Raw genomic sequence first — 40,436 nt, 5'->3', positions numbered from 1 at the left:
GTGTGCCTTGGTGACCTGGTGGTCATGGCGAGGCTCCCAACACCCGATCCCATTCCGAACTCGGCCGTGAAACGCCTCAGCGCCGATGGTACTGCGTCTTAAGACGTGGGAGAGTAGGTCGCCGCCAGGTCACCACGGCACACGCCACGCCATCCAAGGATGTGGACGCAGCAGTTTCACACAAACACTTGACAATCGGCTTCATGAACGGCAAGGCCGGCGCTTTCCCCTGTGGGAGGCGCCGGCTTTTCGTTGTGCCTGGCCGTCGCTACGGGCCCCCTCCCTAACCCTCCCCCGCCGAAGGCGGGGGAGGGGATCAAGGCGGTGGGAGACAGACGAGGAAAAATGGGGGCATGTTATGCCGACGGCTGATGACGTACCTGATTGCGAAAGCTGTGGGGCTTGTTGCGCCTATTCCTGGGAATGGCCAACTTTCATCGGTGATTGGGATGGCGACGGGATCATGGAGCACCTGAAGGAGGACGGCCGCATGCGGTGCAACGGCAATCGCTGTGCGGCTCTGATGGGAACCCTCGGCGAATCCGTCTTTTGCAGCGTTTATGAGCACCGCCCGCTGGTGTGCCGGGAGTTCACGGCGGGAAGCGACGCCTGTCACACCGTCAGGTCCCAACTGGGGCTGCAAGATTGAACCAAGCCCCGACCCGGTGACGCAGGCTGCGCCGGCGGTCTTCCTCCGGGGCCGGGGCGATGTCCCAATCCCAGGCGCGGTCGGGAGAGGGAAGATCGAGCCCCCAGAGAGAGGTCTCGCGTTCCTGCACTGCGCCACTCTCCACCCAGAGACTTTCCGTATCGGTGAAGAGCGTGGCCTGTTCGGCGACACGGGCGAGCCAAGAGCGATGCGTGTGTGCCAGGGTTCGGGCGAAGCGTTCCCGCTCCGCCTCGGGCGTGCTCGGTGCCCTACGGTCGATGGCGTCCAAGGGCAGGAGCGGGAGCTGCGACAGGAGATTGCAGGACACGGCGAGAGCGAATCGCTCCCCCGGCAGGTCGGGTGGCGACGGCGAGGGAAGCGGTGAACCGTCGGAGAGAGCGGCGTCCAGCGGCGCCAGCGCACCGGTGACGTCGAGAGTGAGCAGGCGGACGTTGGGATGGCGTCGCGCCTGCAGGCGAGCGGTATGGGTGTGAACCATGTCGACCAGCACCACCTCGCCGAATCGCTCGGCCAGCAGCGGCAGCGGAACCTCGATCAGCAAGCCCGACCCCGCCACCAGTGCCCGCCCGCCCCGCGGCGCCCGCTCGGCGGCCTCTTGGACGAAGCGGCGGCAGGCATCGACATGGGGCGCCCAGGCCCGCCGCTGGCGCCGGTGGCGGGCTCCGAGGGCCAGCGCCTCCGCCAGATAGCCGTAGCGGCGGGCCAATGGCGGGCAAGGGGTGATCAGGTACTCGAAGGCTTCCCTCAGCATGGCCGCATCCCGCTCCGTGCGTCTTTCACCGGTCCGGTCCTTGACCCGGAGGGAACCCCCTTGACCGGAACGGGTGGCAGGGTACCTATGGCGGCATGGTGGAGATCAAGAGGAAAGCGGCCCTGGTCACCGGGGCGGGAAAGCGGATCGGACGCGCCATCGCGCTCGATCTCGCGGCGCGTGGCTGGCGGGTGGGGGTGCATTTCGGGCATTCCCGCAGCGAGGCCGACGCAGTGGTGACGCAGATCGTCGGGCAGGGCGGCGTTGCCGTGGCGCTTCAGGCCGATCTGGAGCGCGAGATGGACGCGCGGGCGTTGGTGCCCGAAGCCGTGGAGCGGCTGGGCACGCTGTCGCTGCTGGTCAACAACGCTTCCCGCTTCGAGCGGGACGAGGTGGGGGACGTGACCCGCGAGTCCTGGGACCGCCACATGGAGGCGAATCTTCGCGCTCCCTTCGTGTTGAGCCAAGCCTTCGCCGCGCAGGTGCCGGGCGACAGGGAGGGGTTGATCGTCAACATGATCGACCAGCGGGTGTGGAACCTCACCCCGCACTTCATCTCCTACACCCTGTCGAAGGCTGGCCTGTGGACGTTGACCCAGACGCTCGCCATGGCGCTCGCCCCGCGCATCCGGGTCAACGCGATCGGACCAGGCCCGACGTTGAAAAATGTCCGGCAGACGGATGAGGAGTTCGCCGCGCAGCGTGACGCGACTCCGCTGAGGCGCGGCCCCTCGCCGGAAGAGATCTGCGCGGCTCTGCGCTTCCTCATCGACGCGCCGTCGGTCACCGGACAAATGGTCGCGCTCGACGGTGGCGAGCATTTGGGATGGGCGCAGCCGTCCTTGGGATTCGTGCCAATGGAATAGGCGGTTCGGCCAGGAGTCGTCTGGCCGTTCAGCGGACAACCCCTTGGTGGGTTGGGCGCCCCGGCAAGAGGACCGCGCGTTGTACACATCCGTCCTCATCGGCGCAAGGGGCTGTTTGCACGATCTGGAAAAATAGCGGCGCAGCGCCAAAGTGCCGACTTGACTCGGGGTGTCTCCAGCAAAAACAACATCTTAGGTGAAATGCCCAAATTTTGTGCATAGCTTTGGAATCCCTTGGGCCGCCTTGGTTCCTCTGGGGTAACCCTTGGGTTATCGACACACTTATCCACAGGAGTCGTGGATATCCCGACGGATGCCCACGGAAGAGGTGGATCGTTCGTCTTAACCATTCAGGACAGGGGGTGGTTGACCCCCTCCCCGGACCCGACGACATTCGAGACATGGCCGACACCGCAGACACCCCCACGGACCTCATCCTCCCGGAGACGGACAACGCCGACCTTCTGGGCGCCGACCTTCTGGACGCCGACGCACCAGGCGCGGATATCCAAGGCGTGGACAAGACGCCACGCCCGCGACGGCGCCCCGCCGATCTCGCCCGGGGGGCGGAGGTGATCCGCGACCACCTGAAGACCCTGCCGCAGACGCCCGGCGTCTACCGCATGCTGGCGGGCGACGGGGCCGTGCTCTATGTCGGCAAGGCCAAGAACCTGAAGCGGCGGGTGTTCAACTACACCCAGGTCAACCGCCTGCCCGTGCGACTGCAGCGCATGGTGTCGGAAACGGAGACCATGGAGTTCGTCACGACCCACACCGAGGTCGAGGCGCTGCTCCTCGAATCGAACCTGATCAAGCGGCTGATGCCGCGCTACAACGTGCTGCTGCGGGACGACAAGACCTTCCCGCACATCATGATCACCAAGGACCACGACTATCCGCAGCTGACCAAGCACCGGGGGGCGCGGTCGCGCGACGCCGACTATTTCGGCCCCTTCGCCTCGGCGGGGGCGGTCAATCGGACGATCACCGCGCTCCAGCGTGCCTTCCTGTTGCGCAACTGCGCCGACACGGTGTTCGCCGCGCGCACCCGGCCTTGTCTGCAGTACCAGATCAAGCGCTGCACCGCGCCCTGCGTGGAGCGGGTCAGCCCGGCGGAGTATCAGGCGCAGGTCGATCAGGCCCGCGCCTTCCTGTCCGGCAAGAGCCGGGACATCCAGACGGAGTTCGTCGCCAAGATGACCGAGGCGGCGGAGAATCTCGACTACGAGACCGCCGCCCGCTACCGCGACCGTATCCGCGCTCTGACCGCGGTGCAGGCGCACCAGGACATCAACGTCGAAGGGGTGATCGAGGACGCCGACGTGATCGCTGCCTATGCGGAGGGCGGGATGACCTGCGTGCAGGTGTTCTTCTTCCGCGGTGGGCGCAACTACGGCAACCGCGCCTACTTCCCCAGTCACGACAAGAGCGCCGAGACCCCGGAGGTGCTGGCCGCCTTCATCGCCCAGTTCTACGAGAACAAGGCCGCCCCCGGCCTCGTCCTGGTCAGCCACGACCTGCCGGAGCAGGAGCTGCTGACCGAGGCCCTGGCGCTGCGCGCCGGCCATCGGGTCGAGCTGGCCGCGCCCAAGCGGGGCGACAAGCGGCGCATCGTCGAGCACGCCCTGACCAACGCGCGCGAGGCCCATGGGCGGCGGCTGGCCGAAAGCTCGTCGCAGGCGCGGCTGCTCGACGGGGTGGCGACGGTCTTCGGGCTGGACGCCCCGCCGCAGCGGATCGAGGTCTACGACAACTCCCACGTCCAGGGCGCCCACGCCATCGGCGCCATGATCGTCGCCGGGCCGGAGGGCTTCATCAAGAACGCCTACCGCAAGTTCAACATCAAGACCGAGGGCGCCGCCGGCGACGACTTCGCGATGATGCGCGAGGTCATGGCCCGCCGCTTCGGCCGGGCGATCAAGGAGGACCCGGAGCGGACGCAGGGCACTTGGCCCGATCTGGTGCTGATCGACGGCGGCATCGGGCAGCTCAACATGGCGCTGGGCGTTCTGGCCGATCTGGGGATCGACGACGTGACGCTGGTCGGCATCGCCAAGGGGCCGGACCGCGACGCCGGGCGGGAGCGCTTCTTCATGCCGGACCGCGCGCCGTTCCAGCTGGAAATGCGCGACCCGGTGCTCTATTTCCTGCAACGGCTGCGGGACGAGGCGCACCGCTTCGCCATCGGCACCCATCGGGCGAAGCGCACCAAGGCGTTGGGCAAATCCATGATCGACGAGATCCCCGGAATCGGACCCAGCCGGAAGAAGGCCCTGCTTCACCATTTCGGGAGCGCCGTCGCCGTCTCCCGCGCGGGACTGGCGGATCTGGAGTCGGTCGAAGGGATCAGCAAGACGGTGGCGAAAAAGATATACGATCATTTCCATTCAGACGGTTAGAATGACGCCGCCCGCCGCGCGTTTCCCCCGATTCCAGAGTTGCGACCGATGCTGACCAGCCTGCCGAACCTGCTCACCCTGTCGCGCATCGCGGTGATTCCCGTCGTGGTCGGGCTGTTCTACGTGCCCGAGGCATGGGCCGCCTACACGGCCTGCGCCCTGTTCGCCGCGGCTTGCATCACCGACTGGTTCGACGGCTATCTGGCCCGCGCCTGGGAGCAGGAAAGCGTCATCGGCAAGTTCCTCGACCCCATCGCGGACAAGCTGCTGGTCGCCGCGACCCTGATCATGCTGGTCGCCTTCGCCCGGCTGTCCGGCGTGTCGGTTCTGGCCGCCGTGGTCATCCTGCTGCGCGAGGTCCTGGTGTCGGGCCTGCGCGAGTATCTGGCCGGGTTGAACGTCGGGGTGCCGGTGACCTGGATGGCCAAATGGAAGACGACGATCCAGATGGTGGCGATCGGCTTCCTGATCGTCGGCGACTACGGCCCGGTCCACATCCCGGTCACGCTGATCGGCACGCTGGGCCTGTGGGTGGCGGCGATCCTCACCTTCGTCACCGGCTGGGACTACATGCGCGCCGGGCTGAAGCACATGATGGCCCACCAGCCGGCCAAGCCCCGGAAGGGCGCGCCGGGCAACCCGGCCCGCACGCCGGGCTGAGCCGCGTTTCGGGGCCGAGTCGCTTTTTATCGCAAAGGCTTTCCGGCTGGCGGCAGAGCGGACCACAAATCCGGTTTGTCCGTTCGCATGCCCGTGTGTTTCTGCTATGTGACCGGGGAACGCCCGCGCAGCGATGGGCGGCAAGGCGGAGGATAGGGGCTTCCATGAAGATGTTCGGCCTGACGGGGTGGAGCGGCAGCGGCAAGACGACGCTGATCGTTCGCCTGATCCCGGCGCTGATCCGGCGTGGCCTGACCGTTTCGACCATGAAGCACGCGCACAAGGGCTTCGACATCGATCATCCCGGCAAGGACAGCCACAACCATCGCGAGGCCGGCGCCACCGAGGTGCTGGTCAGTTCGCCCCGCCGCTGGGCGCTGATGCATGAGATCCGCAACGACGAACCGGAACTGTCCCTGACCGAATTGCTGCCAAAGCTCTCGCCCGTCGATCTGTTGCTGATCGAAGGGTTCAAGCGCGAGCCGCACGAGAAGATCGAGGTGTGGCGCGCCTCGGTGGGCAAGTCGCTGATCGCGCGCGACGATCCGAGCATCGTCGCGATCGCCAGCGACGGGCCGGTGCCGGACGCCGGGGTACCCGTGTTCGACCTGAACGACGAGGAGGCCATCGCGTCCTTCATCATCGAGCGTTGCGCGCTGGACCGGTGCAGGGCAACGGGGCAGGCTGTCTGAGACGGCGGTGTGCAGGGTGGAGTAGGGCAATGGCTCAGCTTAGCGACGATTGCTTCGCCTTCGGCGGCGAGATGATGGCGGTGGACCGGGCGCTGGAGCTTCTCTCTGGCCGCCTTCACCCCGTCACCGCGACCCGCCGGATCGGTCTTGCCGACGCCCTGGGCCATGTGTTGGCCGAGGATGTCGTCGCTCCGTTCGACGTGCCGCCGCACGACAATTCGGCGGTGGACGGCTACGCGGTCTTCTTCGACGACCTGACGCCCGACGCGGCCACGCGGCTGCCGGTCACGGCGCGCGTCGCCGCCGGCCACGCGCTGGACCGTCCGGGGCGGCGCGGCGAGGCGGTGCGCATCTTCACCGGCGCCCCGATGCCCGAAGGCTTCGACACGGTGCTGATGCAGGAGGACTGCAAGGCGGGGGAGGGCACCGTCGCCATTCCCCCCGGCATCCGCCGCGGCGCCAACCGCCGCCGCGCTGGGGAGGACATGGCACAGGGCAGCACCGTCCTGACCGCCGGACGCCGGCTGCGGGCGGAGGACATCGGCCTGCTCGCCTCGCTGGGGCAGCGGGAGGTGACGGTGCGCACGGCTCTGCGTGTCGCCGTCTTCTCCACCGGGGACGAGGTGCGGGAGCCGGGCGTGCCGTTGGAGCCCGGCTGCATCTACGATGCCAACCGCTTCGCCCTGATCGCCTCGCTGCGCCAGCTCGGCTGCGGCGTGACCGACCTGGGCATTCTGCCCGACCGGCTCGACGCCGTTCGCGGCGCTTTGGCCGAAGCAGCGGAGACGCACGACGTTCTCATCACCTCCGGCGGCATGTCCACCGGGGAGGAGGACCACGTCAAGGCGGCGGTGGAAGCGTTGGGCGGCCTGCATTTCTGGCGGCTGGCGATCAAGCCGGGACGGCCGGTGGCGCTGGGCACGGCCAAGGGAGCGGTCTTCGTCGGTCTGCCGGGCAACCCGGTGGCGGTCATGGTCACCTTCCTGCGCATCGCCCGCCCGATCCTGCTCCGGCTGATGGGGGCGGCGGACGAGGCGCCCGCCTTGTTCCCGCTGCGTGCGGGCTTTACCTACAAGAAGAAGGCGGGGCGGCGCGAGTATGTGCGGGCCACGCTCGCCCGCGCCGCGGACGGGGTTTTGACCGCGGTCAAGCACCCGCGCGACGGGGCGGGCATCCTGTCGTCGATGGTCGAGTCCGACGGGCTCGTCGAACTGCCGGAAGAGATCACCCGCGTCGAGCCGGGGATGATCGTGGATTTCCTGCCTTTCAGTGAGGTTCGGTGATGAAGATCCTCTATTTCGCCTGGCTGCGCACCAAAATCGGCGTGGCGACCGAGACGGTGGACCTGCCGGCGGAGGTCCGGGACGTCGGCGCCCTGGTGGCGTGGCTGAAGACCCGCAGCCCGAAGCACGCCGACGCGCTCGCCAACAGCACGGTGGTCAAGGTCGCGGTGAACCAGGAGCATGTGCCCTACGACCACCCGGTCGGTCCCGGCGACGAGGTGGCCCTGTTCCCGCCCGTCACCGGCGGCTGAGAAAGGAAACCTTGCCGTGACGGTGAAGGTGCAGAGCGAGGACTTCGACGTCGGTGCGGAGCTGGCCGCGATGACCGGCGGCAAGACCGGAATCGGCGGGGTGACCCTGTTCGTCGGGCTGGTTCGCGACATGGCCGGCGGCGAAGCCGTCAGCGCCATGACGCTGGAGCATTATCCCGGCATGACCGAACGGCAGTTGGAGGCCATCGAGGCGGAGGCACGGGCGCGCTGGCCACTCGACTACGCGCTGATCATCCATCGCTACGGGCGGCTGGAGCCGGGCGACCGGATCGTGCTGGTCGCCACCGCCAGCGCCCACCGCGAGGCGGCCTTCGAAAGCTGCCATTTCCTGATCGACTGGCTGAAGACAAGGGCGCCCTTCTGGAAGATGGAGGCCACTCCGGAGGGTGAACGCTGGGTAGAGGCCAAGGATTCGGACGACGTGGCGGCGGCCCGCTGGACGAAACCGACGTGAAGTGAGAGGCAGGGCACAGACGGCGGTCTCCTCACGGTGATTGGATCCGCTCCCGCGCAAGGCTGTGCGCGCATGCGGAGTGTCCGATCATGCGAACCCGGTTCCTGCTCGCCGGACTGGCGGCTCTGTCGCTGGGCGCGTTCCTGTCGTGCCCGGTTCAAGGGAAGGATCGGCAAACGGCGGAGCGGGTTCTAACCGACCCGGTCAGCGGCTGCCGCGTCCGCGACCCTGATCCGAGCCGGGGGAGGTCCGTCCGCTGGAGCGGCGCCTGCCGCAACGGTTTCGCTCACGGTGCCGGTGTTCTTGAAATGTTCGATGGGGCGGAGCCGGCGGACTGGACCGAGGCGGTCTTCGTCGATGGTCGGGCGGAGGGGCCTGGACGCAGCGGTCGCGCGGATGGGACGATCTTCCAGGGCCGTTTCCGGCATGGCCTTGCCACCGGCCCGGGGATGCTGACCCTGCCGGACGGTCACCGCTACGTCGGCGGGTTCGCGTTCGGGCGCCCGACCGGGCAGGGGGAGTTCGTTGCCTCCATGGGGTTGCGCTACCGTGCGCGGGTCGACCGGGACGGGCGGGTGTGGCCCGGCGCGCTTCTCGGCTCGAAGCCTCTCGAGCCCATCCAGTCGGCCGAGCGGCCGGATCTGAAAGGCCCGGCGGCGCCGGGCAGCCTGGAGGAGTGGTTGCGCACGCCGCCGTGGGATTACCGTGCTCCGGTTGGGAGCAATCCAGGCCGGCCCAATCGGGACCGGCGTTGACCAGCTTTGCACAGGCGGCGTTTGCCAGACGCGCCGCGCCGTGGTGACATCCTGGACCTCTTCGGAAGACGGCGATGAACTGGCAGACTCTCGGATTCTTCTTCGCAACGGCCTTCGTGCTGTCGATGACCCCCGGCCCCAACATGCTGCTGGCGATGAGCCTCGGCCTGCGCTACGGCGTGCGCCGCGCGGCCTGGGGCGGGCTTGGCATGTGCGTGGCGCTGACGACGATGGCCACCCTGTCGGTTCTGGGACTCGGCGCCCTGCTGGCGGCATCGGAGCCGGCCTTCCAGGCGGTGAAGTGGGCGGGCGTGGCCTATCTGACCTGGCTCGGCATCGCCGCGTGGCGGGCGCCGGTGCCGGACGGCTCGCCGCGCGTCAGCGGCGCCGCGGCAGCGGAGGAAGCCCCGGCCCATCGCCTGTTCCTGCGCGGGCTGCTGGTCGCCTTGAGCAATCCGAAGGCGCTGGTCTTCATGGCCGCCCTTTTCCCGCAGTTCATCGATCCGGCGGCCCCGCTGATGCCGCAACTCGTGGCGCTGGTGGCGATCATGGTGGTGATCGAGTTCGGCTGGATCATGGCCTACGCCACCGGGGGCAACAGCATCGGTGCGCGCCTGACCAGCGGGTCCGCGGCCCGGACCCTCAACCGTCTGACCGGCGGCCTGATGATCGGCGCCGGCGGGCTGCTGGCCCTCGCCCGCCGGCTGTGATCACTCAGTCCATCCGGCGAAGCGTCGTCTCCAGACGGCCCTTGCCGGAGCGGTCCAGCCAGGTGGCGGACAGGCGCCCGTCCGTCCGGACGCTGTAGCGAAGCACGTTGCGCCCCTTCTCGTCGAACACCAGCTCGTCGTTCTCGATGCGGCCCTTGCGCTGGGCGCGCTCCATCGGCTGGTCGGCCTCCATGCCCGGCCCCAGCACATAGTCGGCGTAGACGGCGTCGCCGTCGACCCGGTCCACCGCCAGCGCAATCTCCCGCCCGTTGATGTAGGCGCCGTACCAGACGCCGAGGAAGGAGCGGGCGCCTGTGCCCGCCGAGGAGGAGGTGCCACTGCCGGTGCGCGGCTCCGGCGCCGCGGCCCGCATCAGCTCCGCGCTCGGCGTGCGGCCCCAGGATTCGTCGCAGGAGGGGTCGCCCCGGCGCGGCGGCGCCTCGGCGAAACGCAGGATGCAGGTGCCGAAGCGCCGGACGAACATGCCGGTCGTCGCGGCGCCATGGCCGGTCAGCAGGGCCGGCTGATCGACCACGATGTGGTCCAGCCCGCGCGAGGACAGGATGCCGCGCGCCGATTCCCCGCGTCCGCCGGGGTCGAAATCGTCGCCGTGGAAGAAGAACAGCATCACCCGCGCGTTGTGGATGCCGCGCAGGATCGGCCAGAGCTGCGCCGCGTTGTCGCGGAAGCTGTCGTAGGAGTCGGAGAAGTTGCCGAAGGCGGCGGGGGCGGTGCCGACGACGGCGTCCACCCGGTCGCTCTGTCCGGCGGCCATCAGCGAGAGGAAGGCGCCGAAGGACTGGCCGGTCAGCACGACCTTGCGGTAGCCGCGGTCCTTCAACTGGTCGGCATAACCCGCCAGCGCGCGGGAGCTGTTCGGCAGCGTGTCGCTGACCCGCATGCGATCCAGCCGGAACACGTCCCACCCCGCGTCCTTCATGGTCTTCATGTAGAGCGGGGTGGGGGCGTTCGAATCCTCCACGTCCACCGACCGGCCGTGGCTCCACACCACCGCGCCCCGGGCCATGGTCGGGCCGAGCAGGGCACCGTCGCCATAGGCCGGGTTCAGGTGAATCTGGGCCGCCGCGGTCTGCGCCGTACCGAGCATTGCCAACGCCACCATCAATCCGAGCAGCGCCTGTCCGACTGTCCGCCTCATCCTTCCACGCTCCTGTCTGCGGGCGTGTGAAGGGTCTCGGAATATGGTTAACCCTACCTTTCCATCAGGACAGGCCGGCTTATGTCACGGGGCTTTGTCACAGCTTCCCGCTTTGGGCGCCCTGCGTCAGAAGGTCCACAAGCTGCAAATGCGAATGACTCGCAATTCATCTGCGAGTCGTCTAAGGTTGGCTCCGTCACTTCAGTCGGGAGGGGTCAACATGTGCGATTCTGTGAGCGAGGGAAGGTTGTCCCCTTGGACGGTGTCCGATCTGACAACGGCCGAGCGTGCGCTGCTGACCGGCTTCCGGCAGTGGTTCCGTCACGGCACGGCGGGCGCGATGGCCGCCATGCGGGCCAGCTTCGGTGTGGCCGGCGTGCCGTCGTCGGCTTTGCTGCCGTTGTTCGCTCTCCTGGGAACCTTCGCCGTGACCAACGCGGGCCGGCCGGCGTTCCGCTGCCCCTCCTGCTCGCGGGTCGGGATGGACGAGTTGGCGGTGCTGGACGCGCTGGCCGCCATGCAGGCCGGGGAAGGCGATGTGACGACCCAAGTGTTCGACCGCTGGCTTCCCCTGGTCGCCCTGACCATGGCCGCCGATTCCGCACGGGAACTTGCCGACATTTTGGACGGCGCGCGCATCCGTCTGCCACGCCGTCGCCCGGCCCGGCTCATAGCGCTGGCGGCGGAGTGACCCGCGCAAAGCCGGCGCCAATCTGCCATGCCGTCCGGCTGAACAGGGGTTTGCGCATAATCCACTGATCGATGGGCACCTGGACCAGTTCGCCGGCCGGGGTGCGGTAGGAATAGCGTCCCCGTTCGGTGCCGCGCAACTCGTATCCCAGCCGCTCGTAGAAGGCGAGGACCCCGGCGTTGTCCCGGTCCACGCCCAGTTCCGATTCCGAATAGCCGTGATCGAGCGCGGTGCCCTCGGCGGCGGCCATCAGCCGTGTGGCGATGCCCCGGTTGCGGAAGGGTTGGAACACCCGCAACGCCCACAGCGTGGCGCGGCGCAGATGCCGTTTGCGCTGGAAGTCGATGCATATCTGGCCGGCAGGAAAACCGTTGATCTCCGCCACCAAAAGGGCTCCGCTACCGCGTTCCTGGGCACGGAAGGCGGTGGCGAGGATTTCCCGGTGCGGCGTGTGCAGCCCGAACCATTCGAGATCCGGCAGGTCGGTGCGGCAGGCCGGGCGAATTGCGACGGGCAGGCTGATGACATCCTGCGACGCGGTGGCGGCGTCCATTCCTCCTCCGGACTTCATACCATCTGATGGAATGAACGGATCGACGCTGGCGGCGTTCCCCGCGCCCGATGAAAGTCTTACCGAGCAAAACCTTCCTGTGAAACGCAACAGAAAGGGAAAAATTTACGAAAATCATTCTGTAAGCCCATCATGCGGATGAATTCAACAACCGAAAGGATATGACGATCGTCATTGTTGACGAAATAGGATGATTCTTGATAAGTCTCTAAACGATTTGGAGCAAAGACGCAGCCGTTCGGCGACAAGGCGCGACTCTCAAGCCGAGAGAAAGCGCCAGAAGAGAGGGGGACCGCGCGATGATCAAGATTGTCAACCTCGGGCGCACCGGCCTTTTCGTGGCGATGCAGAATGGTGCTTTGACGACCATCGGCGGCCGCAGCCATTGGCGTTCGCTCGACGATCTCCGTTCGGCGGCCAATGCGGCAAAGATCAAGGTCAGCGATACGGTTCTCCGCACCGTTCTCTGACGGCAACGCCCGTATCGCCCGCATGAAAACGGGTCGTTCAACTCAGTGCCGTTCAACTCAGTGAGTCGGCGGCATTGATTAGGCCGCCGGCCACAGTCTGTTGAAACGATCAGCCGGCCCGGACCCGCGCCAGGAAGCGGTCGACCTCGGCCCGCAGATTGTGCGATTGAATGGACAGCTCATTTGTCGCCGACAGGACGCTGCGCGCTTCCGACCCCGTGTCCGACGCCGAGGAATTGACCCGCACGATGGTCTCGCTGACCTCGCGGGTGCCGATCGACGCCTGCTGGACGTTGCGGGCGATTTCGGTGGTGGCGGCGCCCTGCTCCTCCATGGCCGAAGCGATGGAGGTCGAGATGTCGTTGATCCGCGCGATGGTTTCGGAGATCGAGCGGATGGCGAGCACCGCATCCTGCGTCGCACCCTGAACCGCGCCGATCTGGGAGTTGATCTCCTCCGTCGCCTTGGCGGTCTGGTTGGCGAGGCTCTTCACCTCCGAGGCCACGACCGCGAATCCTTTGCCGGCCTCGCCGGCGCGGGCCGCCTCGATCGTGGCGTTCAAGGCGAGGAGGTTGGTCTGGCTGGCGATGTCGTGGATCAGCTTCACCACCTGGCCGATCCGACTGGCGGCGTCGGCGAGCCCCTGCACGGTGTTGTTGGTGCGCTCCGCCTGTGACATAGCCTCGCCGGCGATGGCGGCCGACTGGGTTACCTGATGGCTGATCTCGCCGATGGAGGCGGTCAGCTCCTCCGCCGCCGCAGCGACGGTCTGGATGTTGACGGAGGCTTCCTCCGCCGCCGCAGCGACCTGGGTGGACTGAGCGCTGGTCTCTTCGGCGGTGCGGCTCATGTTCTGGGCGGTGCCTTGGAGTTGCTGCGCGGCGGAGGCCACGGCCTGCACCACGCTCTTCACCTCGCGCTCGAACGAGTCGGCGGTGGTTCCCAACTCCCGCGAGATGATCGCGGCGGTGTTCAGGTCGACGTAGACCGAGGTCGCCAGATCCATGTCCAGGAAGACCGCCTTGTTGATCGCCTGCATCAGCTGGGCGAGCTTCTCCGGCTTCTTGCGGTAGACTTGATAGGCGAGATCGATCAGCTTGTTCAGCGTGAAGCAATAGGCTCCGGTGTACCAGCGCGGTTCCAAACCGATGCGCTGGTGGGCCTGCCCAATCTTCAGCACCTGCGCCATGTAGGCATCGTCGAAGGTGCCGGTGAAAACATTCTTCAGCCAATGCTGCTTCTGCATGTCGCGTGCCCGGCTGACCACCGTGGGATTGGCGAGCAGCGTCGCGACCTGTGGGACCGAGCGCAGGTAGCCGTAGAATTCCTCAAGGATCTGATCGATGCGCTGGGCGAGATGGGGTTGGAATTCCCGAAGGACTGCCTTGGTGGGTTCGTCGATTCGCAAGAAGGAGATGCGGTCGAGAATGGACTGTGTCTGGGCAGAATGCGACATGGATCAATTTCCCCGCGAAAATGGGACCGCATCAGATTAGCGCAACTTGTTTTTAATGCAAAGTAACTAACCTGCGGTCGGCACTATGGAGGGTTACGGTGGGTGTGAAAACCGGCAGCGTTGTCGCAGGCACAGCAAATCATCAGACGTCAATAAAATAGAAAACCGGCGGAGCCGTTTGGCATCCGCCGGTATGTCGTGAACCGTCGTGAGACTGTCTGTTCGTTTACATTAGGCGGCCATATGGGCCGGTGCGCGGCGCAGCGCCTGGGCGGCGCTGAGGACCGCCTTTTGCAGCTTTTCGAAGGCTCGCACCTCGATTTGGCGTACCCGCTCGCGCGACACGCAGAACTGCTGGCTCAACGATTCCAGAGTGGACGGGTCCTCCTTCAGGCGGCGCTCGAACAGGATGCGGCGTTCACGGTCGTCCAGACGCTCCAGGGCCTGTCCGACCAACCGGCGGCGCAGCGCCAACTCATCGGCATCGGCGATCACGCTCTCCTGGGTCGGGCGGTCGTCGGCCAGAAGCTCCAGCCAGTTGGTTTCGCCGTCGCTGGACATGGCAGCGTCGAGCGAGCTGTCGTTGGACGACAGCCGGCGGTTCATCTCGATCACCTCCTGCTCCGGCACATCCAACTCGGTCGCGATGGCGGTGACGGTGGACGGGGACAGGTCGCCCTGTTCCAGTTCCTGCATCTGGCTCTTCAGGCGGCGCAGGTTGAAGAACAGCTTCTTCTGCGCGGCGGTCGTGCCCATCTTCACCAGGGACCAGCTGTGCAGGATGTATTCCTGTATGGCCGCGCGGATCCACCAGGTGGCGTAAGTCGCGAAACGGAAACCGCGTCCCGGATCGAATTTCTGAGCGGCCTGCATCAGACCCACGTTGCCTTCGGCGACGAGGTCGACCAGCGGCAGGCCGTAGCCGCCGAAACCGCGGGCGATCTTGATGACCAGCCGCAGGTGGCTGCCCACCAGACGCTCCAGCGCATGGCCGTTCCCGCGGTCGCGCCAAGCGACGGCCAGCTCGCGCTCTTCGTCGGGGGCTAGGATGGGGAACCGCTTCGACTCCTCGACATAGCGGGTCAGGCTGGCGTTTTCACCAGTCAGGAGTTTCTTGAGCACACCGGCCTCCTCTCTCCAACGCTCCACCGTCTCTTGCCGTGGAACCTTTTCGATGGCCGTTCGCAGACGCCCATCGTTTCGGCATTTTTATTGTGGGGATTTGCCGAAATTATCCAGGAACACGTCAATCAGACACTGATACTGTGCCGCCACCACCAAGTTGGATCAAGCCTTGAAACGGCGGTGCAGCAATATTTTTTGGCGTATATCCGGACTATTCGGTCCTTATGAATGCCAAAAAGATCGGAAGAACTTTTGGGAGATTGGCGAAAATATGACGGCTTTCGTTTGAGGTGAAGGCAGAGGTATTTCTCTCCGCTTTTTCATCACTCGGTCGGCGTTCGGTATATTTTTCATAAGCTATGGCCATACAGGCTAATGGAGGCGGCCGCCCGGCATAGGACGTTCCTCAGGGGTGAGAGGGGCGGGGAGCAACCGCGACCAGCGGCGACGCTTGTGTTCCGCCGGTCAGCAGTCGTGCTATGCCGGGAAGAATCCCAGGAAGACGCGAGGCGAGAGATCTCACCATGAACATCCGCGACAGCCGACCGGGCGATCTGGTGCACATCGAGGCGATCTACACCCACCATGTCCTGACCGGCACGGCCAGCTTCGAGGAAGTTCCACCCAGCCTGGAAGAGCTTGCCCGTCGGCGGGACGACGTGCTGGCCCGGGGCATGCCCTATGTCGTTGCGGAGATGGACGGCAGGGTCATAGGGTATGCCTATGCAGGCCCTTACCGGCTGCGCACCGCATACCGCTACAGCGTCGAGGATTCGATTTATCTCGCCCCGGACTGCATGGGGCGCGGTGCGGGCCGGGCCTTGCTCTTGGCGGTGATCGACCGCTGTGCAATGGCTGGTTGTCGCCAGATGATTGCGGTGATCGGCGACAGCGGCAACGCCCCGTCCATCGGTCTGCATCGCAGCCTCGGCTTCGAGCCGGCGGGCCTGCTGAAGGCGGTTGGATTCAAGTTCGGGCGTTGGGTGGACAGTGTCCTGATGCAGCGCCCGCTCGGCAACGGAGATGCGTCGTCACCCGCGGAGCATCGATGAAGGGTGTTGATTGGACCGGACAACGGTGCGTCGGTTCGTTCAACGGTTCGAGTGACAGCAAGAACGGGCGCATCTTGTGGATGCGCCCGTTCTTGAATGCTCCGCGAAGGGCTGAGGGTTAGTCCTGCACGACCCGCTTGCGGCCCAGGCCGAGCTTCGTGGCCATCTCCGACCGGGCCTTGGCGTAGTTCGGGGCGACCATCGGATATTCCGCCGGCAGGCCCCACTTGGCACGGTAATCGTCCGGGGACATGTCGTAGACGGTCTTCAGATGCCGCTTCAGCATCTTCAGCTTCTTCCCGTCCTCAAGGCAAATGATGTATTCCGGGGTTACCGACTTCTTGATCGGCACCACGGGGACCAATTCGGCCTTGGCCGGTGCGGACTTGTCTTCACCAAGACCGTTGAAGGCCGCCTGCACGTTGAGGATGAGCGCCGGCAGGTCGGCGACCGGCACCGTGTTGTTGCCGACATAGGCCGAAACGACCTTGGCGGTCAGGGCCTGCAGTTCCGATGCTTCGATGGTCATGGCCGCGTTCAGCTCCGTTCCCCTGTGGATCAGCCGTGGATTTGGGCGATGTCGATCAGACGTTCACCACGTCGCGCAATTGCTTGGCCGGCTTGAACCGCGGCGCCTTGGACGCGGCGATCTGCACCACCTCGCCGGTGCGCGGGTTACGCCCCTCGCGGGCGGCGCGTTCGGCGACTTCGAAAATGCCGAACCCGGCAAGACGCACATCCTCGCCACGACCGAGAGCCGAGGAAATGCCTTCGAACACCGACTGGACGACCTTCGCCGCATCGGATTTGCGGATGCCGGCGTTGGTTGCGACGGTCTCGATGAGCTCGGCCTGGTTCATGCGAAACTCCTGGTGCTTTTGCGCGTGTGGATTTTTCCGTGTTCTTGGCAGATTGAATCCATTGGCACAAGAGCGATGGCCGGAAAGGCAACCATAAGTGTTTTGCCAATGACGAGTTCTTGCATCCCCTGTGGCCCAGATGCATCAAAGCGACCGCCCACCGTGGCACAACGGTGCTGAGCCAGCGGAAAACGGAGGATGTTTTCCGTCGATAGTTGATCGACTCGCCGAATGCAGGCACTGAGCAGGCCTTGAACGGAAAAACAGCAACACCACTTGCGTGGCGTTCGGGTCCGGGCCCCTCTGACGGCTGAGGCGTCAGCCGTGATGTCGGATCCCGCTTGAATTCACTGCAGACGCAGCGCAATCAAGTGGGGCTGTTTATGGATTCCCTTGTCGCTCCCGTCTTTCTCGATTTCATGGGAAAGCCGGTGTGGGTCTGGCTGACCTTCATCGGCATCGTTCTGGCCTTGCTGGCCTTCGACCTCGGCATTCTCAATCGCCGTGACCGTGAGATCGGCGTGAAGGAAAGCCTTCGCCTCTCCGCCTTCTACATCACCGTCGCCCTTCTGTTCGGTGGCTGGGTCTGGTGGTCGATGGGCGATGCGGCGGCGGCCCAGTACTACACCGGCTTCTTCATCGAAAAGAGCCTGTCGCTCGACAACGTCTTCGTCATATCGCTGATTTTCACCTACTTCGCGGTCCCGCGGACCTACCAGCACCGCGTGCTGTTCTGGGGAATCCTGGGCGTGATCGTGATGCGCGGCCTGATGATCGCCGCCGGCGCCGCGCTGGTCAGCGAATTCCACTGGGTGCTTTATGTCTTCGGCGCCTTCCTGCTGATCACCGGTGTGAAGATGCTGTTCGCCGTGGACAAGGAGCCGGACCTCGCCAACAACCCGGCGCTGCGCTTCCTGAACCGTCATATGCGGATCACCGACGGTTTCCGCGGCCAGAACTTCTTCGTGCGGGAGACGGGTCCGGATGGTCGGACCGCGCTCTATGCAACACCGCTGTTCCTCGCGCTGATGATGGTCGAGTTCGCCGACCTGATCTTCGCGGTGGACAGCGTGCCGGCCATCTTCGCCATCACCACCGATCCCTACATCATCTACACCAGCAACATCTTCGCCATCCTCGGCCTGCGCGCGCTCTACTTCGCGCTGGCGGCGATGGTCCACCGCTTCCGTTACCTGAAATACGCGCTGGCGCTGGTGCTGGTCTTCATCGGCGGCAAGATCTTCTACACGCAGATCTTTGGCAAGCCGGACCCGCTGATCTCGCTGGGCGTGACGCTGACGTTGATCGTGGGCGGCGTGGTGGTTTCACTTCTCAAGACGCGCAGCGAGGGCAAGCGGCTGCCGGCGGAGTGATGCCGGTCAGCCGGTGAAGCCCAGGCGCTTCAGGGCGGCGATGCTCTCCTTCGCGCTGGTGTGGAGGATGAAGTCGCCGCCCGCCTGCGTCCAGGGATCGCGAGCCTTCTCGCGGTCATCCACCAGGACCGTGCCCGGCCCGCCATGGCGATGCTTGTCGCGGGCCATGCAGGTGATGACTCGCACATGGCGGCCCAGCATATGCGCGACCCAGCGCCGCTTCTGTTCCGGCGCCCAGGAGCCAAGCGGCAAACCGGTGAGGATGGTCGGCGCGTAAGGTTCGCAGAATCGCCAAAGATCCTGCGCGTCGTGCATGAACTCCAGCGTTCCGAAGAAGTCGGGATGGCGGGACAGTTCCCGCCACATGACCTTCATCGGGATCTCCTCCGGGCGTTTGCCGGTGACCGCCTTCACGCCGCGATCGAAATCGGCCAGAACGCCGTCGAGGTCGAGAAACAGCTTGGGTCTTTGCATCGTCTGTCCTGTCCAGCCCGTCCAACGTCCAGTCCGTCCAAATCCGGATGAGCGCGACCGCAGAGTACCGGTCGCACGGAACCTTCGCCAGCCGGTCGGGTTGCACCCGAAGACATAGGCGCACGGCTTCTGTGCGGCAGGGGGATTCGGATGACGGTCATAGGCATTTCAGGATCATACGGCGGTCTGAATCTGGGGGACGAGGCGATCCTCACATCGGCCATCGAGCAGTTGCGCGCCACGGTGCCCGGTGTGGAGGTGGTGGTCTTCTCCCGCAACGCCGCCCACACCCGCGAGAACCACGCGGTCGAGCGCGTCCTGAACCCGCGGGAAGCCATGCGCGACGAGATCACCCCGGAGGTGGAGCGGCTCGACCTTCTGCTTCTGGGCGGCGGCGGCATCCTCTACGACAGCGAGGCGCAGACCTATCTGCGCGAGGTCACCATCGCGCAGAATCTGGGAGTACCCACCTACACCTTCGCCATCGGCGTCGGTCCGCTGAAGGACCGCGTGGAGCGCGACGCGGTGCGCGAGGGGCTCGACCGCATGACCGGCATCACCGTCCGTGAACCGAGCGCCAAGCGGCTGATCGAGGAGATCGGCGTGCGGATCCCGGTGACGGTGACCGCCGATCCGGCGCTGCTGCTGACGCCGGAGCCTTTCACCGAGGAGATGCTGGCCGAGGCCGGCATCCCGCGCGGCCGCCCCCTGGTCGGCCTGTCGGTGCGCGAGCAGGGCGCTGCGGCGCCCGAACTCAGCGACGCGGCCTATCACCAGCTTCTTGCGGAGGCGGCGGACTACATCGTTCAGCGCTTCGGCGCCGATGTGGTGTTCGTGCCGATGGAGCGCGCCGACGTGCGGGAGGCGCACCGTGTCATGGGCCGCATGGCGGTGTCGGAACGCGCCCATCTGCTCCAGTACCGCTACACGCCGCGCCAGATCATCGGATTGATGGATCATTTCGAAATGGCCGTGGGGATGCGGCTGCATTTCCTGATCTTCGCGGCCATCACCGGCACGCCGCTGATCGCGCTGCCCTACGCTTCCAAGGTGTCGGATTTTCTGTCCTCGGTCGGGCTGGAGCCGCGGGCGACGGTGTCCCACACCACCGCCGGAACCTTCCTCGCCGACCTTGACCGCCTGTGGGACCACCGTGCGGAGCAGAAGGGACTGCTGCGCGACCGGATTCCCGTGCTGATGGAGCGTGCCCGCGAGACGGCGCCGCTGGCCCTGCGGACGGTGGCGCCACGCGCTGAAGCGGCGGCCGAAGCGGCGGAATGACGAAAGGAGCCAGCCTTGCCAATTCTGCCCTGTCCACCGAACCCGGTGTCGGTCACCCTGCCGCCGCGCCGCGCCATGAAGGTCGCGCGCTGCCACGTGCTCGTCGTCGGTGGTGGCCCCGCCGGCATGGGGGCGGCCATCGGCGCCGCCCAGTCCGGGGCCGAAACCATCCTGGTTGAGCGCTACGGCTTCCTCGGCGGCAACGCCACGGCGGCCCTCGTCATGCCCTGGATGAGCTTCTACACCCAGCGCGGTTCGGTGGCGGTCGTGGACAACACCCGCCTGATGCCCCAGGACCACGGCCCCGGCGAGCCGGTGGTGGGTGGGGCGCTGGCCGTCTTCCTGGGCCGGCTCTACACCAACCAGGGGGCCATTCCGCCCTCGCCGGACACCGGCTTCACCGTTCCCTTCGATCCGGAGGTGCTGAAGGTCACCGCGCAGCAGATCCTCGACGAGGCCGGCGTGAAGGTGCTGCTGCACGCCTTCGCCTCCACCGTCCTCGGCGAGCCCGGGAAACCCGACGCGGTGGTCTTCGAGACGAAGTCCGGCCCGGTGGTCATCGAGGCCGACGTGATCGTGGATTGCACCGGCGACGGCGACATCGCGGCGCTGGCCGGCTGCGATTACGAGGTCGGGCGGGAGGAGGACGGGCTGACCCAGCCCATGACTCTGATGTTCCGTATGGTCGGCTTCGACCACGACGCGTTCAACGGCTATGTGCGGGAGCATCCGACGCAATGGCGCGGCGTGCACGGGCTCTGGGACCTCGTGTCGAAGGCCACCGCCAACGGCGACCTCGATCTGGCGCGCGAGGACATCCTGTTCTTCGCCACCACCCATCCCGGAGAGATTGCCCTGAATTGCACACGGGTCACCGGCGCGCTGGGCACCAACGTCTTCGACCTGACCCGCGCGGAGTGGGAGAGCCATCGGCAGGCCGCGCAGATCGCCAATTTCCTGCGCAAATACGCCCCCGGATTCGCCGACTCCTACACCTGCCAGACCGGCACCGGAATCGGCATCCGCGAGACGCGGCGCATCGTCGGCGACTATGCCATGACCGCGGACGACGTGCTGGGTGCGGCGAAGTTCAAGGACGCCATCGCGCGCGGCACCTACCCGGTGGACATCCACAGCCCGACCGGCCGCGGCACGGTGCTGAAGCGCGTGCCCTCCGGCGAGTGGTACGAGGTGCCGATGCGCGCCCTGCTGCCCAAGGGGATGGAGAAGCTGCTGGTGGCGGGCCGTTGCATCTCCGGCAGCCATGAGGCTCATTCCTCCTACCGGGTGACGCCCACCTGCATGGCGACGGGACAGGCCGCTGGGGTGTGTGCGTCGATGGCGGCACGGCGCGGCGAGCGCACCCGCGACATCCCGGTCGGCGCCATCCAGCGCGAGCTGCTGCGTCAGGGTGCCCTGTTGCGCGAGCCGGAGGCGTAGGGCTTCCTCGGGGTCAGCGCATCGCGAAGAGTTCCTGGTGGAAGCGTTGGTCCACCGGCAGGCCATGGGCCGCGAAGTCGTGCCGCAGCGCCTGCCCGAAGCCCGTCGGGCCGCAGAACCAGACGCTCGCGTCACGCCATTGCGGCACCAGGGCACGGATGCGCTCGCCATCCAGGCGGCCGTCCCGGCTGTCGATCAGGACATGGAGGCGAACCCCCGCTGCCGCCGCGTCGGCGGTGAGTTTCGCGATCGCGTCCCCGTCGTACTCGCTGGTGGTGTGGAAGAAGTCGATGGTTTGCCGCGGCCGTTCGGCGCTTGCCGCCAGGAACTTCATGCGGGCGATGAAGGGCGTGACGCCGATGCCGCCGCCCACCCAGATCTGGTGCGGGCAGGAGTCGTCGAAGGTGAAGCAGCCGTAGGGCCCTTCCACCGTCACCGCCTGGCCGACCGTCAGCCGTTCCCGCAGCCGCCGGGTGTGGTCGCCGAGTTCCTTGACCACGAAGGTAATCCGGCGCTCGGCGTCGTTCCAGGCCGAGGCGATGGTGTAGGGATGGGCGCCCTCCGCGTTGTCCGATGTGGCGAAGGCGAACTGGCCCGCCTTGTGGCCCGGCCAGCCCTGCGGAACGTCGATCGCGACCTCAAGGGTGTGCACGCCGGGAAAGTAATGGAGCGCGCCGATTGTGCCGGAAACCCGCCGGTCGGCGGCGACCCGGCCGAGAAGAACGACGACGGCGGCCCAGGCGCTGGCGGCGAGCAGCAGCGCCATCACCCAGCCGATCGGCGAACTCCAATAGGCGAATTTGGTCAGCACGACCGTGTGAAACACCAGCACGGGATAGGCGATCGCCAGAAGGCGGTGCGTCTTGAAGAACAGCCGGTAGGGGAGGCGCTTGAACAGCGCCAGCGCAATCAGCAGAACGACCGCGTAGAAGGCCCATTCGCCGAGCCATTCGGCGGTACCGCGCAGGCTTCGGAGCGACTGCTCAAAGGAATCCTCGGGAATGGCCCGCGGCCCCCGTTGCGGCCGGACCAACCATCCCCAGCCCACCGCCCATTTCGGCCCCTGGGCCCACAGCCAATGGACGACCGCAGCGACGAGGCCGGCAACACCCAGCCACTTGTGCAGGCGGTACATCTTGTCGAGTCCGCCGAACCACGCCTCCGGCCAGCGCGGCCGGAGCGCGAGGATCATCGCCATGCCCATGCAACCGATGGCGATGATCCCGCTGTATTGAACCAAAGAGCCCCGTAGACCGAAAAAACCGTCTGCTCGCAACACGTCCGGTTCGGCGGCAAGCCATAAAATCGTCAAAAGCGCTAAAACACCCCATAAAGACAGTTTTATTCTATTCATGGCGACATCCTCCGTGTCGGCCACCGTCAAGGTGCGGATGGAGGGATGCTTCGCTATCGCCTTTCCGGTGACAAGCCGATTCCGATCATCGCAGCCATTCGAATCTTCGGCCACGGCAACGGTGGGGGATGACGAGGAATTCGGTTACTTGCGAATCCAGACCTTGGTTTCGATGAAGCGGTTGGCAAGGAAGCGGTAGGTCTGCTTCTGCAACTGCTCGACGGCGGTGGACTTCTCCATCGGGGTGGTGTCCCAGGCCTGGAGGATGTCTTCCCATTCCAGAAGCCTGGCGCGCAGGTCGTCGCGAATCTTGCGGATGAAGGTCACGGTGGTGTCGAAGGACTTCAACGCGCCGAAGATCTCGCCGGTCTGGGCGTCCGCCTGCTCGAAGACGGCATCATAGTCCTTCAACGGCTTGCCCAGCAGCCCCTGCATGCGCGCGACCTCGTTGCACAGGGTGCGGTCGGTCCGGTAGATCTGGGTCAGCCGGGTCAGCTTGCCGCTGATGGCGCGGATGGCGTTGAAGCGGTCGCGCAACGCCTCGATGTAGGACAGTTCCTGGGTCAGGTCCTCGATGCGGTCGGTCAGGTACTGCTCGTAATTGTCCTTCAGGTCGAGCTTCGCCGCGATGTCCTTGAAGGCGGCCTTGACGCGCTGCTTGGTCTGCGGGTCCTCGACGATCTGCTCCAACTCGTCGGCCTTCACCACGATCATCTCGCTTCCGGAGATCGAGGAGACGAGCTGCACCGTCAGACGTCCCCGCGCGATGTTCCGGTGCTTCTCCTCCACCGACCAGGAGGCGCGGCCGTCCAGCAGTTCCCCCGGAATCTGCTCGCCGGGGCGGATCTGCTTTACATAGGCCAAGCCCTTTGCCACCACGTCCAGCAGCTTGGAGTCGCGGCTGTCGTCCTTGATGTCGAAGGATTCCATCAGCGTGTTGAAGGGTAGGGCGGCCTTCAGATCGCCCAGCAGGATGTGGAGCACCGGCTGCTTGGAGGACGGATCGATGCAGAAGAAGGCGCCGGACAGGCTGAAGACCTTGTGCTCGAAATCGAAATGCGTGTCGCGCATCGGCGCCGCACTGGCAGCGCCTTCCGTGCTTCCGGTTGCGGGATCGGTGACGTCGGACATGGGCAGGGACCGGAAGCGGGAATGGGACGGGCAGGTTACAGCAGATCGCGCAGCCGGAACCAGAGCATCGCAAGGACAAGCGCCGGTGTGCGGAATCGCCGCCCGCCGGGGAAGGGCAGGTGGGGGATGCGGACGAACACGTCGAACCGCTCGGCCGTGCCCCGGACCGCCTCCGCCATCACCCGCCCGGCCATGCCGGCCAGCGCCACGCCGTGGCCGGAATAGCCGTGGGCGAAGTAAGTGGTCGGCGTCAGCCGTCCGACATGCGGCATGCGGTTCATGGTGATGGCGACATGACCACCCCAGAAATGATCGACCGCCGCGCCGCGGAGCTGCGGGAAAACCGCCAGCATCTTGGACCGCATGGCGGTCTTCAGCCCCGGTGCGTCCAGCCCGGAATAGCTGACGCCGCCGCCGAACAGCAGCCGGTGGTCGGCGGAGCGGCGGAAGTAGTTCAGCACGAAGTTCATGTCGCTGACCGCCAGATTGGTCGGCAGCAGGGACGTTGCGGTGGCCTCGCCCAAAGGCTCGGTGGCGATCATGTAGGTGGCGACGGGCATCACCACGGCCGACAGGCGCGGCGCCAGCGCCCCCAGATAGGCGTTCCCGGCCAGAACGAGGAAACGTGCCGTCACCCGGCCCTTCGCGGTGGTGGCGACGGGCCGGTCCCCGGTGTCGATGGCGGTGACGCGGCTGTCCTCGAAAACCCGAACGCCGGCCCGCCCGGCGGCGCCGGCGAGGCCCAGTGCGTAGTTCAGCGGGTGCAGGTGGCCGCTTCCGTCGTCGGCCAGCCCGCCGACATAGGCGTCGCTGCCCACCACCGCCCGCATCGCCTCGCGATCGAGCGCGCGGACCTTGGTGTAGCCGTAGCGGTCGCGCATCTCGCGCTCCATTGCCGCCACGTCGTCCATGTGGCGCGGCTTCACCGCCGCGTGGGCGAAGCCCCAGGTGAGGTCGCAGGGAATGGCATGCTTCGCCACCCGTTCGGCGATCAGCGCCTTGGAGTCCTCGCCGAGGTCCCACAGGCGCCGGGCATCCTCCGCTCCGACCCAGCGCTCGATGGTGCTCATCGACTTGTTGTAGCCGGTGATGATCTGCCCGCCGTTGCGGCCCGAGGCGCCCCAGCCGACGCGGTTGGCTTCCAGCAGAACCACGTCGTAGCCCTGCTCGGCCAGTTCCAGCGCGGTCATCAGCCCGGTGTAGCCGCCGCCGATCACGCAGACGTCGCAGGACAGCGAGTCCTCCAGTACCGGGTGCTGCGGGTGCGGAGTCGCGGTGTCGGCGTACCACGAGCGGATGTGGGATGATGTCGGCATGACCGCCGAGTTAGGGGAGGGACCCCCGCCCCGTCAATGATTCCAGCGGTCATATGGGCAGGATCTTTGTTCCCCTCTGGCGTAAGGAGGGGGTGCGGGATCATAGTATGGCGGTCGTTCACAGCAGGGAGGGGCTGCCCACCGTCCGGTGCGGTCCATACGTTCATGGGTTTCATGGAAGACTTCATCAAGAAGAACCGCATCACCGAAGTGGAATGCCTCGTGCCCGACATGTCGGGCATCGCGCGCGGCAAGATCGTGCCCGCCGAGAAGTTCCTGCGCATCCTGCGCGACCGCGGTCTGCGGCTGCCCGAGGCGATCTTCGTCCAGACCGTGACCGGAGAGTATCCGGAGGACGACTCGGTCACCTCGGACGAGAATTCCGACATCTACATGATCCCGGACGAACGGACGATCCGCTTCGTCCCCTGGTACGAGGAGCCGACCGCCCAGGTCATCACCGACTGTGTCTACGCCGACGGCAGCCCGGTGAACTTCTCGCCCCGCCATGTCCTGAAGCGGGTGCTGTCGCTCTACGAGGAGCGCGGCTGGAAGCCGATGGTGGCGCCGGAGCTGGAGTTCTTCCTCGTCCAGGTCAATAAGGACCCCGACTACCCGCTGGTGCCGCCGGTCGGCCGCAACGGGCGCGTGGAAAGCGGACGGCAGGCCTTCGGCATCGACGCGGTGAACGAGTTCGATCCGATCTTCGAGATGGTCTACGACTTTTGCGAGGCGCAGGACATCGACATCGACACCCTGACCCACGAGGCCGGGGCGGCGCAGATCGAGATCAATTTCAACCACGGCGACGCGCTGGAGCTGGCCGACCAGGCCTTCCTGTTCAAGCGGACGGCGCGCGAGGCGGCGTTGCGCCATCAGGTCTACGCGACCTTCATGGCCAAGCCGATGCAGAACGAGCCGGGCAGCGCCATGCACATCCACCAGTCGGTGGTGGATGCGGATTCCGGACGCAACCTGTTCTCCGACGCCGGCGGGGCGGACACGCCGCTGTTCATGTCCCACATCGCCGGGCTCCAGAAGTATCTGCCCTACGCGATGCCGCTGCTGGCGCCGAACGTGAACTCCTACCGGCGGCTGGTGCCGAACTCCGACGCGCCGATCAATGTGCATTGGGGCCGCGACAACCGCACCACCGGCCTGCGCGTTCCCGTCTCGCCCGCCGATTCGCGCCGGGTGGAGAACCGGGTGGCCGGCGCCGACGCGAATCCGTACCTCGCCATCGCCGCGTCGCTGGCCTGCGGCTATCTCGGCATGGCCCAGGGGCTGGAGCCGACCGACCCGGTGAAGGGGTCCGCCTACCGGCTGGCCTTCACCCTGCCACGCCACCAGGGCGACGCGCTCCAGAAGTTCAACGCCTGCAAGCCGCTGAAGGAGGTGCTGGGCGAGAAGTTCCTGGACGCGGTGACCTGCGTGAAGGAGGCCGAGTACGAGGCCTACCACCGGGTGATCAGCTCCTGGGAGCGCGAGAATCTTCTGCTGAACGTTTGAGCATTTTTCCGCCCCCTTCCGCCACTGCCGCGGAAGGGGGCGTTTGCGTTCCGCAAAAGCCCGGAAAACCCCCAGCAAACCCCCCGCAAACCGTTGACAACCAACCCCCCCGTGGGTGCAATAGCGCTCGCGCCGGGGACGCCGTGCGATGCACGCCGCCCCCCACGTCGAATGGAAAAAAGTCGACCAGTCACGAACTGACGAACGATCCAGAATTCGGGGGCTTTCTGCATGAAACGTTTCGCTCTCAGCGTCATCGGCGCCGTCGCGGCGATCGCCATCGCCGGCCCGGCGCTGGCCCAGGCCAAGAAGCCGGTCAACATCTACATCTGGAACGACTATCTGGGCGAATCGACGCTGGCGGACTTCACGAAGGCCACCGGCTACGACACCAAGGTGGACCTCTACGACAGCCTTGAGCTGCTGGAGCAGAAGGTGCTGGTCGGCAAGTCGGGCTATGACGTGATCGTCCCGACCGCCGAGCCGACCCTGTCGCGCATGATCCAGGCGAAGGTCGTGGCGCCGCTCGACAAGGCGAAGATCCCGAACCTGAAGAACGTCGATCCCAAGGTTCTTAAGCTCCTCGAGAACTCGGACCCCGGCAACAAGTTTGCCGTGCCCTATCTGGGCGGCACGGTCGGCATCGCCATCATCCCGGAGAAGATCAAGGCCGTCGCCCCCGACGTCCCGCTCGACAGCTGGGACCTGATCTTCAAGCCGGAGGTGGCGAAGAAGGTCGCGGCCTGCGGCATCACCGTGATGGATTCGGCCATCGACGTGATCCCGTCGGTGCTGAACTACCTCGGCCTTGATCCGAACTCCGAGAAGAAGGAGGATCTGGACAAGGTCGAGAAGACGCTGCTGGCGGTCCGCCCCTACATCAAGCAGTTCGTCACCGGCCAGAACATCAACATCCTGGCGGGCGGCGACGCCTGCGTCGTCATGGCCTACAACGGCGACGCCATCCAGGGTGCGGCCCGCGCCGAGGAAGCCAAGAACGGCGTGAAGGTCGAGTACATCACGCCGAAGGAAGGCGTGCAGGTGTGGTGGGACACGCTGGCCATCCCGGCGGACGCGCCGAACAAGGAGGGCGCGCACGCCTACATCAACTTCATCCTGGACCCGGCGAACACCGCCGCGATCTCCAACACGGTCAGCTACGCCAACGCCGTTCCGGCCTCGTTGGCCTCGGTTGACGAGGCGGTGAAGACCAACCCCGCCGTCTTCCTGCCGGAGAACAGCAGCCTCAAGCTGTTCGCCCTGAAGTCGATCAAGCAGACCACCGACCGCGCCCGCACCCGCGTCTGGACCAAGGTCAAGACCGGCAAGTAAGCGCGCCGCGAACCGGCACGCACGACACGCGCCCTGGTCGTTTCCCATCGGGAACGGCCGGGGCGTTCCCATGAGAAGAGGACGCCGAGAGGAGCCGCATGGCCGTCCAGCCGATCCGCAAGCCCACGCGCCTGGAACCCTGGCAGGACCCGGGACAGAAGCCCTATGTGCGAATCGAGAAGGTGACCAAGACCTTCGGCGATTTCGTCGCTGTGGACGAGGTCAGCCTGTCGATCTACCGGGGCGAGTTCTTCGCCCTGCTGGGCGGCTCCGGCTCCGGAAAGACGACCCTGCTGCGCATGCTGGCCGGGTTCGAGACGCCGACCGAGGGCAAGATCTTCATCGACGGCGTCGACATGGCCGGCATCCCGCCCTACGAGCGGCCGGTCAACATGATGTTCCAGTCCTACGCCCTGTTCCCGCACATGTCGGTGGAGCAGAACGTCGCCTTCGGCCTGAAGCAGGACGGCGTCGCCAAGGCCGAGATCAAGGAACGGGTGGGGGCGATCCTCGACCTCGTCCAGCTCGGCCAGTTCGGCAAGCGCAAGCCGCACCAGCTCTCCGGCGGCCAGCGGCAGCGCGTGGCGCTGGCCCGCTCTCTGGTCAAGCGGCCCAAGCTGCTCCTGCTCGACGAGCCGCTGGGCGCGCTGGACAAGCGGCTGCGCGAGCGGACGCAGTTCGAGCTGGTCAACATCCAGGAGAAGCTGGGCGTCACCTTCATCGTGGTCACCCACGACCAGGAGGAGGCGATGACCATGTCCTCGCGGATCGCCGTGATGAACCACGGCGTCATCGCCCAGACCGGCACGCCGACCGAGATCTACGAATACCCGCAGTCCCGCTTCGTCGCCGAGTTCATCGGCTCGGTGAACATGTTCGAGGGCCGGGTGGTGGAGGATCAGGCCGACCATGTGCTGATCCGCTCCGAGGACGCCGGCTGCGACCTCTACATCAACCACGCGGTGGCGGTCCCCGCCGGCGCCACGGTGGGCGTCGCCGTCCGCCCGGAGAAGATCGCGCTGAGCAAGGAGCCGCCGGCCAACGCCGCGACCAACGCCGATGGGCGCAACGTCACCAGCGGCATCGTGCGCGAGATCGCCTATCTCGGCGACGTGTCGATCTATCTGGTCGAGCTGAAGACGGGCAAGACGGTGCGCGTCACGGCGCCCAACGTGGTGCGGCGCACCGAGATGCCGATAACCTGGGACGACGAGGTGCATCTGAGCTGGCGTCCCTTCGCCGGGGTGGTGCTGACGCAATGATCGATCTTCTGCGCCGGATCGGCCTGTGGGGGCGGGGGGTGGTGGTCGCCATCCCCTACCTGTGGCTTCTGCTGTTCTTCCTGGTGCCCTTCCTGATCGTGTTCGGCATCAGCCTGTCGGAGGCGATGCTGGCGCAGCCGCCCTACGCGCCGCTGATCGACTGGCTGGTGGACGAGGACGCGGAAACGACCAAGCTCCAGATCCTGCTGAACCTGTCCAACTATCTGCGGCTGGGCGGGGACGACCTCTACATCCTGGCCTATCTGAACTCGGTGAAGATCGCGCTGGTCACCACCGTCTGCTGCCTGCTGCTGGGCTACCCCATGGCCTACGCCATCGCCCGGGCGGAGCCGTCCAGGCGCGGGCCGCTGATGATGCTGGTCATCCTGCCCTTCTGGACCAGCTTTCTGATCCGCATCTACGCTTGGATCGGCATCCTGAAGGCCAACGGGGTGGTGGACAACCTGCTGCAATGGACCGGTCTGACGACGGAGCCGTTCGAGCTGCTCTACTCGGACTGGGCCGTCTACATCGGCATGACCTACTGCTATCTGCCCTTCATGGTGCTGCCGCTCTACGCGACTCTGGAGAAGCTCGACCCGACGCTGCTGGAGGCGGCGGCGGACCTCGGCTGCCGGCCTTGGAAGGCGTTCCTGACGGTGACGCTGCCGCTGTCTCTGCCCGGCATCATTGCCGGGTCGCTGCTGGTCTTCATCCCCTCGGTCGGCGAGTTCGTGACTCCGGAACTGCTGGGTGGTCCGGACACGCTGATGATCGGCCGCGTCCTGTGGAACGAGTTCTTCGCCAACCGCGACTGGCCAGTCGCCTCGGCGGTGGCCATCGCGCTCCTGCTGTTCCTGGTGGTGCCGATCATGGTCTTCCAGCATGTCCAGGGACGCCAGACGGAGGCCGGGCGATGAAGCAGATGGGAAAACTGGCCTGGGCGCTGTGGTTCGGCTACGCCTTCCTCTACGTGCCGATCGCGCTGCTGATCTTCTACTCCTTCAACGAATCGCGGCTGGTCACGGTGTGGGGCGGCTTCTCCACCAAGTGGTACGCGGAGCTTCTGCAGAACGACCAGCTTCTCGGGGCGGCCTGGCTGTCGCTCAAGGTGGCGGCGATGTCGGCCACCGCGTCGGTGGTGCTCGGCACCGTCGCGGGTCTGGCGCTGGCCCGTTTCGGACGGTTCCGCGGGCGGACGCTGTTCGGCGGCATGATCACCGCGCCGCTGGTCATGCCGGAGGTCATCACCGGCCTGTCGCTTCTGCTGCTGTTCGTGGCGCTGGAGCAGGCCATCGGCTGGCCGGACGGGCGGGGCATGACGACGATCACCATCGCCCACACCACCTTCACCATGGCCTATGTGGCGGTGATCATCCAGTCGCGTCTCGTCAGCCTGGACGAGAGCCTGGAGGAGGCGGCGATGGACCTCGGCGCCCGCCCGGCCAAGGTGTTCTTCGTCATCACGCTGCCGATCATCGCCCCGGCCATCGTGTCGGGCTGGCTGCTCGCCTTCACCCTGTCGCTCGACGACGTGGTGGTCGCCAGCTTCGTGTCGGGTCCGGGCTCCACCACGCTGCCGATGGTCATCTTCTCCAGCGTCAAGTTCGGCATCAGCCCGCAGATCAACGCGCTGGCGACGCTGATGATGGTGGTGGTCGCCACCGGCATCTTCATCGCCAGCCTCGTCATGGCGCGGCAGGACCGTCAGCGGAAGCGGGACGAGCAAATGGCGGTGCAGGGGGGCTGAAAAGCCTCCTGCCACCCCCGAACACCGCCTCATAGGGGCTATGCCATCCGGCCGCGGACGGCGGGGGTGGCCGTTTGCCGTTGCATTTGCTATTCTGTGGGCATCTGCAACAGCGAATGAGGCCGTATCATGCGCGCGCTCTTATGGTTCCCGATGCTTCGTCTTGGTTTTTCGATGCCTTTTTCGGTGCCGAAGCGCCGTTATTCGGACCGTCCGCCCTCCCGCCGCTGAGCGGTCGAGCGCGCCGCCCTTCCGGGCATTCCGATGGCCCCTTTGGTGGCCGTTGCCAAATCCTCCGCTCCGTGGTTAGGGTGACCGTGGGTCACGGGTGACGCCGTGACGACCCGCTCCGGCCATGCACAAGAGCCGGACCGTTCAGGGATTTGGCAGGAGATTCAAAGATGGCGACACCGGCGGCGGAAGGCTTCACCATGCCGGGCGAATGGGCACGGCACACCCGCTGCTGGATGGCGTGGCCGTGCCGGCCCGAGACGTGGCCCGAGGGGGCTTTCGACGCCGCCGCTGCCGCTTACACCGACGTCGCCCGCGCCATCAGCCGCTTCGAGCCGGTGACCATGGTCTGTGATCCCGCCGACGTCGCCGATGCTTCGCTGGCCTGCGGGCCGGGCGTCGAGATCCTGCCCTTGCCGATCAGCGATTCCTGGATTCGCGACACCGGACCCAGCTTCGTCACTGATGGGAAAGGGCAGGTGGCCGGCGTCCATTGGCGCTTCAACGCCTGGGGCGGCAATTACCCGGACAGCGCCAAGGACCAGCAGGTCGGCCGACTGATGCTCGACCATCTCGGCATGCGCCGCTTTGAAGCCCCTCTGATCATGGAGGGTGGCTCCTTCCATGTGGACGGGGAGGGGACGCTGCTGACGACCGAGCAATGCCTGCTGAATCCGAACCGCAACCCGAATCTCGGCAAGGCGGAGATCGAGGAGTTGCTGAAGGAGCATCTCGGCATCTCCAGCGTCATCTGGCTGGGCGAGGGCTATCAGGACGACGAGACGGACGGTCACATCGACGAGATCGCCCTCTTCGTGAAGCCCGGCATCGTCATGGCGATCACCACCGACGATCCCGGCGACGCCAATTTCAAGGCGTTCCAGGACAATCTCGACCGGCTGAAGCGCGCCCGCGACGCCCAGGGGCGGGAGCTGGAGGTCATCCCGGTCCGCCAGCCGGCGCGGCGCGACGAGAACGGCGTGCGGCTGACCTTGTCCTACACGAATCTCTACATCGCCAACGGCGGCATCGTCATGCCGGCCTTCGAGGATCCGGCGGACGACGAGGCCTTCCGGATCGTGCGCCGGGCCTTCCCGGACCGCGAGGTGGTGCAGGTTCCGGCGCTGGACATCGTGCGCGGTGGCGGCGGCATCCACTGCATTACCCAGCAGCAGCCGGCGGTCTGATCGGACACCGTCGTTGGTTGGCAGAAAGGCGAGGGCACTTGCAGCCTTCGCTTTTTAATCGGTCACGGCGTCGATTCGGATCTTGAATCGGTGGGTGCACGGGCGCATATTCTTAACATGCAGTTAAATCCGCTCAATATGCCTCCAATGGCAAAGCCTCAGCCGCCGATCACACCGGCGATGCAGATGGCCATGTCTCCGGCGGTTCAGGCGGCGCAGCAGACCACCCCCACCGTTCGCACCCAGACAGTCCAGGCCACCCAAGCGGTCGGCAAGACGGACCAGACGCGGGACACCCGCAACGCGACCCAATCGGGGCAGGCGGTGGACCCGCAGACGGCGGCCGTTCAGGCGCGGACCAACGGCACCGGCTACGGTGGCAAGCAGCGCGGCACGCTCCTGGACGTCAGCGTCTGAGGCGTTTTTACGCGTCCTTTCCTGCTGTTCAATCTGCAGGCTCTCCGCCATTATCCTATGCAAAGCCGAGGCGGTTTTTCGCGTTGCCGAAGGCTGTTTCCAGGAAGCTGGTTCGGCTGTAACGCGCTGGAGCCGTTCGCGTGATGCATTCCGCCCTGATCGACATGATCGCCGCCGGACAAACGGATGTTGGCCGTGTCCGTTCGCGCAACGAGGACGCGTTTCACCTCGACCCGGCGCGCGGCTTGGCAGTGATATGCGATGGCATGGGGGGGCACGCCGGCGGCGACATCGCCAGCCGCACCGCGGTGGAGGTGGTGGCCGCGGTCATCGCCGCCCAGGACCGTGCCGACGAAGGCCGGACGCCGTCCCAGGCGGAAGAGGAGAAGGCGGCTGCGGACGCCGCATCGACGGTGCGTTCCGCGGTGGTGGCCGCCAATCGCCGGATCAACGCCCTGAACCGCCAGCGCGGCTACGCCGAAGGGCGCGGCATGGGAACCACGCTGGTTGGGCTTTGGCGGGTGCCGGGAACTGGTCGCGTCATCGTGTTCCACGCCGGGGACAGCCGGCTGTATCGCCTGCGCGACGGCGAGCTGCGCCTGCTGACGCGTGATCACAGTCTTTACCAAGTCTGGCTGGACAACGGACGCCGCGGACAAGCGCCCCATCGCAACATCATCGTTCGCGCGCTCGGCACCGGCGAGCGGGTTGAGCCCGACATCGCCGTTCACGATCTTCAGCCCGATGACCTGTATCTTCTGTGTTCGGATGGGCTGACCGGCATCGTGCCGGAGGGCGTGATTCAGCGCATTCTCACCCAACAGCCGCCGCTTGCCGGCGAAGACGCCTGTGCCCGGCTGATCGCTCTCGCCAACGGGGCGGGCGGGCCGGACAACATCACCCTCATCCTTGCGCGATTCGTCCTTCTCCCGGCCTGATCCAGTGGCGCATTCAACGCGCCCTGGTTTTGAGGAAGCGTGCGGTGGCGACGGTGGCCGGTGCGGCGGAGTCCAAAGCCTGTTTCAACGCCGGAAGATAGGACGCCGCTGCCTCGGCTTCGGGACGCGGCGCGGCGAACAACGGTGTTGGGCTGGCGACCACGACGATCAACTCGTGACCGTAGGGTGGCCCGATGCTCCAGAATCGCCCTCCGGCGCCGCGCTCACCCAGCCGGCGAACCGCACCGGACGCCACGCGGCCGCTGATCTCCAGAGGGTTGGGCAACAAATGAATCACGTCGCCGTCCGACGTGAAATAGTCCACCTGCAGGTGCGCTGGAAAATCAGGGGCTACAATGTCAAACATCAAGTCTTGGCCGTCCTCGAACGGTGTTCCGGTGGCATTCTTGAATCGGATCAACAAGGACGACGCCGCGCCGGCGTTGGCAGCCCGAAAAGGGCCGATCAGGGTCAGCGGTTCGCACAGGGCAGGGGAGACCCGCTCGATCTCCACAGCGGCCCGCTGGCCGGTAAGGAAATCCTGGGCGAGCAGCGCGAGACTGTCCGGATCGGTGTCGCCCGCGGTCAGGCCGGAGATCGCAATCCTCTGGTCCTTGCCGACGGCGACCTCCAGTTCGGCACAATGAAACTCCGTCAAGGCCGTCCGCAACGCCGACAGATCGGGCACGGCGGGAGCCGGCGGATCGTCCGGTGCGGGAAGCGCCTGCGCCGGTGCGGTTTCGCCGTCCGTGGAGGGGTCGGAGGCGGTGGAGGCATGAACCGACCACGCGCTGGCTCCGATGGCAGCGGCAAGCAGCGCAGCGGCGCATCGATGCCGCCATGTCGTTGGCGCAAACGTCGGCGCGAAGGCGTCGTTCACCGGAACCTGACCGTTGGGTACAAACTGTGTTTTATGTAGCGTGCATTGCGGACATCGCCAAGGGCAGAGGCACCCTGCCGTCAAGGCCAGGGACGATCATATAATCTATATTATGGAAAATATTGTCGGTGCGCAGAGAGCAGGGCACCAATCCGTCCCTTTCGGCGTTCTGGCCGATGGACTATCGTCTCGGCTCATTCCCATATCCATTCCCTTCGATGAAGGCTGCGCCTTATGCCTCGTTCCTCGTGGCTTTTCGGTCCCGCGCTGTCGCTTTGTCTGTTTCCGTTCGCCGCCATGGCCCAGACGCCGCCCGATTGCACCAGACCATCCAGTCGCGCCGACCGGACCATCTGTGCCAGTGCCGATCTGAAGGTCGCCGCCGAGGATATGGCGACGCTTCTGCGCGAGACCTTGGAAAACACGCCCACCGATGGCCGGGACGTCATCGAGCGCGCGCAGAAAGCGTTCCTGACCGAACGTGACGGCACCTGCGCCGACACATCCGCCATCCCGGCTTGTCGAACCCTGTATGAGGCGCGCGCCGCCGACCTGGCCGCCCAGAATTCGGCTGCCCAGAGAAAGCTGGCTGCGGTCGTCGCCGGAATTCCGAAAGATGCCAAAGCCGCCGCTGTGGCGCTTCAGCGCTACAATGGTGCACCGGCAAAGGCATGGTTGGTCTATCTCTATCAGAGCGGCGCCGTGCCGGTGGCGGACAAGGATCCCACGGTGCGCAAGCTGGTGGACGATATCTTGAACCGAGGTCTGCCAAGAGACCCCTACCTTCTTGAAGAAATGGCAAATCTCGGCGACGTGCCGAGCGCCCCTCTGGGCACGTCGCTGCTGTTTCTGCGCCATGTCCTGTCGACCACGGAGATGGACGCGCCCTGCTTCCTGTTCACCAAACATGGGCAGCCGGCCTTCGAAGCCTTTGGCGCCTTCTGGGGCAATGCGCGCGACGAGACGCCCGGCCTGTGTCATCCGTCGTCCTCCGTGTTCGATCTGCCGGAATGGAAAGCCGTCTCCGCCCACATGGACCCGGCGATCGAACCGGCCCTGGTCGAACGTGGCAGCATCCGTCACGGCTACGAGCGCCAGTTCGAGGTGGACGACCTTCAGGCGTCCTTCGTGCCAAGCACCCTTCTGGAAGCGCCCATGTCCGCCGAAGCCAAGAAAATGGCCGAGCAGCGCGGCCGGGCCGTGGCCGCCTTCCGGTCCTGGAGCGATTTCGACATCTGGCCGGAGACCGAATACCGTGCGGCGGTGCGCACTCTACCTGCAGCCATCACTGCAACATCAAAGCTTTACAGAGAGAAGTTCAAGCTGAATCCTCAGACAGCGGATCAGGCGGCCAAGGCGGCCGCGGACCGGTTCATCGCCGGACGGCTGGGCCTCATCATGCCGGACGATTGACCGTCGCCCTACCCCATCCCGTCCCGACCCGGATGGTCAAAGCTCGATGACGAGCCCGTCATAGGCGGGCTCGACACCGGGGGGAAGCAGCCGGCGGAGCGTGTCGTAATCCATGGTCTGGTCCATGTGCGTCAGGTAGGCCCGCTTGGGGCGCACCCGCGCGATCCATTCCTGCGTCAAGGCGAGATGGGCATGAACCGGGTGCGGCGGCTCGATCCGGGCGCAGTCCACCACCCACACCTCGACACCCTCCAACGCCGCGAAGGCGTCTTCATCCAACCTCACAACGTCGGTCGAATAGGCAAACTTATCAAAGCGATAGCCAAGGGTCTTCAGATATCCGTGATCCTGCTCGAAGGGAACGATCCGGCGACCGCGCACCTCGAACGGGCCTTCTACGGCGCGAGGCGTCAACACCGGGCGGTAAAAGGGTTCACCGGGGCGCAGAGGCTCGAAGCAGTAGCCGAAACGCCGCTCCAACTCGGCCAGATCATCGGCGCTGCCAAAGGCGTCGATGGGCGCGTGCATGGCGCGGCACAGTTCCCTGAGTTCGTCGATGCCATGGGCATGGTCGGCGTGCTGGTGCGTCCACAGGACGGCATCGAGCCGCCGCACATCCGCGTTGAGAAGCTGCTGGCGCAGATCTGGGGAGGTGTCGACCAGTATGCTGACGTCACTGCCCTGCCCGGCCCTCTCCTGCTCCCATTCCACCAGGATGGACGGACGCATCCGGTGGTTCCTGGGGTTCGCCGGGTCACAGGAGCCCCAGCCGAGACCGATTACGGGAACGCCCCGCGATCCGCCGCAGCCGAGGATCGTGACCCGCTGGCCGGTCATGCGGTGACCTGATTGGCCGTTCCGGCGCGCGGGAACAGGCGGAAGAAGTTCTCGGTGGAGATTCGGGCCATGTCCGCGGCGTCCACACCCTTGACCTCGGCGACGCAAGCCGCGGTGTGGGCGACGTAGGCCGGCTCGTTTCGCTTGCCGCGGAACGGCACCGGCGCCAAGTAGGGCGCGTCCGTCTCCACCAGAATCCGGTCCAGCGGAACGTCCTTCACGATGGCGCGGAGGTCCTCCGACTTCTTGAAGGTGACGATCCCGGAGAGCGAGATGTAGAATCCGAAATCCAGAGCATCTTCAGCGAGTTGACGCCCGGAGCTGAAGCAGTGCAGCAAGCCGTGGACCGGCTGTCCGGCGGCCTCCTCGCGGATGATCCGCATGGTGTCGTCGTCGGCGTCGCGGGTGTGCACGATCAGCGGCAGGCCGGTGTCCAGGCTGGCCCGGATGTGCCGGCGGAAGCACTCCTGCTGAACGTCGCGCGGGCTCTTGTCGTAGAAGTAGTCGAGCCCGGTCTCGCCCAGCCCGATCACCTTCGGATGCTTCGACAGCGCGACGAGGCGCTCGACACTCACCCCAGCGATCTCCTCCGCCGCTTGGTGCGGATGGACGCCAAGCGAGCACAAAACATCGTCATAGCGCTCGGCGACCGCCAGAATGCGGTCGAAGCGCGACAGGTAAGTGCAGATGGTCACCATCCGCCCCACCCCCGCCTGCCGGGCGCGGTCCACGACCGCGTCCAGTTCCTCGGCGAAATCAGGGAAGTCGAGATGGCAATGGCTATCGACCAGCATCGTTCGTCAGCTCTTCGCTTCGTCCACATAGCGCGGGAACACGCCCTGCGGCGTGGGCAGCGGCGTGCCGGCGATCAGCGCCCCGCCCGCCCCCAGCCGGTCGAACCCGCGGGCTTCCGGCCCCTGCGCCAGCTGGTCCAGGATCTTCGCCGAGGCTTCCGGCATGATCGGCTGGGTCAGGATGGCGAGATGGCGGATGGTCTCGGCCAGCACGTACAGCACCGTGGCCATGCGCGCCGGATCGGTCTTCTTCAGCGCCCACGGCGCCTGCTCGTCGACGTAGCGGTTGCCGTCGCCGATCACCGCCCAGATGGCGTCCAGCGCCTTGTGGAAGGCCTGCGCCTGGAACTCCGCCCGGACGATCGGCAGCAGGTTGCGGGCGGCGCCGAGCAGGGCCTCGTCGGCCTCGGTGAAGGCGCCCGGCTGCGGGACGGCGGCCCCGCAATTCTTGCCAATCATCGACAGGGACCGCTGCACGAGGTTCCCGTAATCGTTGGCGAGGTTGCCGTTGATCCGCTGCACCATCTGCTTGTGCGAGAAGTCTCCGTCGTTGCCGAAGGGCACCTCGCGCAGCAGGAAGTAGCGGGTCTGGTCCAGGCCGTAGGTGTTGACCAGCGTCTCCGGCGCGATGACGTTGCCCAACGACTTGGACATCTTCTGGCCTTCGATGGTCCACCAGCCGTGCGCGAAGACGCGCTTCGGCGGGGCCAGCTTGGCGGCCATCAGGAAGGCCGGCCAGTAGACGGCGTGGAAGCGCAGGATGTCCTTGCCGACCATGTGCAGGTTGGCCGGCCAGTATTTGGCGTACTCGCCGCCCTCGTCCGGGAATCCGACCGCGGTGATGTAGTTGGCCAGGGCGTCCAGCCACACATACATGATGTGGTCGGGGTTGCCGGGCACCGGGATGCCCCACTTGAAGGTGGTGCGGCTGACCGACAGGTCCTTCAGCCCCGACTTCACGAAGGCCATCACCTCGTTGCGCTTGCCGGCGGGAGCGATGAAGTCCGGGTTCTGCTCATAGAACTCCAGCAGGCGGTCCTGCCAGGCCGAGAGGCGGAAAAAGTAGGACGGCTCCTCGACCCATTCGCACTCGGCGCCGGTCGGGGCGATCTTCTTGCCCGACGGCGACGTGGTCAGCTCGTCCTCGCCGTAGAAGGCCTCGTCGCGCACCGAGTACCAGCCGGCGTAGCTGCCGAGATAGATCTCGCCGGCCGATTCCAGACGGCGCCAAAGCTCCTGCACCGATGCGATGTGCCGCGGCTCCGTGGTGCGGATGAAGTCATCGTTGGAGAAGTTCATCAGCGAGACGAGGTCGCGGAAATTCTTCGACACGCGGTCGGTGAACTCCTGCGGCGCGATGCCGGCGTTCATGGCGGATTTCTCCACCTTCTGGCCGTGCTCGTCGGTGCCGGTGAGGAACTTCACGTCATAGCCGTCCAGCCGCATGAAGCGGGCCAGCACGTCGCAGGCGAGCGTGGTGTACGCGTGCCCGATGTGGGGCACGTCGTTCACATAATAGATCGGAGTCGTCAGGTAAAAGGTCTTCGACCCGGTCATGTCAGAGGCTCTCCCGAGAATGCGCCGGCCCGGCGCGTCGCCGGTCCGGATGGGCGTGGTGTGTCGTCCGTGTTAAGTAGCAGCCGCTTCCAGCGTCGCCAAGGCGTTCAGGACCACCTGTTTGCGGTCGAGATTGGCGGATTCCGCACGGGCGAAATGGCGTTGGACCTTTTCCCACACCTCCACCCAACGTTCAAGGCCGCGGGCGTTGGCCAGACGGGTCATCAGGGCGGCCTCCCCGGCCACCACCTCTGCCGGCCAGGCGCCGCGGGCCAGCGACCGGACGAAGCGGGCGAGCCACCAGACGAGCAGGTCGGTGGCCGTCTCGTACAGACCGTCGTCCTGCTTGCGGGTCAGCTTGTCGCCAAAGGCGTGGGCGGCGACGACGTCCAGTCGCGGCAGGGTGCCGAGCAGACCGATGAGTTCCCGGTAGAGGTCGAGCCCGCCGGCCTCGGCCAGCCCGATGGCCCGCCCGATGCTGCCCTCCGCCAGCCGCGCGAGCGCCGCCCGGTCCTCGCCGCCGAGGTCCGGACGATGCTGGACCAACAGGTTGAGAACCGTTTCCTCAGGAAGCGGTTGAAGCGTCAGCTTGCGGCAGCGGGAGCGGATGGTGGGCAGCATGCCGCCGGGGTTGTCGCTGACCAGAAGCAGCAACGCGCCGGACGGCGGCTCCTCCAAAATCTTGAGAATGGCGTTCAAGCCACTGAGATTCATACGGTCCGCGCCGTCGATCACCGCCACGCGCCAGCCGCCCTCGGCGGCGGTCTTGCGCAAGAAGGGGCCGATCTTGCGCACGTCGTCCACGGCGATGTCGCGCTTCAGCCGATCGCGCTTCTCGTCGCGCTGGCGCTCCACGGTCAGCAGGTCGGCGTGCCCGCCCGAGGCGACGCGGCGGAAGACCGGGGCGTCCGGAGACAGCGCCAGCGTGGCGGGCGGCGGCGGCGCGCCGAACAGGCCGGCATCCGGCGGCTCGTGCACCTGGGACAGGACGAAGCGGGCGAAGCGGAAGGCCAGCGTCGCCTTGCCGATCCCCGGGGGGCCGCCGATCAACCAAGCGTGTGGCA

Annotated in this window: 41 protein-coding genes and 1 rRNA gene (1 of these 42 cut by a window edge); 26 read left to right on the top strand and 16 right to left on the bottom strand. The window is 66.1% G+C overall.

Going from position 1 to position 40,436, the window contains the following annotated elements; translation table 11 throughout:
- The first annotated feature begins 14 nt into the window (after nucleotides 1-14).
- Nucleotides 15-130: ribosomal RNA gene (rrf, locus tag DS837_RS17375) — 5S ribosomal RNA — on the top strand.
- Between the two features lie 228 nt (nucleotides 131-358).
- Nucleotides 359-649, top strand: a complete 291-nt coding sequence (locus tag DS837_RS17370; protein ID WP_149165903.1) for a YkgJ family cysteine cluster protein — start codon at nucleotides 359-361, stop codon at nucleotides 647-649.
- Here DS837_RS17370 and DS837_RS17365 read toward each other — a convergent pair.
- Entirely contained in the window at nucleotides 621-1,421 is an 801-nt protein-coding gene (locus tag DS837_RS17365; protein WP_149165902.1) for a hypothetical protein, read from the bottom strand. The genes DS837_RS17370 and DS837_RS17365 overlap by 29 nt on opposite strands.
- A 95-nt stretch (nucleotides 1,422-1,516) precedes the next feature.
- Between DS837_RS17365 and DS837_RS17360 the strand changes: the two genes are divergently transcribed.
- From DS837_RS17360 to DS837_RS17320, 9 genes are all read left to right on the top strand, one after another.
- Nucleotides 1,517-2,287, top strand: coding sequence for an SDR family oxidoreductase (locus DS837_RS17360; RefSeq protein WP_149165901.1), 771 nt, complete (start codon nucleotides 1,517-1,519; stop codon nucleotides 2,285-2,287).
- A 401-nt stretch (nucleotides 2,288-2,688) separates the two neighbouring features.
- The gene (gene uvrC / locus DS837_RS17355; RefSeq protein ID WP_149165900.1) at nucleotides 2,689-4,686 is read left to right on the top strand and encodes an excinuclease ABC subunit UvrC; all 1,998 of its coding nucleotides are present in this window, start codon (nucleotides 2,689-2,691) and stop codon (nucleotides 4,684-4,686) included.
- A gap of 48 nt (nucleotides 4,687-4,734) precedes the next feature.
- Nucleotides 4,735-5,346, top strand: coding sequence for a CDP-diacylglycerol--glycerol-3-phosphate 3-phosphatidyltransferase (gene pgsA, locus DS837_RS17350; RefSeq protein WP_149165899.1), 612 nt, complete (start codon nucleotides 4,735-4,737; stop codon nucleotides 5,344-5,346).
- A gap of 164 nt (nucleotides 5,347-5,510) precedes the next feature.
- Nucleotides 5,511-6,038 carry a molybdopterin-guanine dinucleotide biosynthesis protein B gene (gene mobB / locus DS837_RS17345; protein ID WP_149165898.1) on the top strand — a complete coding sequence of 176 codons (528 nt, stop codon included), beginning with the start codon at nucleotides 5,511-5,513 and terminating at the stop codon, nucleotides 6,036-6,038.
- Between the two features lie 29 nt (nucleotides 6,039-6,067).
- Nucleotides 6,068-7,321 carry a molybdopterin molybdotransferase MoeA gene (gene moeA / locus DS837_RS17340; protein ID WP_149165897.1) on the top strand — a complete coding sequence of 418 codons (1,254 nt, stop codon included), beginning with the start codon at nucleotides 6,068-6,070 and terminating at the stop codon, nucleotides 7,319-7,321.
- On the top strand, nucleotides 7,321-7,572 hold the full coding sequence (gene moaD / locus DS837_RS17335) for a molybdopterin converting factor subunit 1 (RefSeq protein WP_038527886.1): 252 nt from the start codon (nucleotides 7,321-7,323) through the stop codon (nucleotides 7,570-7,572). Before moeA ends, moaD begins: the two co-directional genes overlap by 1 nt.
- Nucleotides 7,573-7,588: 16 nt before the next feature.
- A complete protein-coding gene (locus DS837_RS17330) occupies nucleotides 7,589-8,047 on the top strand; it encodes a molybdenum cofactor biosynthesis protein MoaE (protein WP_149165896.1) in 459 nt (152 codons plus the stop codon).
- Between the two features lie 89 nt (nucleotides 8,048-8,136).
- Nucleotides 8,137-8,802 carry an MORN repeat-containing protein gene (locus DS837_RS17325; RefSeq protein ID WP_149165895.1) on the top strand — a complete coding sequence of 222 codons (666 nt, stop codon included), beginning with the start codon at nucleotides 8,137-8,139 and terminating at the stop codon, nucleotides 8,800-8,802.
- 74 nt (nucleotides 8,803-8,876) lie between these two features.
- Complete coding sequence (locus DS837_RS17320) at nucleotides 8,877-9,512, top strand: LysE family translocator (protein ID WP_149165894.1); 636 nt, start codon at nucleotides 8,877-8,879, stop codon at nucleotides 9,510-9,512.
- 4 nt (nucleotides 9,513-9,516) lie between these two features.
- Here the strand turns inward: DS837_RS17320 and DS837_RS17315 are convergent, their stop codons facing one another.
- The gene (locus DS837_RS17315) at nucleotides 9,517-10,671 is read right to left on the bottom strand and encodes an alpha/beta hydrolase family protein (RefSeq protein WP_149165893.1); all 1,155 of its coding nucleotides are present in this window, start codon (nucleotides 10,669-10,671) and stop codon (nucleotides 9,517-9,519) included.
- Between the two features lie 262 nt (nucleotides 10,672-10,933).
- Between DS837_RS17315 and DS837_RS17310 the strand changes: the two genes are divergently transcribed.
- Nucleotides 10,934-11,362, top strand: coding sequence for a hypothetical protein (locus DS837_RS17310; RefSeq protein WP_247889986.1), 429 nt, complete (start codon nucleotides 10,934-10,936; stop codon nucleotides 11,360-11,362).
- On the opposite strand, the gene DS837_RS17305 is transcribed toward DS837_RS17310, so the two are convergent.
- A complete protein-coding gene (locus tag DS837_RS17305) occupies nucleotides 11,340-11,915 on the bottom strand; it encodes a GNAT family N-acetyltransferase (RefSeq protein WP_149165891.1) in 576 nt (191 codons plus the stop codon). The genes DS837_RS17310 and DS837_RS17305 overlap by 23 nt on opposite strands.
- 317 nt (nucleotides 11,916-12,232) lie before the next feature.
- Between DS837_RS17305 and DS837_RS32095 the strand changes: the two genes are divergently transcribed.
- Entirely contained in the window at nucleotides 12,233-12,403 is a 171-nt protein-coding gene (locus DS837_RS32095; RefSeq protein WP_170295888.1) for a hypothetical protein, read from the top strand.
- A 109-nt stretch (nucleotides 12,404-12,512) separates the two neighbouring features.
- Here the strand turns inward: DS837_RS32095 and DS837_RS17300 are convergent, their stop codons facing one another.
- Together DS837_RS17300 and rpoH are read right to left on the bottom strand one after the other, a co-directional pair.
- The gene (locus DS837_RS17300) at nucleotides 12,513-13,859 is read right to left on the bottom strand and encodes a globin-coupled sensor protein (protein WP_149165890.1); all 1,347 of its coding nucleotides are present in this window, start codon (nucleotides 13,857-13,859) and stop codon (nucleotides 12,513-12,515) included.
- 231 nt (nucleotides 13,860-14,090) lie between these two features.
- Nucleotides 14,091-14,981, bottom strand: a complete 891-nt coding sequence (gene rpoH / locus DS837_RS17295) for an RNA polymerase sigma factor RpoH (RefSeq protein ID WP_035673897.1) — start codon at nucleotides 14,979-14,981, stop codon at nucleotides 14,091-14,093.
- Nucleotides 14,982-15,508: 527 nt separating this feature from the next.
- On the opposite strand from rpoH, the gene DS837_RS17290 reads away from it, so the two are divergent.
- The gene (locus tag DS837_RS17290; RefSeq protein WP_149165889.1) at nucleotides 15,509-16,036 is read left to right on the top strand and encodes a GNAT family N-acetyltransferase; all 528 of its coding nucleotides are present in this window, start codon (nucleotides 15,509-15,511) and stop codon (nucleotides 16,034-16,036) included.
- 118 nt (nucleotides 16,037-16,154) lie between these two features.
- Here the strand turns inward: DS837_RS17290 and DS837_RS17285 are convergent, their stop codons facing one another.
- Both DS837_RS17285 and DS837_RS17280 read right to left on the bottom strand, forming a co-directional pair.
- Entirely contained in the window at nucleotides 16,155-16,565 is a 411-nt protein-coding gene (locus DS837_RS17285) for a Ros/MucR family transcriptional regulator (protein WP_149165888.1), read from the bottom strand.
- Nucleotides 16,566-16,620: 55 nt separating this feature from the next.
- Entirely contained in the window at nucleotides 16,621-16,947 is a 327-nt protein-coding gene (locus DS837_RS17280; RefSeq protein ID WP_282187574.1) for an HU family DNA-binding protein, read from the bottom strand.
- Between the two features lie 332 nt (nucleotides 16,948-17,279).
- On the opposite strand from DS837_RS17280, the gene DS837_RS17275 reads away from it, so the two are divergent.
- Nucleotides 17,280-18,269, top strand: a complete 990-nt coding sequence (locus DS837_RS17275; RefSeq protein ID WP_149165887.1) for a TerC family protein — start codon at nucleotides 17,280-17,282, stop codon at nucleotides 18,267-18,269.
- A 6-nt stretch (nucleotides 18,270-18,275) separates the two neighbouring features.
- Here DS837_RS17275 and DS837_RS17270 read toward each other — a convergent pair whose 3' ends face one another.
- Nucleotides 18,276-18,743 carry an HAD family hydrolase gene (locus DS837_RS17270; RefSeq protein WP_149165886.1) on the bottom strand — a complete coding sequence of 156 codons (468 nt, stop codon included), beginning with the start codon at nucleotides 18,741-18,743 and terminating at the stop codon, nucleotides 18,276-18,278.
- Between the two features lie 150 nt (nucleotides 18,744-18,893).
- Between DS837_RS17270 and DS837_RS17265 the strand changes: the two genes are divergently transcribed.
- Nucleotides 18,894-20,024, top strand: coding sequence for a polysaccharide pyruvyl transferase family protein (locus DS837_RS17265; protein ID WP_149165885.1), 1,131 nt, complete (start codon nucleotides 18,894-18,896; stop codon nucleotides 20,022-20,024).
- A gap of 15 nt (nucleotides 20,025-20,039) precedes the next feature.
- The gene (locus DS837_RS17260) at nucleotides 20,040-21,464 is read left to right on the top strand and encodes an FAD-dependent oxidoreductase (protein ID WP_247889985.1); all 1,425 of its coding nucleotides are present in this window, start codon (nucleotides 20,040-20,042) and stop codon (nucleotides 21,462-21,464) included.
- 13 nt (nucleotides 21,465-21,477) lie between these two features.
- Here DS837_RS17260 and DS837_RS17255 read toward each other — a convergent pair whose 3' ends face one another.
- The 3 genes from DS837_RS17255 to DS837_RS17245 form a co-directional block, all read right to left on the bottom strand.
- A complete protein-coding gene (locus tag DS837_RS17255; RefSeq protein ID WP_170295890.1) occupies nucleotides 21,478-22,818 on the bottom strand; it encodes a ferredoxin reductase family protein in 1,341 nt (446 codons plus the stop codon).
- 144 nt (nucleotides 22,819-22,962) lie between these two features.
- The gene (locus tag DS837_RS17250) at nucleotides 22,963-23,949 is read right to left on the bottom strand and encodes a hypothetical protein (RefSeq protein WP_149165884.1); all 987 of its coding nucleotides are present in this window, start codon (nucleotides 23,947-23,949) and stop codon (nucleotides 22,963-22,965) included.
- Between the two features lie 35 nt (nucleotides 23,950-23,984).
- Nucleotides 23,985-25,265, bottom strand: a complete 1,281-nt coding sequence (locus DS837_RS17245) for an NAD(P)/FAD-dependent oxidoreductase (protein ID WP_149165883.1) — start codon at nucleotides 25,263-25,265, stop codon at nucleotides 23,985-23,987.
- A 165-nt stretch (nucleotides 25,266-25,430) separates the two neighbouring features.
- On the opposite strand from DS837_RS17245, the gene DS837_RS17240 reads away from it, so the two are divergent.
- The 8 genes from DS837_RS17240 to DS837_RS17205 all read left to right on the top strand — a co-directional run bounded on the left by DS837_RS17240 (nucleotide 25,431) and on the right by DS837_RS17205 (nucleotide 33,891).
- Entirely contained in the window at nucleotides 25,431-26,774 is a 1,344-nt protein-coding gene (locus DS837_RS17240; RefSeq protein ID WP_149165882.1) for a glutamine synthetase family protein, read from the top strand.
- Nucleotides 26,775-27,005: 231 nt separating this feature from the next.
- Nucleotides 27,006-28,106, top strand: a complete 1,101-nt coding sequence (locus DS837_RS17235; RefSeq protein WP_149165881.1) for an extracellular solute-binding protein — start codon at nucleotides 27,006-27,008, stop codon at nucleotides 28,104-28,106.
- Nucleotides 28,107-28,204: 98 nt separating this feature from the next.
- The gene (locus DS837_RS17230; protein WP_014240468.1) at nucleotides 28,205-29,368 is read left to right on the top strand and encodes an ABC transporter ATP-binding protein; all 1,164 of its coding nucleotides are present in this window, start codon (nucleotides 28,205-28,207) and stop codon (nucleotides 29,366-29,368) included.
- A complete protein-coding gene (locus tag DS837_RS17225) occupies nucleotides 29,365-30,288 on the top strand; it encodes an ABC transporter permease subunit (protein ID WP_145626680.1) in 924 nt (307 codons plus the stop codon). Before DS837_RS17230 ends, DS837_RS17225 begins: the two co-directional genes overlap by 4 nt.
- Nucleotides 30,285-31,118: an ABC transporter permease subunit gene (locus tag DS837_RS17220; RefSeq protein ID WP_014240466.1), complete on the top strand. Its 834-nt coding sequence runs from the start codon at nucleotides 30,285-30,287 to the stop codon at nucleotides 31,116-31,118. Before DS837_RS17225 ends, DS837_RS17220 begins: the two co-directional genes overlap by 4 nt.
- A gap of 401 nt (nucleotides 31,119-31,519) precedes the next feature.
- Complete coding sequence (locus DS837_RS17215; protein ID WP_149165880.1) at nucleotides 31,520-32,536, top strand: agmatine deiminase family protein; 1,017 nt, start codon at nucleotides 31,520-31,522, stop codon at nucleotides 32,534-32,536.
- A 186-nt stretch (nucleotides 32,537-32,722) separates the two neighbouring features.
- A complete protein-coding gene (locus tag DS837_RS17210; RefSeq protein ID WP_247889983.1) occupies nucleotides 32,723-32,953 on the top strand; it encodes a hypothetical protein in 231 nt (76 codons plus the stop codon).
- Between the two features lie 143 nt (nucleotides 32,954-33,096).
- Nucleotides 33,097-33,891 carry a PP2C family protein-serine/threonine phosphatase gene (locus tag DS837_RS17205; protein ID WP_149165909.1) on the top strand — a complete coding sequence of 265 codons (795 nt, stop codon included), beginning with the start codon at nucleotides 33,097-33,099 and terminating at the stop codon, nucleotides 33,889-33,891.
- 13 nt (nucleotides 33,892-33,904) lie between these two features.
- On the opposite strand, the gene DS837_RS17200 is transcribed toward DS837_RS17205, so the two are convergent.
- On the bottom strand, nucleotides 33,905-34,771 hold the full coding sequence (locus tag DS837_RS17200; protein ID WP_149165879.1) for a DUF4384 domain-containing protein: 867 nt from the start codon (nucleotides 34,769-34,771) through the stop codon (nucleotides 33,905-33,907).
- Nucleotides 34,772-35,005: 234 nt separating this feature from the next.
- On the opposite strand from DS837_RS17200, the gene DS837_RS17195 reads away from it, so the two are divergent.
- Entirely contained in the window at nucleotides 35,006-36,184 is a 1,179-nt protein-coding gene (locus tag DS837_RS17195) for a lysozyme inhibitor LprI family protein (RefSeq protein WP_149165878.1), read from the top strand.
- A gap of 36 nt (nucleotides 36,185-36,220) precedes the next feature.
- Here the strand turns inward: DS837_RS17195 and DS837_RS17190 are convergent, their stop codons facing one another.
- The 4 genes from DS837_RS17190 to DS837_RS17175 form a co-directional block, all read right to left on the bottom strand.
- Complete coding sequence (locus DS837_RS17190; RefSeq protein WP_149165877.1) at nucleotides 36,221-37,021, bottom strand: MBL fold metallo-hydrolase; 801 nt, start codon at nucleotides 37,019-37,021, stop codon at nucleotides 36,221-36,223.
- Entirely contained in the window at nucleotides 37,018-37,815 is a 798-nt protein-coding gene (locus tag DS837_RS17185; RefSeq protein ID WP_149165876.1) for a TatD family hydrolase, read from the bottom strand. The genes DS837_RS17190 and DS837_RS17185 overlap by 4 nt, the downstream gene beginning before the upstream one ends.
- A 6-nt stretch (nucleotides 37,816-37,821) precedes the next feature.
- The gene (gene metG, locus DS837_RS17180) at nucleotides 37,822-39,372 is read right to left on the bottom strand and encodes a methionine--tRNA ligase (RefSeq protein ID WP_149165875.1); all 1,551 of its coding nucleotides are present in this window, start codon (nucleotides 39,370-39,372) and stop codon (nucleotides 37,822-37,824) included.
- A gap of 72 nt (nucleotides 39,373-39,444) precedes the next feature.
- A protein-coding gene (locus DS837_RS17175) for a DNA polymerase III subunit delta' (protein WP_149165874.1) crosses the window boundary here: on the bottom strand, nucleotides 39,445-40,436 show its 3' portion. 127 nt of this gene lie beyond the right edge of the window; 992 of the gene's 1,119 nt are visible here — the last part of the coding sequence; its start codon lies off the right edge, out of view — the gene reads right to left on this strand; the stop codon is at nucleotides 39,445-39,447.

This window comes from Azospirillum brasilense, from assembly GCF_008365405.1.
In the GTDB taxonomy this organism is placed as follows: Bacteria; Pseudomonadota; Alphaproteobacteria; order Azospirillales; family Azospirillaceae; genus Azospirillum; species Azospirillum brasilense_D.
The sequence above is the reverse complement of the archived record's forward strand: the minus strand, read 5'-3'. Positions and strand labels throughout refer to the sequence as shown.

What these genes read in the sequence shown, in the direction of transcription:
- DS837_RS17235 (WP_149165881.1), top strand. Translation starts at nt 27,006, where the DNA reads ATGAAACGTTTCGCTCTCAGCGTCATCGGCGCCGTCGCGGCGATCGCC.
- DS837_RS17210 (WP_247889983.1), top strand. Translation starts at nt 32,723, where the DNA reads ATGGCCATGTCTCCGGCGGTTCAGGCGGCGCAGCAGACCACCCCCACC.
- DS837_RS17290 (WP_149165889.1), top strand. Translation starts at nt 15,509, where the DNA reads ATGAACATCCGCGACAGCCGACCGGGCGATCTGGTGCACATCGAGGCG.
- moaD (WP_038527886.1), top strand. Translation starts at nt 7,321, where the DNA reads ATGAAGATCCTCTATTTCGCCTGGCTGCGCACCAAAATCGGCGTGGCG.
- DS837_RS17220 (WP_014240466.1), top strand. Translation starts at nt 30,285, where the DNA reads ATGAAGCAGATGGGAAAACTGGCCTGGGCGCTGTGGTTCGGCTACGCC.
- DS837_RS17270 (WP_149165886.1), bottom strand. Translation starts at nt 18,743, where the DNA reads ATGCAAAGACCCAAGCTGTTTCTCGACCTCGACGGCGTTCTGGCCGAT.
- DS837_RS17185 (WP_149165876.1), bottom strand. Translation starts at nt 37,815, where the DNA reads ATGCTGGTCGATAGCCATTGCCATCTCGACTTCCCTGATTTCGCCGAG.
- DS837_RS17205 (WP_149165909.1), top strand. Translation starts at nt 33,097, where the DNA reads ATGCATTCCGCCCTGATCGACATGATCGCCGCCGGACAAACGGATGTT.
- metG (WP_149165875.1), bottom strand. Translation starts at nt 39,372, where the DNA reads ATGACCGGGTCGAAGACCTTTTACCTGACGACTCCGATCTATTATGTG.
- DS837_RS17245 (WP_149165883.1), bottom strand. Translation starts at nt 25,265, where the DNA reads ATGCCGACATCATCCCACATCCGCTCGTGGTACGCCGACACCGCGACT.
- DS837_RS17255 (WP_170295890.1), bottom strand. Translation starts at nt 22,818, where the DNA reads ATGAATAGAATAAAACTGTCTTTATGGGGTGTTTTAGCGCTTTTGACG.
- DS837_RS17285 (WP_149165888.1), bottom strand. Translation starts at nt 16,565, where the DNA reads ATGACCATCGAAGCATCGGAACTGCAGGCCCTGACCGCCAAGGTCGTT.
- DS837_RS17315 (WP_149165893.1), bottom strand. Translation starts at nt 10,671, where the DNA reads ATGAGGCGGACAGTCGGACAGGCGCTGCTCGGATTGATGGTGGCGTTG.
- DS837_RS17320 (WP_149165894.1), top strand. Translation starts at nt 8,877, where the DNA reads ATGAACTGGCAGACTCTCGGATTCTTCTTCGCAACGGCCTTCGTGCTG.
- DS837_RS17365 (WP_149165902.1), bottom strand. Translation starts at nt 1,421, where the DNA reads ATGCTGAGGGAAGCCTTCGAGTACCTGATCACCCCTTGCCCGCCATTG.
- DS837_RS17325 (WP_149165895.1), top strand. Translation starts at nt 8,137, where the DNA reads ATGCGAACCCGGTTCCTGCTCGCCGGACTGGCGGCTCTGTCGCTGGGC.
- DS837_RS17190 (WP_149165877.1), bottom strand. Translation starts at nt 37,021, where the DNA reads ATGACCGGCCAGCGGGTCACGATCCTCGGCTGCGGCGGATCGCGGGGC.
- uvrC (WP_149165900.1), top strand. Translation starts at nt 2,689, where the DNA reads ATGGCCGACACCGCAGACACCCCCACGGACCTCATCCTCCCGGAGACG.
- pgsA (WP_149165899.1), top strand. Translation starts at nt 4,735, where the DNA reads ATGCTGACCAGCCTGCCGAACCTGCTCACCCTGTCGCGCATCGCGGTG.
- DS837_RS17360 (WP_149165901.1), top strand. Translation starts at nt 1,517, where the DNA reads ATGGTGGAGATCAAGAGGAAAGCGGCCCTGGTCACCGGGGCGGGAAAG.
- DS837_RS17240 (WP_149165882.1), top strand. Translation starts at nt 25,431, where the DNA reads ATGGGTTTCATGGAAGACTTCATCAAGAAGAACCGCATCACCGAAGTG.
- DS837_RS17215 (WP_149165880.1), top strand. Translation starts at nt 31,520, where the DNA reads ATGGCGACACCGGCGGCGGAAGGCTTCACCATGCCGGGCGAATGGGCA.
- DS837_RS17195 (WP_149165878.1), top strand. Translation starts at nt 35,006, where the DNA reads ATGCCTCGTTCCTCGTGGCTTTTCGGTCCCGCGCTGTCGCTTTGTCTG.
- DS837_RS17230 (WP_014240468.1), top strand. Translation starts at nt 28,205, where the DNA reads ATGGCCGTCCAGCCGATCCGCAAGCCCACGCGCCTGGAACCCTGGCAG.
- moeA (WP_149165897.1), top strand. Translation starts at nt 6,068, where the DNA reads ATGGCTCAGCTTAGCGACGATTGCTTCGCCTTCGGCGGCGAGATGATG.
- mobB (WP_149165898.1), top strand. Translation starts at nt 5,511, where the DNA reads ATGAAGATGTTCGGCCTGACGGGGTGGAGCGGCAGCGGCAAGACGACG.
- DS837_RS17265 (WP_149165885.1), top strand. Translation starts at nt 18,894, where the DNA reads ATGACGGTCATAGGCATTTCAGGATCATACGGCGGTCTGAATCTGGGG.
- DS837_RS17300 (WP_149165890.1), bottom strand. Translation starts at nt 13,859, where the DNA reads ATGTCGCATTCTGCCCAGACACAGTCCATTCTCGACCGCATCTCCTTC.
- DS837_RS17225 (WP_145626680.1), top strand. Translation starts at nt 29,365, where the DNA reads ATGATCGATCTTCTGCGCCGGATCGGCCTGTGGGGGCGGGGGGTGGTG.
- DS837_RS17275 (WP_149165887.1), top strand. Translation starts at nt 17,280, where the DNA reads ATGGATTCCCTTGTCGCTCCCGTCTTTCTCGATTTCATGGGAAAGCCG.
- DS837_RS17370 (WP_149165903.1), top strand. Translation starts at nt 359, where the DNA reads ATGCCGACGGCTGATGACGTACCTGATTGCGAAAGCTGTGGGGCTTGT.
- DS837_RS32095 (WP_170295888.1), top strand. Translation starts at nt 12,233, where the DNA reads ATGATCAAGATTGTCAACCTCGGGCGCACCGGCCTTTTCGTGGCGATG.
- DS837_RS17305 (WP_149165891.1), bottom strand. Translation starts at nt 11,915, where the DNA reads ATGGACGCCGCCACCGCGTCGCAGGATGTCATCAGCCTGCCCGTCGCA.
- DS837_RS17250 (WP_149165884.1), bottom strand. Translation starts at nt 23,949, where the DNA reads ATGTCCGACGTCACCGATCCCGCAACCGGAAGCACGGAAGGCGCTGCC.